The organism is Streptomyces sp. NPDC006450 (genome assembly GCF_040612195.1).
Lineage (GTDB): Bacteria > Actinomycetota > Actinomycetes > Streptomycetales > Streptomycetaceae > Streptomyces.
In genome coordinates this window covers 55,703-103,123 of sequence record NZ_JBEXPT010000010.1, presented here as the reverse complement: position 1 = coordinate 103,123, position 47,421 = coordinate 55,703, and the positions used below count along the sequence as shown (strand labels likewise).

Genomic DNA, 47,421 nt, shown 5'->3' with positions numbered 1-47,421 from the left:
TTGAGTTTTTTGTTGTGGCGGTTGTTGTTTTGGTGGGCTTTTTTGTATTTGGGTGGCCCTTTGGGGGGGGGGGGGGGGCCCCGGCGCCCGCGGGGCCCCGCTCCCGGTGCGCCCCGGCGGGCGGTGGGTGGGGTGAGAGCGGTGGGTGGGGCGGGAGGCGTCGCACCGGCCGGCCGGCCGCGAGGGGCCGTGGCGCACGGGCGGATCGGCCCGCGGCGGTGTACGGCGTGCTCGGTGCGGGGACCGCACGGCGTGCTCGGGCCGCGCGGCGGTCAGGAGGAGTGTTCAGCAGTGGCGCGGATGCGGGTGCGCGGGGCGTACGTCAGGCACGGTGCGCGGGACCTGCGTCAGGCACGGTGCGCGTACGGCGTGCTCCGTGCACGGCCCGCCGGTGGGGAGGGGGGTCAGCTCGCGACCGCGACGCGGTCGGACTCGACCTCGTGCAGCCAGGTGCCGGTGGCCTCGAAGTGGGCCGTGATGTCGGCGAGCCGGGCGTGCATGTAGAAGCCGGTGACGGGACGGCCGTCGGCGCGGGCGTAGTCGGGCAGCCGGCCGTATTCGCGGAAGCCCAGGCGCTGCCAGAGCACGGAGGGGCCGTCGTCGCGGACTTCGAGCGTGATGACGTCGCAGCCCATCTCGCCGACCTTGCGCAGGGCCTCGGCCCAGCCTTCGAGAAGGAACTGCCCGCGGTAGTCGGGGGCCACGACGCAACGGCGCATTTCGACGATGTGGCGCCGGGCGGGCAGCGGGGCCCGGGCGAGCGTCACCATGCCGACGATGCGGCCTTCGTCGTTGCGGACGTGGAGGAGGTCGACGGCGCCCTTGCGCAGATCGGCCTCGAAGGCCCGCATGAGGGGCAGGCCCTTCTCCAGGCCCACCGGTTCGTAGAAGCCGAGGGTCATCTCCTTGACCGCGACGGCGTCCATCAGTTCGATCATTTCGCGCATGTCCTGTTCGGACAGTTCGCGAGGCCATGAATAGTGCATCGTCTTCCTTGGTGAGTAGACGGGTGGAGCAGCCGGACCCCGGACATCGCGGCACTGCCCCCCGTGGGGGCCGTGCGGCACATCTGGAACGCAATGCCCGGGATCGCCGGACTGCGGGAATGCCGGCCCTTCGGCGCTTCGGCCTTCAGAGCGTCGCCGGCAGGTGGGGGCCGGTCGGTCAGACCGAAGCGGTGGCCTTCGTCTGCAGGTTGGTCTGTACGGCGGCGGCCGGTGCCGCCTGGGTCAGCAGCGAGGCGTCGGCGCCGGCGCCGAGCACGGTGGCCGCGTAGACCTCGACGAAGTAGGACACGAACAGCGAGTTGATCTTGATGAGGTGCTCGACGAAACGCTCTTCGTCGGCCTCGTCCTTGATGACGCGCATGATGAGGTTCCAGACCATGTCGACGTGGTCGTCGTCCTCGTCGAGGGCCAGGTGGGCACGGGCGCCCTTGGTGTTGGCGGCGCCGACGTGCTGCTCCATGATGTCCAGCCAGTCGGGCTGCGTCTTGCCCGCGATGTACTCCAGGTAGAAGCCGCTGATCATCGCGGCCAGCGGACCCTCGGTGGCCATCGTGTAGTAGAAGTAGCCGTTGAGCAGCTCGGTGGCGAAGGTCGGACGGATCGCGTAGATCTCCTCGTCCGTCATGCCGACCTTGTGCAGGTCGCCGGCGAACATGCGGTCGTGGCGGCCCTCCTCCGCGCCGTACAGGCCCCACTCCTTGCAGAGCTGCGGGTCCCTGGTGGCCCAGTAGTTGGCGATGAGCGGGTCGACGGCGCGCTTGAGGCCGATCCGGATCATCGTCTCGACGTTGTGGCGCTTGTACAGCTCGAGGTCGAACTTCTCCTTGTCGAGCATGCCGTCGGCGCCCGCGCTGCGCTCGTAGAAGTCCCGCTCGAACTTCAGCAGGAGCTCGTCGACGCGCTTGCGGAACTCAGGGCGTTGCAGGTTGGAGTACGTGTTGTACGACTTACTACGAGGCATCTCATCCCCAGCCGAGATCGTTGACTACCTGACCCGGACCAGTGGCGCCGGCGAGGTTCGCCACACCACCGGTCGACGGGGCAAGAAAGACGGTCACCGCGAAAGTTGCCGCAATGGCGATGAGGAAACTCGCTATACGTGGCATGCTTGCCTGCCCCTCGAGATGTCTTGCGGTCCGGATCAGCTTCGGCCTCATCCTGTCCGTTCCACGACATCCGGATCCATCCCTTTCTGGGATCATGTTGCCGCTGGCGAAAACATGACAGGGGGATGAATTGAACACAATCAGACAAGTCCACCCTTTTCCCGTGCCCCGGCTCACCCCTGCCGGAGACCGTCTCTACCGGTTCTGCGCACGGACACCGGGAACAACGTGCGACACGGCCGCCACAGCCCTCGGCATGACCACCGGGGAAGTGGAGGAGGCCGCGGCGTCACTGGACACCCTGGGGCTGCTCACCCAGTGCCCCGTGACCGGCATCTACACCCCGTACCCCGTGGACCACGCGCGCATCAAGGTCCTCAACCCGGCACAGCAGGACCTGAACGAGAACCAGACCTTCCTCGATCAACTACGCGGGGAACTGGATCAGTTGACCCTCGCGACGGCGCACCTGAAGGACAGTGCGGCACTGGAGTTGATCCCGGGCGTCGCGGAGGTCCGCAAACTCATCTCCGGCCTCGCGGTCGGCTGCCGCACCGAGGTGATGACCTCCCAGCCCGGCGGCGCCCGGGACACGGAGGTGCTCGAGGAGAGCCTGGAACGCACCGAACGGCTGCTGGAACGCGGCGTACGGATGCGGACCCTGTACCAGCACACGGCCCGGTTCAGCCCGGCCACCGCGTCCTTCGTCGGGCGGGTGGCGCCGCTCGGCGCGGAGGTCTGCACGCTCGCGCACGGGTTTCCGCGCTGCATCATCTTCGACAAGGAAGTGGCGATCCTGCCGCTCTCGGACGGATCCCACGGTGCGGCAGTATCGAAAAACAGCCACCTTGTCTCATTCCTTGTGGAGGCTTTCGAGCGGGCTTGGAGCGCGGCCGAGAAATTCACCTCGGATGACGACCGCCCGGCGCGCGCGGCCATTACCTCCGACATTCAGCAGACCATCGTCTCGCTCCTCATCCAGGGGGAATCGGACAATCGAATAGCGCACGTCGTCGGGATATCGTTGCGAAATTGCCAACGCCACATTGCGAGCATCATGAAGAGCATCGGAGCCCGCAACCGGCTGCACGCCGGATATCTGCTGGGCAAGGAGCCTTTCAACGGCGTCTGAGCCCGCGGTTCCCCGGTCGCGCGGGCGCGGCCGGGGAGCCGGAAGCCCTCCGCTAGCGAGCACCCGCGGCCGGAAGCGGAACCGGGTCGGGACCCGGCACGGGCACCTCCGCGGCCTGCGCGTCCACGGCCTGCTCCACGGCCTTCGCGTCCGCCTCCTGCGCCGCCACGTGCGCATCCGCCTGCGCCACCGCCGCGGCCCGGGGCTGCGCGGGGACCAGCGAGGTCACCGCCACGCCGCCGACCAGCAGCACGGCCGCCACCCAGCGCAGCCCGCTCACGCCCTCCCCCAGCACCAGCGCCGCAGAGCTCATCCCGAAGACGGGCACGAGCAGCGAGAAGGGGGCCACGGAGGAGGCGGGATAGGTGCGCAGCAGGAACCCCCACGCCCCGAAGCCGAACACCGTGGTGATCCAGGCGAGGTACAGGATGACGCCGACCCCGCTCCAGTCGAGCCCGCGCAGCGCCGCCAGGTCCCGCTCCGGCCCCTCCAGCAGGAGCGAGAGCCCCGCCAGCGGCAGCACCGGCACCACGCTCACCCACACCATGAAGTTCAGCGCGTCGGGTGGGGAGGCCTTGCGGGTCAGCACGTTGGACACGCCCCAGCACGCGGCGGCCGCGATCACCATCGTGAAGCCCAGCACCGGTCCGGAGGCGCCCTCGTCCACGGCGGCCACGGCGATCCCCGCGAAGGCGACGGCCATGCCCGCGATCCGCAGCCGGCCCGGGCGCTCCTTCAGCACGACGGCCGCGAACACCGCCGTGAACACCGCCTGCGCCTGGAGGACCAGCGAGGACAGCCCGGCCGGCATCCCGTTGTCCATCCCGGAGAACAGCAGCCCGAACTTGGCGATGCCGAGGACCACGCCGACCGCGATCACCCACTTCCACGCCACCTTGGGCCGCCCGACGAAGAACACCGCCGGCAGGGCCGCGGCCAGGAAGCGCAGGGCGGACAGCAGCAGCGGAGGAAACGATCCGAGCCCGAACTCGATGACGACGAAGTTGAAACCCCAGACCGCGGCTACGAGGACCGCGAGGGCGGTGTGCATGGGTCGCATGCTCCGAGCATCGGCTCAACAACCGTTTAGCACCAGCACAGATGTCTTCAGGGTCGGATGTAGCAGAGCTTCATCCAGCGATCCGCGTGCCGGACGACGCGGGCCCGGCCCGATCCGAACGGCACGCCCTAAGCTGACCGGCATGCTCGACCTCTCCCGGCTCCGCGCCCTGCACGCCGTCTCCGTCCACGGCTCGGTCGGCGCGGCCGCGGCCGCCCTCGGGTACACCCCCTCCGCCGTCTCCCAGCAGATCGCCAAGCTGGAACGGGAAACCCGCACGACCCTGCTCGAACGCCACGGCCGCGGGGTCGCCCTCACCGAGGAGGCCAAGCTGCTGGCCGAGACGGCCCAGCGGCTGATGGCCATCTCCGAGCAGGCCGAGACCGCGCTGGAGGAGTCCCGCGGCCAGCCCATCGGCCGGCTGCGGGTCGCCGCCTTCGCCTCGGCCGCCCGCGGCCTGCTCCCCGGGGTCCTCGCGGACCTGGCCCACCGCCACCCGGCCCTGGAGGTGAGGCTCACCGAGATCAACCCCCACCTCTCGATGGACCTGGTCTCGCGCGGGGTCACCGACCTGGCCGTCACCCACGACTGGGACATCGCCCCGCTGCCCGCCCCCGAGGGCGTGGAGCAGGCGGTGATCGGGGACGACCGCTGCGACCTCCTCGTGCCCGCCGGGCACCCCTTCACCTCCCGCGACGTCATCCACCGCTCGGACCTGGGCGGGCAGCGCTGGGTCTGCCAGCCGCCCGGCCGGGTCTGCCACGACTGGCTCGTACGGACCCTGCGCACGGCCGGGTTCGAGCCCGACATCACACACGTCGCCGAGGAGAACCACACCATCGTCTCGCTGGTCGCCGCCGGGCTCGGGGTGGCCGTCGTACCGCGGCTGGGGACCGGGACGCTGCCGCCCGGCGCGGTGGCCGTACCGCTGGAGCCGGGCCCCGTACGCCGGTTGTACGCCCTGTGGCGGACCGGGGCGGCCCGCCGGCCGGCGATCACCGAGGCCGTCCGGACCCTGCGCGAGCACTGGCCCCGCGTCGCCCCCCGTCCGGGGGACCCCGCGAGTGTCCGCCGCTCCGGGGACCCTGCCCCGCAGTAGGGTCCGGCGCGTGCCGAACCACGCCTCCCGCCGGACCCTGCTCACCGTGGCCGCCGTGGCCGCCGTCACCGCCGCGGGGGCCGCGTCGGCCGCGGTGGGCCCCGCCCGGAACCCCGGCGGCCCGGCCCCCGACGATCCCCGGCCGGGCGACCGCGCACCGCGGCGCAGTCCGGCGCCCCGGATCCGGCCGCGCGAGACGATGGCGCGCATGAGCCTGGCCGAACTGGTCGGGCAGCTCTTCGTGTCGCGGGCGTACGGGCATGCCGCGACCGGGCCCGATCCCGAGGACGCCGCGCTCAACCAGCAGAAGTTCGGGGTGCGCACCCCCGCCGAGCTGGTCGCCCGCTACCACCTCGGCGGGATCGTCTACTTCGGCTGGGCGCACAACACCCGCTCCCCGCGCCAGATCGCCGAGCTGTCGGCCGGGCTCCAGCGGGCTGCCGCGGACTCCGGCGCGGGCATCCCGCTGCTGCTCTCCGTCGACCAGGAGCACGGCGCCGTCGCCCGCGTGGGCAGCCCCGCGACCCTGCTCCCGGGAGCCATGGCGCTGGGGGCCCTGGCCCTGGGGACGGGCGGGTCCACCGCCGAGGCCCGCCGGGCGGCGCGCATCGCGGGCGCCGAGCTGGCGGCCATGGGCATCCGCCACAACTACGCCCCGGTGGCCGACGTGAACGTCGATCCCGCCAACCCGGTCATCGGCGTACGGTCCTTCGGCTCCGACCCGCACGCCGTGGCGGCCCTGGTCTCGGCCCAGATCCGCGGCTACCAGGGCGCCGGGGTGGCCGCCACGGCGAAGCACTTCCCGGGACACGGGGACACAGGGACCGACAGCCACGTCGGGCTGCCGCTGATGACCCACACGCGCGCGCAGTGGGAGGAGCTGGACGAGCCGCCGTTCCGGGCGGCCGTGGAGGCGGGCGTGGACGTGGTGATGACGGCGCACATCGTCTTCCCCGCACTCGACCCGTCGGGGGATCCGGCGACCCTCTCGCGGCCCATCGTCACCGGGATCCTGCGCGAACGCCTCGGCTTCCGCGGGGTGGTGGTGACCGACGCCCTCGACATGGCCGGCGTCCGCCAGAAGTACGGGGACGACCGGGTCCCGGTGCTGGCCCTGAAGGCGGGCTGCGACCAGCTGCTGAACCCGCCGGACCTGGGACTGGCCGTGCGCAGCGTGCTGGCGGCCGTGGAGTCGGGCGAGCTGACGCGGGCCCGGATCGAGGAGTCGGTGCTGCGGATCCTGGAACTGAAGGCCCGCCGCGGCGTGTTCGACGCGGCGGCACGGGACGGGGAGGCGTTCCGGGCGACGGACGCCGTGGACGCGGCGGTCGGCATCCCGGCTCACCTGGCGGCCGCCGGGGAGATCGCGGACCGTACGACGACCCTGCTGGCCAATCCGGTGAAGCTGCTGCCGCTGGATCCGGCGGACCGGCCGCTGCTCCTGGTCACCGGGACCGACCCGGTCTCCCCCACGGGTACGACGGGACCCCCTACCGCGGTACTGGCCCGGGAGCTGTCCGCGCTGGGCTGCCGGGCGACGGCCCTGCCGCCCGCCCGCGCCGTGGCGGCCGCTCCCGGCAACGCGGCCGTGCTCGTATGCACGTACAACGTCCCCGAGGGCGAGAGCCCGCAACGCGACCTGGTCACCGAACTGCTGGCCACCGGGGTACCGGTGGTCCTGGTGGCGATCCGCAACCCCTACGACCCCGCCAGGCTGCCGGCCTGTGCGGCCGAACTGGCCACCTACACCTGGACGGACGTGGAGCTGCGGGCGGCGGCCCGGGTGGTCACCGGGACCGTACGCCCCGCGGGGCGCCTGCCGGTCCCGGTGCCGGGCCGCTACCCGCTGGGCCACGGGCTGGCGTACGGGTGACCCCGTACCCCTCCCGCGGCCCCTCGGGTCCGCGCCTGTGGCGCTAGGGAGCTACGGAGCTACGGAGCTACGGAGCTACGGGCGCAGCATCGGCTCGCGCTCGATGTCGCGCTGGTCGAGCTGCGCGTCCGGCTTGGCCAGCGGCGCGGCCTTCGCGGCGCCGGTGGGCGTGGTCGCCGGGGCGACTCCGGCCCACGTGAGGATCTTCTCGGTGGCCAGCGCCTTCTCGGCCTCCATGAGCTTGGAGACGTTGGCCCCGTGGTTGGCGCCCGGAGCGGTCATCACGTAGCTGTCGCGGGCCCCGTAGCCGAGGTGGAACGGTTCGGCACCCCACGGGTCGTTCTGCCCGTAGACGAAGAGCATCTGGTTCGCGTTGTTCTTCACCCAGGTGTCCACGTCCCGCATCGCCGCAGGCTGGAAGGTCATCGGGATGTCGCGCGGCACGAAGTTGCGCGGCGGCTGGTAGCCGTAGCGGCTCAGGTCACCGAGGTGGGGCTGCTTGATGTCGGGGGAACCGAGCTGGGTGCCCGCCTGGTAGTAGTACGGGGTGTACGTCTCCAGGCCCTGGTCGGCGTAGGCCGAGAAGCCGGAGATCGCGTCGATCGTGTCCCAGATCTCCTGGTCGGTCGCGGTGGCGGCGGCCGGGATGGAGGCGCAGTCGGCGAGCAGGCTGTACTGCCAGAAGGCCCACACGTAGTCGAGCACGACGGCCTCGTAGGCCTTGTCGAGGTTGCCGACGGTGGTGAAGGTCCAGCCGTTCTCGGCGGCGGCGGCCGCGTACTTGGCCTCCAGCGGGACCCGGCGTACGAGCGCCTCGCGCTGCACGGCGTTCAGCTTGTCGCGGCACTCCTTGGTGCCGACCTTGGCGAAGAACCGGTCGTAGGCCGAGTCCTCCTTGTTGACCACGTCGTTGGGGGCGACGTACGCGACGACGCCGTCCATGTCGCGCGGGTAGAAGCGCTCGAAGTAGGTGGCCGTCATGCCGCCCTTGCTGCCGCCCGTGGCCAGCCAGTTCTTCTTGTAGACCTTCTTCAGGGCGGTGAAGACCCGGTGCTGGTCACTGGCGGCCTGCCAGATGTCGAGGTTCGCCCAGTTGGCCGGGTCGGGGCGGGACGGGGTGAAGAAACGGTACTCCAGCGACACCTGGTTGCCGTCGACTATGGTCGTCGGCTCGCTGCGGCGCGGGTTGGTGTTGACGTTGTAGCCGGAGGTGAAGAACACCGTGGGCCGCGTGACGTCCTTGTGCAGGAGGGTCAGCCGCTGCTTGAAGGTGCCCTTCCACGGCGCGCGGTGATCGACCGGCTGCTCGTAGTTCAGTACGAAGAAGCGGTAGCCGGGGTACGGCTTCTCCTCGATCAGGCTCATCCCCGGTATCGCGAGGATCCGGTCCTTGATGTCTTCCGTGGCGGCCTTGGCATCCGTGGCGGTGGCATCCGTGACGGCGGACGGTTCCGCGGCGGTGGCCGCTTGCGCCGTGGTGCCGGCTGCACCCGCGGTGCCGATCAGCACCGCGAGCGACAGCAGCCATCCGAGCTTCTTGCGCATTCACACTCCCCATGAGTTCACATCGGTCGCCGTGAACCTAGCCGGGGGAACATGCGGCTGAACAGACCTAGTTGGGACGCTCCATCAGCAAAGGATCCAGCCGGAATCGACGGATCCGCCCCCCACGCTCCCCTTTACGTACACGCAGCGGTTGATCGCGTGGACACTGACGGGTCCGGCATACCGGGTGAATTGCCCCGCGTCGCGCACCGGGTAGCCGCCGCGCGGCTGGATGCTCACCGACATGGACCGCCGCTGACCGGGCTGCCGGGCGACCGCCACCGCGCAGGCCCGGTCGCGGGTCTTGTACACGCGCACCTCGCCCGTGGAGAACGGCAGCGTCCGCACGAGGTTCCCCGCGCACCCGCCGGTCGCGGCGTACGCCGGCTGCGCCACCAGCAGTCCGGTCGCGCCCAGCCACAGCGTCGCCGTGACCACCGCCGCGCGGGCCGCCCATCGCCCGCGCCGGTTCCACGCCTTCAACACCTTGTCCCCCATCGGTCGTACGTACCAGGTGCGTACGTTCGTACGACGCCGAACCCCCTCGAAAGGTTGCGTGGAACAAAGAAACTCAGCCGCTGGAGCCCGCGGAGCCGGTCATGGGGTGAGGTCCGCTCCGCACGCCGTCCCGTGGTCGAAGACCGATTCCCGCGGCCGGACCAGGGTGGCGACGGCGATCGACTGGAGGTGGGTGGTGCGCACGGCGGGCAGGTTGGCCTCGCCGAAGATGCCGCCCGTCGCCCCCGTGCCGCCGTTGTACGGAATCCCCGGCAGGCAGCCGATGTGCGAGTCGTTGACCTTCAGCATGCCGCCGTTGACCACCTCTTCGCAGAACCGCTCGACGACCCGTTCGTCCTGGGTCCACAGGGAGTTGCGCAGTCCGTAGCGGTTGGCGTTGAGGAAGCCGATGGCCTCCTCCAGCCGGACCGGCGCCTCGGGGACGACCACGCACAGCAGCGGGAAGAAGGTCTCCTCGCGGAAGGCCCGCAGCCGGGCGGCCTCGGCCAGCCCGTCCACCCGGACCACCGCCGGGCGGATGAAGGGGCCCGCCGCCGAGGGCTCGTCGTCCACGTCCACGAACTCCCCGCCGCACAGCAGTTCCCCGCCGGCCGCCAGCACCTCGCCGAGGACCTCGGTGAACTCCGCCCGCTTGACCACCGGACTCAGTACCGTGCGCGGATCCTCCGGCGGACCGGGCCGGATCTCCCGGACCTGCTCCACCAGCTCCTTGAGCAGCCGGTCGGCCACCTCGGGGTGGACGATGGCGAACTTCGGGGTCATGCAGATCTGCCCGGAGCCGTAGTACCGCTCGCACAGGGCCCGCGCGGCGAGATCGGCCTCGGCGTCGTGCCACACCAGCACCCCGTCGTTGCCCGACAGTTCGAGTACGGGCTTCTTCCCGGCGGCCACGCACTCCCGCTCCAGCTTGAGGCCCTGCTCGGAGCCGCCGAAGAAGACCAGGTCGTCGCAGTCGGGGCTGTCCAGCCACTGGCGCACCACGGCGCGGGCGTGCGTGCAGAGGACGTTCAGGGTGCCGGGCGGGGCACCGAGCCCTTCCAGGAGCGGGGCCACGATCTCCCGGTAGACGAAGCCGACGCCCAGGGGGGCGGTGGGCGGCGCGTTGACGACCAGGCTGTTGCCCGCGGCGAGGGCCAGCACCCCGTAGAAGGAGTTGGAGGTCGGGGCGTTGCGCGGCGGGCTCAGGCACACCACCCCGTCCGGCTTGCGCACCATGCGGGTCCGGCGGCCGGCCGCGGTCCGCTCGGGCTCCCGCAGCCGCGCTGCGAAGTCGGCCACGGAGTCCGGGTGGAAAGAGGCGGCGACGGAGTCCAGCTCCCAGGCGGCCAGCCGTACGGGGTGGCCCTCGGCGACCAGGAGCCCGGCCAGCTCCTCGCGCCGCCCGACGACGGCCCGGTGGATGCCGTGCAGCAGCTCCAGCCGGTCGGCGAGCGGGATCCCCGCCCACCCCGGCTGGGCGGCGCGGGCGGCGGCCAGGGCGCGCCGCCCCTGCTCGGGGGTGGACATGGCGACGCGACCGGCCAGCAGCCGGTCGTCGTACGGCAGGTCCTCGCCGCGCTCCAGCCGGGCCTTGAGCCCGAGCACCTCGAACGGCTCGCGGAGGAGTTGACCCACCCGAGGCCAGTAGATCCACCGGGTGCCGGGCTCCTCGACGCCGTTGACCCATACCTCGTAAGAGTGCATCGACAACTTCCTAGCGGGATAACGGGAGTTCGTGATCACTCAGGAGATTACGCTAGGTGAACGCGGGACCCCGCACCGTAGCCGTGAAAGGCCACCGATATGACGAACGACCTGCTCGACCGCAAGCTGGACCGCGCCTTCGCCCACCTCGACGTCAACCAGGACCAGGTGATCGACGAGCACGACATCATCGGGCTCGGTTCCCGCCTGCTGTCGGCCCTCGGCGAGCCGGCGACCTCCCCCAAGGCGACCCAGGTGATGGGCGGGCTGGTCGACTTCTGGCAGGAGCTCTTCACCGAGCTGGACATCGACCGGGACGGCAAGGTCACGCCGGAGGAGTACAAGCAGGGCATGACCCGCCTCTTCCAGGACGACCGCGCGGCGTACGACAAGTCGTTCCGCCCGATGGCGCACGCGATGCTCCTGGTGGTCGACAAGGACGACGACGGCCGGATCAGCCCCGAGGAGTTCCAGAAGGCCCAGACGGCCTTCGACACGAAGCTGAGCCACGCGGACGCGGAAGCGCTCTTCGCCCGGATCGACGCGGACCACGACGGTTTCCTGTCCGTGGACGAACTCCTCGGCGCGGTACGGGAGTACTACACCGGGACCGAGGAGGACGCCCCCGGGAACCTGCTCTTCGGCGAGCTCTGAGCCCTGCGCCCGCCGTTCGACCCCGGCGGGCGGGGCCCGCGGACAAAGGCCGCTCTCCCGCGCTTCGGCCCGTGGCACGACGAAGCGCGGGAGAGCGGCCACCGCTTTTCCCGCACCGGGAAAGATCCGATTCTCATCCTATTGATGCATTCGAATGATGCTTGATCATCTTCGCCCTTTTCCCTGATTATGATTCCCGCTCTATGACGAAGACTCTGAATGGGCGGGCGGCGCGCGAGTCGGCCGACGTGGTCATCCTCGGAGCCGGGCCCGCCGGGCTGGTCCTGGGCAACCTTCTGCAGGCCACGGGGGTCGACTGCGTCGTCCTGGAGCGTTCCTCGCGCGCACGGGTCGAGAGCCGGGCCCGGGCCGGATTCCTCGCACCGAACACGGTGCGGATCCTCGAGCGGCACGGTCTCGCCGACCGCCTGCGCACCCATGGCCACTTACATGGATCCTGTGAATTCCGCACCGAGGACGTCCGGTTCCGGCTCGACTACGAGAACCTCGGAAAAGAAGAGCGGCACACCGTATATCCCCAGCAGAACCTGGTCGCCGATCTCATCGCGCACTATCTCCGCGCGGGGGGACGGATCCACTGGGAGACCGAAGCGCTCGCCGTCCTGGACGCGGAGCGTGAACGGCCGTACGTGACCGCACGGCAGGTGGACGGGCGGCCCGGCCGTTGGGACGGGCGCTTCATCGCGGGCTGCGACGGCCGGTGGGGCGCCGCCCGGCGCTCGCTCCCGGCGGGGGCCGTCCACCACCACCACGACCACGGCGTGAGCTGGCTCGGGCTGCTGGCCGAGGCTCCACCCAGCCTCGACGCCGTCGGGTACGCGCTCCACGGACGCGGCTTCGCCGGACACATGGCGCGTGGACCGCAGGTCACCCGGTACTACCTCCAGTGCCCGCGCGGCACCCACCCGGAAGCCTGGTCCGAGGAGCGGATCTGGGCGGAACTGGGGCTGCGGATGGGCGCGGAGCGGCACGGACCGCTGACCGAGGGCCCGATCCTGGAGCGCGGGGTCGTCGACCTCGAGTGCGACGTCGTCGAACCGCTGCGGCACGGCTCGCTGCTCCTCGCCGGCGACGCCGCGAGCCTGACCGCCCCGGCCGCCGCGAAGGGTGCGAACCTCGCGGTCCTCGAAGCGGAGCTCCTGGCCGGGGCCCTGACCGACGCCCTCACCCGCGGCGGCACCGGAGCGCTGGACAGCTACTCCGCCCGCTGCCTGGCGCACATCTGGCGCGCCCAGGAGTTCACGGCCTGGATGACCCGGCTGCTGCACGCGACACCCGACGGGCTGTTCCACGCCTCCCTGCGGCGCGCCCGCCTCGAGTCCCTGCGCACGTCCCGCGCCCACCAGGACTGGTTCGCCGAGAACTACGTCGGTGTGTGACCGCCCTTCCCCGGCTCCGCACCCACACGATCCCCCTCACCGGCCCCCTCACCGGCTCCCTCGCCATTCCCTCCGCCATCCCCTCCGCCATCCCCTCCGCCTCCCCGAGGACATTCCGCGATGACGACGCTCCCCGCTGAAACGATGCTTCCCGACGAAGCGCTGCTCCCGGCCGCAACGGTGCCTCCCGACGAAACGATGCTCCTCGACGACACGGCACGCCTGCGCGCGGCGGCCGCCTTCGTCAGGGAGCACGACAGCGCGAGCCTGCTGCCCCTCCTGCTGCCCGGCCTCCACGGCCCGGAACTGCGGGCGCTGGCCGCGCGCTGCCGGTTCGCCCACACCGGGCTGCTGCTCTTCCCCCCGGATCCCGTGAGCCTGCGGACCCGGTTCGGAGACTGCGGACTGGACGGGGACACCCCCTCCCACCCCAGCGTCGTCGTACGGGACCGCCTCGCCCGGCGGCACCGGCGCGACGCGGCCGAGCTCGACGTGAGGATCCTGCGCCCCCACGTCCCCGGTCCGGCGGGGGAACGCCGGGCCGTCGAGGTGTTCGCCCTGACCGTGCCGGCCGGGTCGGACCTGGAAGAGATCGCCGCGTACGAGCGCGCCCGCGGGCACGAAGCACACCTGGCCTTCGAGATCCTGCGACCGGACCCGCTGGTACTGCGCGGGCTGTGCGCGGTCCTCGCCCGGCACGGAGCCGCCCCCGACGGCGGCGGCTACAACCAGCACGAGGACGGCACCGTCTTCTACTTCACCGTTCCCGCGGACTCCCCGTGCGACTACCGGCGTCTGGAGCTCTACGCACCCGGCGACCACCGCGCGGTCCTCACCGAGCACCTCGGCCACCGCGTGGCGGCCCCGGAGGCCGAAAGGCTCCTGCACCTGCTCACCGGTGCGTGGACCACGCAGGCCCTCGCCGCGTTCGCCCGCCTGCGCCTGCCCGACGCCATGGACCGGGCCGCCGCGACCACCGCCGCCGAGCTCGCCGGGCGGACCGGAACCCATCCCCGCGGCCTGGCCACGCTCCTGCGGTACCTCGCGATGCTCGACGTCGTGGCCCAGGACCGGGACGGCTTCCGCCTGACCGCGCTCGGCCGCCTGCTGCGCGCCGACTCCCCGGACACGATGCGCCCGCTGGCCCTGATGTACGGGGGTCCCTTCTACGGGTCCTTCGCCGCGCTCGACCACACCGTGCGGACGGGACAGCCCGCCTTCGACCACCTCTTCGGCGAGAACCACTTCGACCACTTCGCCCGCGACCCGGAGCTCGCCGACCTCTTCGACCGCTCGATGGCCGCCGCCTCGCGCATGTTCGCGCCCCTGCCCGGTCACCCCGCCATCACGGCCGCGGCCGCGGCCCCCTCGCCCCGGACCGTCGTCGACATCGCCGGAGGGAACGGCGAACTCCTCGCCCGCATCCTCGCCGCGCACCCCACCCTGCGCGGCGTCCTCCTCGAACGCCCCCACGCCGTCGAAGCCGCCCGCCGCAGCCTCGACGCCGCGGGCTGCGGAAACCGCTGCGACTACCGGGCGGGCGATTTCGCGGACACGCCCCCCGGCGGCGACGTGTACGTCCTCTCCCGCATCCTGCACGACTGGGACGACGACCGCTGCCGCGAGATCCTGCGCCACTGCGCCCGCGCGATGTCCGAGGACGCCGACCTCCTGATCGTCGAGCGCCTCCTGCCCGCCGACGACTCCCCCTCGCTGGCCACGGCCTGGGACCTCCACATGGCGTGCAACGTGGGCGGCCGCGAACGGCACGCCTCCCACTACGCCGACCTCCTCGCCGACGCCGGCCTCCAGCTGCGGGACAGCAGCCCCCTCCCCCTCGAGGGCCACGTCCTGCACGCCCGCAAGGCCCCCGCCCGCTGATCCGGCCCGATCCGCGGGACACGCCCTACGCCGCGGCGGCCGGCTCGTCCTCGCCCGCGAAGGTGCGCCAGAGCTCGGCGTACCGGCCGCCGTGGGCCAGCAGTTCGGCGTGGGTGCCGTCCTCCGCGACCCGGCCGCGGTCCATCACCACGACCCGGTCGGCGCGCGCGGCGGTGGTCAGCCGGTGCGCCACGACCAAGGTGGTGCGCTTGCCCGCGAGCCGGTCGGTGGCCTGGTTGACCAGGGCCTCCGTGGCCAGGTCGAGGGCGGCGGTGGCCTCGTCGAGGAGCAGGACGTCGGGGTCGACGAGCTCGGCGCGGGCCAGCGCGATCAGCTGGCGCTGGCCCGCGGAGAGGTTGCGGCCGCGCTCGGTGACGGTGTGCAGGTAGCCGCCGTCCAGCGTGGCGATCATGGCGTGGGCGCCGACCGCGTGCGCGGCGGCCTCCACCTGGGCGTCGCTCGCGTCGGGACGCCCGTAGGCGATGGCGTCGCGGACCGTTCCCGGGAAGAGGTACGGCTCCTGGGGGACGACGCCGAGGCGGTGGCGGTAGGCCGTCAGGTCCAGCTCGCGCAGGTCCACCCCGTCGGCGGTGACCCGGCCGGAGGTCGGATCGTAGAACCGGGCCACCATCTTGACCAGCGTGGACTTGCCGGCTCCGGTCTCGCCGACGAAGGCGACGGTCTGCCCGGCGGGGATGCGCAGGCTGATGCCGGTGAGCGCCGGTTCCTTCTCCCCGCGCTCCTCTGCCGTGCCGTACGAGAAGTGGACCCCCTCGAAGGCGATCTCGCCGCGCAGCTCGGGGACCGGGCGGGGGTCGGCCGGGCGGGGGGTGCTGGTGGGTTCGCGCAGCAGGCCCTGGATCCGGCCGAGGGAGACGGTGGCCTGCTGGTAGCCGTCGAAGACCTGCGAGAGCTGCTGGACGGGGGCGAAGAACAGGTCGATGTAGAGCAGGTACGCGACCAGAGCGCCGGTGGTGAGCGTGCCGGCCTCCACCCGGCCCGCGCCGACGATCAGCACGGCGGCGGCCGCCCCGGAGGACAGCAGCTGGACGAAGGGGAAGTAGACGGAGATCAGCCACTGGCCGCGGACCCGGGCCTCGCGGTACGAGTCGCTGCGCTCGGCGAACCGGACGGCGCCGGCGCGCTGGCGGCGGAAGGCCTGGACGATGCGCAGGCCGGCCACGGACTCCTGGAGGTCGGCGTTGACCAGTCCGACCCGGTCGCGGGCGAGCTCGTAGGCGGCCACGGACTTCCGGCGGAAGAACACGGTGCCGATGATCAGCAGCGGCAGCGTGGCGAAGACGATCAGCGCCAGCTCCACGTCCAGGACGAGCAGGGCGACCAGGATGCCGAAGAAGGTGAGGACGGAGACGACGGCGGTGACGAGCCCGGTCTGCAGGAAGCTGGACAGGGCGTCCACGTCGGTGGTCATCCGGGTCATGATCTTGCCGGTCAGCTCGCGCTCGTAGTAGTCGAGGCCGAGGCGCTGGAGCTGGGCGAAGATCTTGACGCGCAGGGCGTAGAGCACGCGCTCGCCGGTGCGGCCGGTCATCCGGGTCTCGGCGAACTGCGCGGCCCACTGGGCCAGCACCACGCCGAGCGCGAGGAGGGACGCCGCCCAGACCGCGCCGAGGGCGGCCGCCTCGACGCCCTGGTCGATGCCGTGCCGGATCAGGATGGGCAGGAGCAGTCCGGAGCCGGCGTCGAGGGCGACGAGGCCGAGGGATATGGCGAGCGGGGCCCAGAAGCCGCGCAGCAGGCGGCCGAGGTTGTAGCTGTCCTCGGCGGACGCGGCGCGGGTCTCGTCGACGTCGGGGGTGTCGTCGGCGGGCGGCAGTGCGGCGACCTGCGCGAGCAGCTCGGGGGTGGCGGACATCCCCGCGGGGGCGGTGGTCTTCTCGTCCGCCTCCTCCTGGCGCTGCCAGAGCTCGGGGGTGATCCCGCCGGCCACGCGGCGCTTGGCGTTGACCGGCTCGGAGTCGATCTCGGCTTCGAGCTCGATGTCCCGCTCCACGTCCGTGCCGAAGGCTCGCTCGAACTCCTCCATCGGCGGCGCCTCGGGCGTCCGCGGGGAGCCCGCGCCCAGCGCGTCCGGGTCGGTGAGCAGCCGCCGGTACAGGGCGGAGCGGCGCTCCAGCTCCTCGTGCGTACCGACGTCGGAGAGCCGCCCGTGGTCCAGTACGGCGATCCGGTCGGCGAGCGCGAGCGTGGAGCGGCGGTGGGCGATGAGCAGGGTGGTGCGGCCGGCCATGACGGCGCGCAGGGCATCGTGGATCTCGTGCTCGACGCGGGCGTCGACGGCGGAGGTGGCGTCGTCGAGGAGCAGCAGGCGGGGGTCGGTGAGGATGGCGCGGGCGAGCGCGATGCGCTGGCGCTGGCCGCCGGAGAGGGTCAGGCCCTGCTCGCCGACCTTGGTGTCGTACCCGGCGGGGAGGGCCTCGATGAACCCTTCGGCCTGGGCGGCGCGGACGGCGGCACGGACCTGTTCGTCGGTGGCGCCGGGGTGTCCGTAGGCGACGTTGGCGCGGATGCTGTCGGAGAAGAGGAAGGAGTCCTCGGGCACCAGCCCGATGGCATCGCGCAGGGAGTCGTAGGTCAGCTCGCGCACGTCGTGGCCGCCGACGCGGACGGCGCCGCGGTCGGCGTCGTAGAAGCGCGGCAGCAGCAGCGAAACGGTGGACTTGCCACTGCCCGAGGAACCGACGAGGGCGACGGTCTCCCCCTCGGCGATCGAGAGGCTGAACCCGTCGAGCACGGGGCGCTCGGGGTCGTACCCGAACCGCACGTCGTCGAACTCGACGGTGGCGGGCGCGTCCGCGGGAAGCTCTTGCTTCCCTTCCTCGATCACCGGCTCGGTGTCGATGAGCTCGAAGACCCGCTCCACGCCGGCGCGGGCCTGCTGGCCGACGGTGAGCACCATGGCGAGCATGCGGACGGGGCCGACGAGCTGGGCGAGGTAGGTGGAGAAGGCGACGAAGGTGCCGAGGGTGACCTGCCCCTTGGTGGCCATCCAGCCGCCGAGGGCCAGCATGGCGACCTGGCCGAGGGCCGGTACGGCCTGCAGCGCCGGGGTGTAGCGGGAGTTCATCCGGATGCCGCGCATCCGCCCGGCGAACAGCCGGCGGCCGGCGTCGCGGAGCTTGCCGGTCTCCTGCTCCTCCTGGCCGAAGCCCTTGACGACGCGGACGCCGGTGACGGCCCCGTCGACGACGGTGGCGACGGCGGCGGCCTGGCTCTGGGCGTACCAGGTGGCGGGGAAGAGCTTCTTGCGGCTGCGCTTGGCGATGAACCAGAGGGCGGGGGCCATGAGCAGCGCGACGACGGTCAGCAGCGGCGAGAGCCACAGCATGATGCCGAGGGATATCCCGAAGAGCAGGAAGTTGCCGATGGTCATGGGCAGCATGAAGAGCAGCCCTTGGATCAGCTGGAGGTCGGTGGTCGCCCGTCCCACGACCTGACCGGTGGACAGCTCGTCCTGGCGGCGGCCGTCGAGCCGGGCGATGGTGTCGTACATGTCGGTGCGCAGGTCGTGCTGCACGTCGAGGGCGAGCCGGCCGCCGTAGTACCTGCGGATGTAGGTCATCACGTAGACGAGGACCGCGGCGCCTATGAGCATCAGGGCCCAGGGCCCCATGGGCTTGGTGTGGTCGCCGATGACATCGTCGAGGATCACCTTGGTGACGAGCGGCACGAGCGCCATGACGGCCATGCCGCCGAGCGAGGATCCGAGGGCCAGCAGCACATTGGCCTTGTACCGCCAGGTGTAGGCGGCGAGCCGCCTGCCCCACCCCTGTTTGCTTCCAGCCGCCGTTCCCGCCGTCGCCGTAGCCACGTACTGCCTCCCCGTTCGTCCTGCCCTACCGAAGCGCCAACGCCCCGACCGGCGGATTTCATCCCGCCGCAACAATTCGAACTGGGTTCCGCGGGTTCCGCGCGCGGTGCTGGTCCTACGGGGGGGCGGCAGGAGGGCTGTGAGGGCTACGGGTGGGGCCCGCCGCGGGTCGCCTGCTCCGCGCCCGGCCGGGCGACCCTCAGACGTGGGTGGGTTCGAACATCTTCAGCTCGGCCGCAAGGAGCAGGAGCGAAGGGCCCGGGGTCTTCAGGGACGCGGCCAGGTCCTCGCGGAGGGATTCCGGGGTGGTCGTGGTCGCCGGAACGCCGAAGGAGGCGGCCAGGGCCACGAAGTCGGGGCGGGTCAGGCTCGTTCCCGTCTCGCAGCCGTACTCGCGCAGGATGCCGTAGCCGCCGTCGTCGACGATCAGCCAGGTGACGTCCAGGTCGTGCTGGCGGGCGGTGGCCAGGTCGGCGATCGAGTACATCGCGCCGCCGTCGCCGGAGACCGCGAGGACCGGGGTGCCCGGCTCCGCGACGGCCGCGCCGAGGGCGGCCGGGAAGGCGTAGCCGAGGCCTCCCGCGCCCTGCGCCGAGTGCATGGTGTTGGGGTGCTTGGCGTCGAAGGCCGACCAGGCCCAGTAGGACAGGATCGTCATGTCCCAGAAGGACGGGGAGCGCGGGGGCAGGGCCTGCCGGATCGAGGTCAGGAGCTGCTGCTCCAGGGTCAGGTCCTGGGAGTCCAGACGGGCCGCGATGGCGGACAGGAGCAGGGCGACGCGCTCCGGGGCCTGCGGGTCGGGGCGTTCGGCGACGGTTTCGAGGAGTGCCTGCAGGGCGAGGCGGGCGTCCGCGTGGATGCCGAGGCCCGCGTGGTTGGACTCCAGCTTGCCGAGGTCCGCCTCGATCTGGACGACCCGGCCCTCCGGGAAGAACGTGTGGTAGTTCGAGGACAGTTCGCCCAGGCCCGAGCCGACCACCAGCAGGACGTCGGCGTCCTCCAGGAAGTCGGTCATGTGGCGGTCCTCCAGCCAGGACTGGAGGGAGAGCGGGTGGGTCCAGGGGAAGGCGCCCTTGCCGCCGAAGGTGGTGACGACGGGGGCGTTCAGGCGTTCCGCGAGCTGCTTCAGCTTGCCCGCCGCGTCCGAGCGGATCACCCCGCCACCCGCGATGATCACCGGGCGCTCGGCGTTCTCCAGCCAGTGCGCCGCCAGGGCGGTGAGCTCCGGGCGCGGGGCCAGTTCGTGCGGGGTCGCGTCCATGCCCGTGACCTGCGGGATGACGGATTCCGCGCGCAGCACGTCCTCCGGGATCTCCACCCAGACCGGGCCGTGCGGCGCCGTCAGCGCCGACTCCCAGGCCTCCGCGATCACGGACGGGATCTGGGAGGGGGTCCGGGCGGTGTGCACGGACTTGACCACGTCCCGGAACGAGGCCGACTGGTCGCGCAGCTCGTGCAGGTGACCGCGTCGCCCACCGCCCAGCCCCGGGGTCGGGACCTGCGAGGAGATCGCCAGCACGGGCGCGGACGCCGCCGCCGCCTCGGCCAGGGCGGGGAGCGCCATGAGCGCGCCCGGGCCCGTGGACAGGAGGAGCGGTGCCGCCTCGCCGGTCATCCGGCCGTACGCGTCGGCGGCGAACCCGGCGTTGTTCTCCGTACGCAGGCCCACGAGGCGCAGGTCCGAGCGGCCGACCGCGTCGAAGAGCCCGAGCGCGTGCTGGCCGGGCAGCCCGAAGACGGTGGTCGCGCCGAGCGAGCGCAGCGTTTCCACGACCAGGTCCCCGCCCGTGCGCCCCGGCGGGGGCGCGAGCGCCGCCGCCTTCTGGGCTTCGGTGGGACGGAGTACCAGGTCGTGGTCGTGCGTCACGCTCTTAGTTGCCCTTCGCCTTCGCCGCATTGATCTGGCGGCTCATGATCGTGGTCAGCTCGTACGCGGTGTGCGAGGCCGCGACCGAGGTGATCTCCGCGTGATCGTACGCCGGGGCGACCTCGACGACGTCCGCCGAGACCAGGTTGCAGGAGGAGAGCCCGCGGATGATCTCCAGCAGCTCGCGGGAGGTCATGCCGCCCGCCTCCGGGGTGCCCGTACCCGGGGCGTGCGCCGGGTCCAGCACGTCGATGTCGATGGAGATGTACAGCGGGCGGTCGCCAATGCGCTGGCGGAGCTGGTCGGCGACCTCGTCGGCGCCGCGGCGGTAGACGTCGGCCGAGGTGACGATGCCGAAGCCCATCTTGGCGTCGTCGTCCAGGTCCTGCTTGCCGTACAGCGGGCCGCGCGTGCCGACGTGCGACAGGGCCTCGGTGTCGAGGATGCCCTCCTCGACGGCGCGGCGGAACGGGGTGCCGTGCGTGTACTCGGCGCCGAAGTACGTGTCCCAGGTGTCCAGGTGGGCGTCGAAGTGGAGCAGCGCGACCGGGCCGTGCTTCTTCGCCACCGAGCGGAGCAGGGGCAGGGCGATGGTGTGGTCGCCGCCGAGGGTCATCAGGCGGGAGCCGTTGCCGATCAGCTCGTCGGCGGCGGCCTCGATCGTGTCGACGGCCTCGTTGATGTTGAAGGGGTTCGCCGCGATGTCGCCGGCGTCGGCGACCTGCGCGAGCGCGAACGGGGAGGCGTCCTGCGCCGGGTTGTACGGGCGCAGGAGGCGGGAGGCCTCGCGGATGGCGTTGCCGCCGAAGCGGGCGCCGGGGCGGTACGAGACTCCGGAGTCGAACGGCACGCCGACGACGGCCACGTCGGCCTTGCCGCCGACCTCGTCCAGGCGGGGCAGCCGGGCGAAGGTCGCGGGGCCCGCGTAGCGCGGGATGCGGGAGGAGTCGACGGGGCCGCGCGGCTGCGTGCTCATGAGGGGGTGCCCTTCCGGAGGTCCTGCTGGGGTGTGCTGGTGCGGTCCTTCGAGCGTAGACGGACACCTCGGGGTGCCGAAGTGTACGTTTCATCCATCAGGCTCCCTCGATATGTACGGAGTATCCACTCATGGAGGCCCCTCCCTCCCCGCCGGTCGCGCTCGGCCGGCTGCTCGCCGACCACGAACTGGGGCTGCGCCACCTGGCCGGGCCCGCCGAGGCCGAACTGCACGGGGTGCACGCCTCCGAGATGGCGGACCCGTCCCCGTACCTGCTGGGCGGCGAGCTCCTGCTGACGGCGGGCGCGGGCCTCGCGGGCGCGGGCCCCGCGGGGGCGGAGGCCGGGCAGGCAGCGGACACCGGCGCCGACGCCGACCCCGACGCCGGGCCCTACGTCGCCGGGCTGGTCCGGGCCGGGATCGGGGCCGTCGGCTTCGGGGTGACCCCGGTGTACACGACCGTGCCGCGGTCCCTCGTCGAGGCCTGCGACCGGTACGGGCTGCCCCTGGTCGAGGTGCCGCCCGGGACCCCGTTCACGGCGGTCGGCCGGAGCGTCTGGCGCCTGATGGCACGGGCCCGGACCGCCGAGCTCCGCCGGGTGACCGAGGCCCAGCAGTCCCTGGCGGCGGCCGCCGCCCGCCCGGACCCGGTCCCGGCGGTCCTGCGCCGACTGGCGGCGACCCTGGGCGGCTGGGCCGGGCTCCTCCCCACCGACCCGCCGGAGGCACCCGCGCCGCCCGGTCCGCCCGGCGGCCCCGGCGACGGGGCCGGGCCCGTGCCGGACGCCGGTGTGCTGGACGCGCTCCGGGCGCTGGCGCGCCGGGTCGGGGACGGAGCCGCGGTCACCGCCACGGGGGCGTACGGGGAGTTCCACCTCGGCGTGCACTCCCTCGGCGGCGGCCGGGTCCTGGCCCTGGCCACCCCCTCGCGGGCGCCCGGGGACCACACCGTCGCCTCGGTGGCGGCCGTCCTGCTGACCCTGCTCACCGCGCACCGCCCGGCCGGGGCGGAGGCCGCCCTGACCCGGCTGCTGCTCGGCGGGGACCCGGCCGCGGCACTGGGCCCCGGGCCCTGGTACGCCGTCCACGCCCGCGGCGCCGGGGACCCGCGGGCCCTGGCGGCCGCGCTGGGCACCGTACTGCTGGACCCGCGCGAGGACGCCGCACGCGCCGACCCCACGCAGGCGGAGCCCACGCAGGCGGACTCCGCGCGCGCAGGCTCCGTACGCCTGCTCACCGACCGCGAGCCCGCGCCGCAGCCCGGCTGGCGGCTCGGGGTGAGCGCCGCGGCCCCGCCCGGGGGCCTGCCCGGCGCCGACGCACAGGCGGGGCGGGCCCTGGAGCGCGCCGAGGCGACCCGGACCCCGCTGGCCCGGCACACGGACCCCGGGTTCGCGGGCCTGGTCGGCGCGGCCGAGGCCCGGGCCCACGCCGAGGCCCTGCTCGCCCCCCTCTCCCCCGCACTCCAGGAGACCCTGCGCGCCTGGCTGTCCCACCACGGCAGCTGGGACCGCAGCGCGGCCGCCCTCGGCATCCACCGCAACACCGTCCGCCAGCGCATCGCCCGGGCGGCCGCGCTCCTCGGGCTCGACCTGGACGACACGGACGTCCGCATGGAGCTGTGGTTCGCGCTCCGCCAGGACCGACGGGTGTGAGCAACGGACGGGTGTGAGCAGCCGGACGCGGACACGCCGACGGTCACCCGTACCGTCACGATCCCTACGCCGGACACCCCAAGCCGTGCATGGACCCTGCGCCGCCGTGACAGTACTGAGTCGCCGACGCGGTCGAAAGGCCCGTCGCGCACCGCCTCACTGTCCATCGAAACGGAGACATCATGCGACGCGTCCTTGCGACCGCGCTCCTCACGCTCATCGCCAGTGCCGCGGGCACCGTGACGGCGACCGCCCAAGGCGAACACTTCATCGGAGCGGTCACCTGCACGAAGTCCCTCACCTCGGGACTCACGTGCAGCGGCAAGGCTGCCGGCCTGGGCAACAGTGCCACCGCCGCCTTCCTCTCGGCGGACTCCGTCGAGGCGGAGTACATCTGTGTGAACCGGGGTGGCAACACCGCTCCCGGCCAGGGCACCGAGTTCAACCGCGTCGACGGTCCGACGAGGAATTTCAACCCGCGCAACGGCCAGATCACCTTCACCAACGTGAACCTCCCCATCCCGACCGCGCCCTCGTCCCGGGACGCGTGCCCCAACGGGAACTGGAACCTCAGGCTGACCCGCATCGCCTATGACAACGTCGTCCTGCACATCCAGCAGAACGGCACCGACATCCTGACCAAGAACATCGGCGACGTCGTGATCCCGCCCGAGGGCACCGTGGTGTTCTGACCACCCTCGCGCGCCCGCTCGGGCCCGCGTCCCCTCGGGGGCGCGGGCCCGAGCGCGTTCGGTCACGAACCGAAATGTGGTTCGCGCTACGTTCTCTGGACAGCAAGGGCAACCCGCCGGTAACTTAATCTGAGCAAGCGCTTAGGCATAAGCGGCGGACCGCCGCGACCGAAGGGAGCCGGCCGTGCGCCGTACCGTTTTCACCGAGGACCACGAGGCGTTCCGCGAGACCATCCGCGCCTTCATCGAGGCCGAGGTCGTCCCGGTCTACGACGAGTGGTTCGCGGCCGGCCAGGCTCCGCGCGAGTTCTATTACAAGCTCGGTGAGCTGGGCATCTTCGGGATCAACGTCCCCGAGGAGTTCGGCGGCGCCGGCCTGGACACCCACAAGTTCGAGGCCGTCCTCTACGAAGAGACCTCCCGCGCGGGCGTCAACTTCGGCGGCTCCGGCGTGCACGTGCTGCTCGCCCTCCCTTACATCAAGATGCTGGCCGACGTCGAGCAGAAGAAGCGCTTCCTGCCGAAGTTCGTCTCCGGCGAGGAGATGTGGGCCCTGGCGATGACCGAGCCGGGCACCGGCTCCGACGTCGCGGGCATGAAGACCACCGCCAAGCTCTCCGAGGACGGCACGCACTACGTCCTCAACGGCTCCAAGACCTTCATCACGGGCGGCGTGCACGCCGACCGCGTGATCGTCTGCGCCCGCACCTCCGCCCCCAGCGAGGACGACCGCCGCTTCGGCATCTCCCTCTTCGCCGTGGACACCAAGTCCGAGGGCTACTCCATCGGCCGCAAGCTCGACAAGCTCGGCCTGCGCACCTCCGACACCGCCGAGCTGGCGTTCGTCGACGTGAAGGTCCCCGTCGAGGACCTGCTCGGCGAGGAGAACAAGGGCTTCTACTACCTCGGCGCCAACCTGCCGTCCGAGCGCTGGGGCATCGCCTTCGGCGCGTACGCGCAGTCCAAGGCCGCCGTCCGGTTCGCCCAGCAGTACGTGACCGACCGCACCGTCTTCGGCAAGCCGGTCGCGCACTTCCAGAACACCAAGTTCGAACTGGCCGCCTGCCAGGCCGAGGTGGACGCCGCCGAGGCCGTCGCCGACCGCGCCCTGGAGGCCCTGGACGCCGGCGAGCTCACCGCCGCCGAGGCCGCGTCCGCGAAGCTGTTCTGCACCGAGGTCGCGCACCGCGTCATCGACAAGTGCCTCCAGCTGCACGGCGGTTACGGCTACATGAACGAGTACCCGATCGCCCGCCTGTACGCCGACAACCGCGTGAACCGCATCTACGGCGGCACCAGCGAGGTCATGAAGTCCATCATCGCCAAGTCGATGGGTCTGTAAGGGTCCTACCCTTCCCCCATGAACGAGGCACTGACGACGCTCCTCGACCTGCTCGACCTGGAGCAGATCGAGGAGAACATCTTCCGCGGTACCAGCCGTTCGGCGCTGGTACCGCGGGTCTTCGGCGGTCAGGTCGCAGCCCAGGCCCTCGTCGCGGCCGGCCGTACCGTGCCCGAGGACCGCACCGCGCACTCGCTGCACTCGTACTTCCTGCGCGCCGGTGACCCGGGCGCACCCATCGTGTACTCGGTCGACCGGATCCGCGACGGGCGCTCCTTCACCACGCGCCGCGTCGTCGCCGTCCAGCACGGCCAGCCGATCTTCCACCTCTCCGCGTCCTTCCAGACGTACGAGGAAGGCCTCGACCACCAGGCCGCGATGCCCGTCGCCCCCGATCCGGAGACCCTCCCGACGGCCGCCGAATCGCTCCCGCACTACCGGGAGATCTTCCGCGACCCGGGCACGGTGGAACGGCTCATAGAGGCGCGCGGCGCGGTCGACCTGCGGTACGCGACGGTCCCGCCCTGGGGCAGCGTCGGCGAACCGGTCGAACCGCGCACGCAGGTGTGGTTCCGTACCGCCGGCAAGCTGGAGAGCGACGACGCGCTCCTGCACACCTGCCTGGCCACCTACGTGTCCGACATGACCCTGCTCGACTCGGTGCTCCTCGCGCACGGGAAGGGCGGATGGGCGGTCGGCGACGTGGTCGGCGCCTCACTGGACCACGCGATGTGGTTCCACCGGCCGTTCCGCGCCGACGAATGGCTGCTGTACGACCAGGAGTCGCCCTCGGCAGCCGGTGGCCGGGGCCTGGGCCAGGCCCGGATCTGGACCCAGGACGGCAGGCTCGCGGTGACCGTCATCCAGGAGGGCGTGGTGCGCGTCCCGCGCGCGTAGTACGGCCGTCCGACGTAACGTCACACCATGTCCAGCAGCGATGCGATGGTGAACGAAAGCGGAACCGGGGGACGGGGCGAGGGCGAGAGCGTCGGCACGGTCGTCGTCGCCGTCGTCACGAACCTCGGCATCGCCGCCGCCAAGGCGGTGGGCGGGATCATCAGCGGATCGAGCGCGATGCTCTCCGAGGCGGCACACTCGGTGGCCGACACCGTGACCGAGGTGATGCTCCTCGCCTCGCTGAAGCGGAGCGCGAAGCCGGCGGACGAGGCGCACCCCCTGGGATACGGGCCGGAGCGCTACATCTGGGCGCTGCTGGCATCGATCGCCACCTTCGCCGGCGGCGCGGTGTTCGCCGTCTACGACGGCATCCACACGCTGGTCCACGGAGAGGACCCCGGCAACCCGACGGTGTCCTACGTCATCCTGGCCGTCGCCGCCCTCCTGGAGGGCTACTCCCTCCTGGTCGCCTGGCGGCAGGTCAAGGGCGAGGCGGCGCGGATGCGGGCACCGCTGGGGCTGTACGTGAAACACACCCCGGACACGGCCGTGAAGGCCGTCCTCCTGGAGAACGTGGCCGCACTGATCGGGCTGGCACTGGCGGCGGGCGGCCTGCTCGGCGCACAGCTCACGGGATCGGGCGCGTACGACGGGGTGGCCTCGCTGCTGATCGGGCTGCTGCTGGTGTGGGTGGCCTGGGAGCTGGGGCGCTCCAACGCGCAGTACCTGATCGGGCGGCCGCTGCCGGAGGCGATGCGGGCGGAGGTCCGGGAGGAGCTGCTGTCCGTGCTGCACATCGAGGGCGTGCTGGAGCTGACCACGATCGTGCAGGGGCCGTCGGAGGTGCTGATCGCCGCGAAGGTCGACTTCCACGATCTCGCTTCGGCGCGGCAGGTGGAGGAGGCGTGCGAGGTCGCGGAGGCGCAGCTCCGGGACCGCTTCCCGGCGATCCGCCGCGTGTACTTGGACCCGACCCCTTCCTGAGACACCGCTCGGGCGGGCCCTGCGGGGCGGAGTTCCCCTAACCGCCCTTCCCCCGTTCCCCGGGCTCCGCCCGGACCCGGTCCTCAGACGCCGGCGGGGCTGGAAGGGTCCCGCCCCCGGCCCACCCGCAGCCACACCGACGCACCCGGCAGGGTTACAGCAGGCCCGCCCCCGCGAGGAGGTACGCGACCATCGGGTCGTAGAAGCGGGGGTCGCGGACGTGGTCGTCCAGGGGAACCGCCACCTGGAGGGTGCCTTCGGCCTCGGCCAGGAAGAGCGCGGGGTCGTTGCAGTCGGCGTAGCCCACCGCGTCCAGCCCGCGCTGCGCCGCGCAGCCCGCCCAGCCGTGGTCGGCGACGACCAGGTCGGGCTGGGGGCGGCCCTGGGCGGCGAGTGCGTCGAGGATCGCCGCCATCGGCTGCGGGGAGTGGGTGTGCCAGAGCGTCGCACCGCGTTCCAGGACGGCCACGTCCGCGAACTGCCACACCGAGCCCTCGTCGGCGACCAGCCCCTGCGGGACCACCACGATCTCGCAGCCCGCCGCCCGCAGCGCGTCGGCCGTCGCACGGTGCACGTCCAGCAGCCCGCCCGGGTGCCCGGTGGCCAGCAGCACGCTCTGCCGGTCCAGCGCGGCCTTGCGCAGTCGCGCGGCCATCCGGTCCAGGGCGGCCACGGTCAGTTCGGGGTCGATCGTGTCCTGGCCGAACCGGTGGGTCGCGTCGTCCACGACGCCGCAGCGCTCCGCCATCACCGCGAGCACGTCCTGCTCGTCCGTCCAGCGGTCGCCCAGCTCCAGGCCGAGCCAGTAGTGCCGGTCACCGTTGGCGAGCTTGCGGTAGTGGGAGAGGTTGTTGTCGCGCGGGGTGGCCACGTCCCCCGCGATCCGCGTGCGGACCAGGTGGTCGAGGAGTTCGGCTCGGCTGGGGACAGGCGTCTCTATCGGCTTCGGCATGCGGCCCATTCTGCCGCCGCGTGCCCGGAGCCGTCCCTTCCATCCCGACCCGCGGACGCGCCGTGTCACCCCGACAGCGCCCCGAAGGCTCCGTTCGCGAGCCGTCGCAGCAGCGACTCCGTCGCGTCCCGGCCGACGACGGCCAGGTGCGGGGTGGAGTTCAGCAGGCCGAAGACCGCGTGCACGGAGACGCGTACCTCCGCCTCGCCCACCTCGGGGTGCAGCTCCCGTACGACGTCGACCCACAGCTCGACGTACTTGCGCTGGAGCTGCCGCACGAGCTTGCGGTCGGCTTCGCGCAGCCGGTCCAGCTCGCGGTCGTGGAGGGTGATCAGCGCCCGGTCGTCGAGCGCGAAGTCGATGTGGCCGTCGATGAGGGAGGCCAGTACGCCGGACGGGTCGCCGGCGGCCTCCTCCACCCGGCGGCGGCCGCCCGTGAGCAGCCGTTCGCTGATGCCGACGAGCAGCTCGGCGAGCATCGCGTCCTTGCCCGCGAAGTGCCGGTACAGGCCGGGGCCGCTGATGCCCACCGCGGCCCCTATCTCGTCCACGCCCACGCCGTGGAAACCGCGCTCGGCGAAGAGGCGCGCAGCCTCGCCGAGGATCTGCTCGCGCCGGGTCGGGGCGGCTGCTCTGGTGCTCATGGGAATCCATTCTAGACAGGGCCGTTAGCGGTCGTTAACCTAAGTCCCACATGCGTTAACGCTCATTAACAAGAGCGCACCGAGCAAGGGAGCTCGACCGATGCAGCAGGCACCAGTGCTGACGAGCGCCGCCGACCCGGCGTCCGATGCCTGGCGGGCCAACGAGGCCGCCCACCGTGAGCTCTCCGACGGCCTGCGGGCCCGGCTGGAGGCTGCCCGGCTCGGCGGCGGCGAGAAGGCCCGCGCCCGCCACACCGCCCGCGGGAAGCTGCTGCCGCGCGACCGCGTGGACGCCCTCCTGGACCCCGGGTCCCCCTTCCTGGAGCTGGCCCCGCTGGCCGCCGAGGGCATGTACGGGGGCGCGGCCCCGGCCGCCGGGGTGATCGCCGGCATCGGCCGGGTCAGCGGCCGCGAGTGCGTCGTCGTCGCGAACGACGCCACCGTCAAGGGCGGCACGTACTACCCGATGACCGTCAAGAAGCACCTGCGCGCCCAGGAGGTGGCACTGGAGAATCGTCTCCCCTGCCTCTACCTGGTCGACTCGGGCGGCGCCTTCCTCCCCATGCAGGACGAGGTCTTCCCCGACCGGGACCACTTCGGCCGCATCTTCTACAACCAGGCCCGCATGTCGGGGGCCGGCATCCCGCAGATCGCCGCCGTCCTCGGCTCCTGCACGGCGGGCGGCGCGTACGTACCGGCCATGAGCGACGAGGCCGTCATCGTCCGAGGCCAGGGCACGATCTTCCTCGGCGGCCCGCCGCTGGTGAAGGCCGCCACCGGCGAGGTGGTCACGGCCGAGGAGCTGGGCGGCGGCGAGGTCCATTCCCGGACCTCGGGGGTCACCGACCACCTCGCGGAGGACGACGCCCACGCGCTGCGGATCGTACGGAACATCGTGGCGACCCTGCCCGAGCGCCAGGCCCTGCCCTGGTCGGTCGAGGCCCCCGAGGAGCCCAAGGTGGACCCGTACGGGCTGTACGGCGCGGTGCCGGTCGACTCCCGCACCCCGTACGACGCCCGCGAGATCATCGCCCGGATCGTGGACGGCTCCCGCTTCCAGGAGTTCAAGGCGGAGTTCGGGCAGACCCTGGTCACCGGCTTCGCCCGGATCCACGGCCACCCGGTCGGGATCGTCGCCAACAACGGCATCCTGTTCTCCGAATCGGCCCAGAAGGGCGCGCACTTCATCGAGCTGTGCGACCAGCGCGGCATCCCGCTGCTCTTCCTCCAGAACATCTCCGGCTTCATGGTCGGCCGGGACTACGAGGCGGGCGGCATCGCCAAGCACGGCGCCAAGATGGTCACGGCCGTGGCCTGCACCCGGGTCCCGAAGCTCACGGTGGTGGTCGGCGGCTCGTACGGCGCGGGCAACTACTCGATGTGCGGGCGGGCGTACTCGCCGCGGTTCCTGTGGATGTGGCCCAACGCCAAGATCTCCGTGATGGGCGGCGAGCAGGCGGCCTCCGTCCTGGCGACGGTCAAGCGCGACCAGATCGAGGGCGCGGGCCAGGAGTGGCCGGCCGAGGACGAGGAGGCCTTCAAGGCCCCGGTCCGGGCCCAGTACGAGGAACAGGGCAACGCCTACTACGCCACGGCGCGGCTGTGGGACGACGGGGTCATCGACCCGATGGAGACCCGGCAGGTGCTGGGACTGGCCCTGACCGCGTGCGCGAACGCCCCGCTGGGCGACTCGGGCTTCGGCATCTTCCGTATGTGACGTGAGGACCTCACTGATGTTCAGCACTGTTCTGGTCGCCAACCGGGGCGAGATCGCGGTCCGCGTCATCCGCACCCTGCGGGAGCTCGGCATCCGTTCCGTGGCCGTCTTCAGCGACGCCGACGCGGACGCCCGGCACGTACGGGAGGCCGACACGGCCGTCCGCATCGGCCCGGCGGCGGCCGCCGAGAGCTACCTGTCGGTGGAGCGGCTGCTCGACGCGGCGCGCCGCACGGGCGCCGAGGCCGTCCATCCCGGCTACGGCTTCCTCGCGGAGAACGCCGCGTTCGCGGCCGCCTGCGCGGACGCGGGCCTGGCGTTCATCGGGCCGCCGGCCTCGGCCATCTCCCTGATGGGCGACAAGATCCGCGCCAAGGAGACCGTCAAGGCCGCGGGCGTGCCCGTGGTCCCCGGCTCCTCCGGCAGCGGGCTGTCCGACGCCGAACTGGTCGCCGCCGCCGAGCAGATCGGCATGCCGGTCCTGTTGAAGCCCTCGGCGGGCGGAGGCGGCAAGGGCATGCGGCTCGTACGGGACTCGGCGCTGCTGGGCGAGGAGATCGCGGCGGCCCGCCGCGAGGCGCGGTCCTCCTTCGGCGACGACACGCTTCTGGTGGAGCGCTGGGTGGACCGGCCCCGGCACATCGAGATCCAGGTGCTGGCGGACGCGCACGGGAACGTGGTCCACCTCGGGGAGCGCGAGTGCTCGCTCCAGCGCCGCCACCAGAAGGTGATCGAGGAGGCGCCGTCGGTCCTGCTGACGCCGGAGCTGCGGGCCTCGATGGGAGCCGCGGCGGTGGAGGCGGCGCGGTCCTGCGGATACGTCGGCGCGGGGACGGTGGAGTTCATCGTCCCGGGCCACGACCCCGCCTCGTACTACTTCATGGAGATGAACACCCGGCTCCAGGTGGAGCACCCGGTGACCGAGCTCATCACCGGACTGGACCTGGTGGAGCAGCAGCTCCGGGTCGCGGCGGGCGCGGAGCTGGGCTTCGCCCAGTCGGAGGTCCGCCTGACCGGGCACGCCATCGAGGCCCGCGTCTGCGCCGAGGATCCGGCGCGGGGGTTCCTGCCCTCCGGCGGCATGGTGCTGGCACTGTCGGAGCCGGACGGCGGCTCCGTCCGTACGGACTCCGGGCTGGTCGCGGGCGTCGACACGGGGTCCACCTACGACCCGATGCTGTCGAAGGTCATCGCCTACGGGCCCGACCGGGCCGCGGCCCTGCGGGTGCTGCGGGGCGCGCTCGCCGACACCGTGATCCTGGGCGTGCAGACCAACACGGGCTTCCTGCGGAGGCTGCTCGCGCACCCGGACGTGGTGTCGGGCGACCTGGACACGGGGCTGGTGGAGCGGGACCTGGGCGAACTCCTCCCCGAGGGGGTGCCTGCGGAGGTGTACGCGGCTGCGGCCCTGCTCTCCGCCCCCCACCCCACCCCTTCCCGAAAGCCTGCCGGGGGCTGGGTCGACCCGTTCGACTCCGCCAGCGGCTGGCGCCTGGGCGGCACCCCCGCCTGGACGGTCCACCACTTCCGCCTTCCGGGCCAGGACCCGGTGACGGTCCGCACCCGGCCCGCCGGAACGGGCCCGGACACGGAGCTCCTGCTGGACGGGGACGGCTCCGTGGCGCAGCCGAATCCCGCACGCGACGGCCGCGGTCAGGAAAATCCGGCCACGCCGGCGTTCGGGGCGCGGGGTCTGGGGAGCCCCAGCACCCCGGCCCGGGGCCGGATCGTGTCCCGCACCCCCGACCACCTCACGGTCGAACTCGACGGCGTCACGCACCGCTTCGCCCACGCCGCCTCCCCCGAAGGGACCTGGCTCGGCCGCGACGGCGACTCCTGGCACGTGCAGGCGCACGACCCGGTCGAGGCGAACCTCCGCGGCGCGGGACGCAGCGGAGCCGACACCCTCGCGGCCCCGATGCCCGGGACCGTCACCGTCGTCAAGGTCGCCGTCGGCGACAAGGTGGCCGCCGGGCAGAGCCTGCTCGTCGTCGAGGCCATGAAGATGGAGCACGTCATCTCCGCCCCGCACGCCGGCACCGTCAGCGAACTCGATGTCACCCCCGGTACCACGGTCGCCATGGACCAGGTCCTGGCCGTGGTCACCCCGGACGAGGAGGACGAGGGCCGATGAACGGACTCCCGATGAGCTTCGCGGACGAGGGCCTCCCGGCCCGGGTCCGGATCCACGAGGTGGGCGCCCGGGACGGGCTGCAGAACGAGAAGACGACCGTCCCCACCCACGTCAAGGCCGAGTTCGTGCACCGGCTGGCGGCCGCCGGGCTCACCACCATCGAGGCCACCAGCTTCGTGCACCCCCGGTGGATCCCCCAGCTGGCCGACGCCGACGAGTTGTTCCCCCTCCTCGCCGACGTACAGGCCGCGCTGCCGGTCCTCGTCCCCAACGAGCGCGGCCTCGACCGCGCGCTCGCGCTCGGTGCCACCCGGATCGCCGTGATCGGTTCGGCCACCGAGACCTTCGCCTCCCGCAACCTCAACCGCACCGTCGCCGAGTCCCTCGCGATGTTCGAGCCCGTCGTGGCCCGCGCCAAGGAGCACGAGGTGCACGTCCGCGGCTACCTCTCGATGTGCTTCGGCGACCCCTGGGAGGGGCCGGTCCCCGTCCACCAGGTGGTCGGCGTCGCCAAGGCCCTCCTGGACCTCGGCTGTGACGAGCTGAGCCTCGGCGACACCATCGGCGTCGCCACGCCGGGGCACGTGCGGACCCTCCTCTCCGCGCTCGACGCGCAGGGCGTGGGCACCGACCGGATCGGCGTGCACTTCCACGACACCTACGGCCAGGCGCTGTCCAACACCCTGGCCGCGCTCCAGCACGGCGTGACCACCGTCGACGCCTCCGCGGGCGGCCTCGGCGGATGCCCGTACGCCAAGAGCGCCACCGGCAATCTCGCGACCGAGGACCTCGTCTGGATGCTCGACGGCCTCGGCATCGAGACCGGGGTCGATCTTGCCGCCCTCACCGCCACGAGCGTGTGGATGGCCGAACAGCTGGGGCGTCCCAGCCCCTCCCGTACCGTCCGCGCCCTCTCCCACAAGGAGTAACGAAGACCATGGCCCTCGACCACCGGCTCACCCCCGAGCACGAGGAACTCCGCCGCACCGTAGAGGCGTTCGCGCACGATGTGGTGGCGCCCAAGATCGGCGATCTGTACGAGCGGCACGAGTTCCCGTACGAGATCGTCCGCGAGATGGGCCGCATGGGCCTGTTCGGCCTGCCCTTCCCGGAGGAGTACGGCGGCATGGGCGGCGACTACCTCGCCCTCGGCATCGCCCTGGAGGAGCTGGCCCGCGTCGACTCCTCGGTCGCCATCACCCTGGAGGCCGGCGTCTCGCTCGGCGCGATGCCGCTCTACCTCTTCGGGACCGAGGAGCAGAAGCAGCAGTGGCTGCCGAGGATGTGCTCCGGCGAGATCCTCGGCGCCTTCGGCCTGACCGAGCCCGGCGCGGGCAGCGACGCGGGCGGCACCCGTACGACCGCCGTCCGGGACGGCGGCGAGTGGGTGATCAACGGCTCCAAGTGCTTCATCACCAACTCCGGTACGGACATCACCGGTCTGGTCACCGTCACGGCCGTGACGGGCCGCAAGGCGGACGGCCGCCCCGAGATCTCCTCGATCATCGTCCCGTCCGGCACCCCGGGCTTCACGGTGGCCGCCCCCTACTCCAAGGTCGGCTGGAACGCCTCGGACACCCGCGAGCTGTCCTTCGACGGCGTACGGGTCCCCCTCGCCAACCTGGTCGGCGAAGAGGGCCGCGGCTACGCCCAGTTCCTGCGGATCCTCGACGAGGGCCGCGTGGCCATCTCGGCACTCGCGACGGGCCTGGCGCAGGGCTGCGTGGACGAGTCGGTGAAGTACGCCAAGGAGCGGCACGCCTTCGGCAAGGCGATCGGCGACAACCAGGCCATCCAGTTCAAGCTGGCGGACATGGAGATGCGCGCCCACATGGCCCGGATCGGCTGGCGCGACGCGGCCTCCCGGCTGGTGGCCGGGGAGCCGTTCAAGAAGGAGGCGGCCATCGCGAAGCTGTACTCCTCCACGGTGGCCGTCGACAACGCCCGCGACGCCACGCAGATCCACGGCGGCTACGGGTTCATGAACGAGTACCCGGTGGCCCGTATGTGGCGCGACTCGAAGATCCTGGAGATCGGCGAGGGCACGAGCGAGGTGCAGCGCATGCTGATCGCCCGTGAGCTGGGGCTTTCCGCCTAGCGGCAGTCGGTGGTGCGGTGCGGGGCCCTTCGCGAGGAGGGCCCCTTGCCGTTTTCAGCCAAGGTTAGGCTAACCTTCCCATCGAACGTCCGAGCCACGCAGTACGCACGAAAGTGGACATCGCCATGCCCAAGTCCCGCTCCTCCCTCCTCACCCGCCGCGGTCTCATCGCGGCAGGCGGCGCCCTCGGCCTCGTGGCCGCGCTCACCGCCTGCGGTGGCAGCGACTCCGCGAAGGACGGGTCGGGCGACAAGGGCACGGGCGCCGCGGCCTCGGGGCCCTGGAGCTTCAAGGACGACATGGGCAAGGACGTCACCGCCAAGTCCACGCCGAAGAACATCGTCGCCTTCACCGGCACCGCGGCCGCGCTCCACGACTACGGGGTCGACGTCAAGGGCGTGTTCGGCCCCACGAAGACCGCCGACGGCAAGGCCGACGTGCAGGCCGGCTCGATGGACATCTCCAAGGTCGAGATCATCGGCAACGTCTACGACGAGTTCAACGTCGAGAAGTACGCGGCCCTGCAGCCCGACCTCCTGGTGACCAACACCTGGGAGAAGGACAGCTACTGGTACGTGCCCGAGGCCTCCAAGGACAAGATCCTCAAGCTGGCCCCGGCCGCCGCGATCGGCGTGGGCGGCGACGTCAGCATGGACAAGGCCCTGGCCCGCACCGCGGATCTCGCGAAGTCCCTGGGCGCCGACCTGAACGACAAGAAGGCCGTCGACGCCAAGGCCCGCTTCGAGGCCGCCTCCGCGAAGCTCCGCGAGGCCACGAAGGCGAACCCGGGCATCAAGGTGCTCGTCGGTTCCGGCGCCGCCGACCTGTTCTACGTCTCCACCCCGGCCACCTCCGCCGACCTGAAGTACTTCCAGTCCCTCGGCGTCGAGTTCGTCGTCCCGGACAAGGTCGAGGGCGGCTTCTTCGAGAGCCTCAGCTGGGAGAACGCAGGCAAGTACAAGGCCGACGTGGTCCTCCTCGACAACCGCACCGGCACGCTCCAGCCGGCGGACCTGAAGGCCAAGCCGACCTGGGCCGAGATGCCCGCCGTCAAGGCCGGCCAGATCACCCCCCGCGTGACCGAGCCGATCTACTCCTACGAGAAGTGCGCGCAGATCGTCGAAGAGCTCACCAAGGCCATCCAGAACGCCAAGAAGGTCAGCTGACCCCATGCCGTCCGGCCCCGGCGCCTCACCCAGGCGCCGGGGCCTTCTGCTTCGCCCGTCATCGCACCCATCCCAGGGGGGACCCTCCGCATGACCGCCCACGCCGGCACCGGCACCGCCTCCGCAACCGCTGACGCCACCGCCACCGCCACCGCCACCGCGCCCGATGAAGCGATCCCGCACTTCCGGTTCTTCGAGCTCGAAGTGCTCCGCACGCGCCGCCTCGGCCACTCCTTCCTGCGGATCACCTTCGGCGGCGCATCCCTGGCGGACTTCCGCTCGGGCGGCTACGACCAGAGCCTCTCCCTCTTCCTGCCGCCCGTCGGCCGGGAGCACACGGTGATGCCGTCCACGGGCGAGGACACCTGGTTCGCGGACTGGCGCGCGATGCCGGAGGAGGAGCGCCCGGTGATGCGCTCGTACACGGTCCGCGAGCAGCGCCGGACCCCCGCCGGCGTGGACGAGGTGGACATCGACTTCGTCCTGCACGGCACCACGTCCCCCGCCTCCGCCTGGGCGGGCCGCGCGGTGACCGGCCGCCGGATCATGGCCATCGGCCCGGCCGTCGCGGAGAACAAGTCCGTACGATTCCAGCCTCCGGCCGCCACCGACGCGATCTTGATGTACGCCGACGAGACCGCCCTGCCCGCGGCCGCCGCCATCCTGGACCGGCTCCCCGAGGGGACCCCGGTCAGGGCCTGGTTCGAGGTCCCGCACGAGGACGACCGGCTCTACCTGCCGACGTCCGCCGGCGCGGACATCACCTGGGTCGTACGGGAGCCGGGCGCCGGGCGGGAACGCACCGACCGGGTGCTGGAGGCGCTCCGGGCGGCCGAACGGCCCGCCGCCGGAGCCACGTACGCCTGGCTCGCCGGCGAGTCCGCGACGATCCGGGCGGTCCGCAGGCACATCGTCCAGGACTGCGGCGTCGACCGCCGCGCGGTCCGCTTCACCGGCTACTGGCGCCTCGGCGCGAGCGAGGAGCAGCTCCTCGCGGAGGCCTACGCCGGCCAGGCCCCCGACGAGGAGCCGACGGCCGCGCTCTAGCGGCCGCGGCGGGCCCCGCCGAGCTGGAGACGGCCCTAGCGCCAGGGCACGTCCGGCGCCCGGTGGTAGGCGACGTCCTGGGCGGCCAGGCGCGGGCCCTGGGCGGCCAGGCGGAGCCGGTAGGAGGTCCAGTCGCGCGCGGCGGCCGGGGACCAGCCCAGTTCCGCGAGGCCCAGGACCCTCGGGAAGGCCATGTACTCGAGGTCGGGGCGGGTCGCGATCGTCTCCGTCCACAGCGGGGCCTCCACCCCGAGGACCGCGGACTCCGGGAGACCCGTCATATAGGTCCCCGGGTCCCAGTCGTAGGACCGGCGCACCGGTACGTACCCGGCCCAGGCCAGCCCCGGCTTGGTCTCCTTGTCGTACTTCATGTCCAGGTAGAGCCGGTCCGCCGGGGACAGGATCACCGGGTTGCCCGCCTTGGCCGCCGCGATCACTCCCGCCTTCTCGGAGGCCGCCGTGCGGTCGTGGCCCCAGTACTGGAGCACCGCCCCCGGCGCCGGCCGGGCCGCCGCGAGCTGGTGCCAGGCCACCACGGTCTTGCCGTGCTTGGCCACCACCGCCTGCGCCCGGTCCATGAAGGCCGCGTAGTCCGCCGCGGGCGTGGAGTGGGCCTCGTCGCCACCGATGTGCAGGTATGTGCCCGGGGTCAGCTCCGCGAGCTCCCCCAGCACCTGGTCGATGAACTCGTAGGTGCGCTCCTTGCCCACGCACAGCGAGCTGAAGCCGACCTTGGTCCCGGTGTAGTGCTCGCGCGCCTTGCCGTCGCAGTTCAGCTCCGCGTAGGCGGCCTGCGCGGCGTTCACGTGGCCGGGCATGTCGATCTCCGGGACCACGTCCACGTACCGCTGCGAGGCGTACGCCACCAGGTCCCGGTACTCGTCCTTCGTCCAGTGCCCGCCGGGTCCGCCGCCGACCTCGCTCGCGCCCCCGTACTCCGCCAGCCTCGGCCAGGAGTCGATCGCGAGGCGCCAGCCCTGGTCGTCGGTCAGGTGCAGGTGCAGGGTGTTGACCTTGTACTGGGCGAGCTGGTCGACGTACCTCTTGACCTGCTCCACCGTGAAGAAGTGGCGGGCCACGTCCACCATCGCCCCCCGGTACGCGAAGCGCGGCGCGTCGGTGACCGTGCCGCCCGGCACCGTCCCCGGACCGGACACCGGCAGGAGCTGGCGCAGCGTCTGGCCGGCGTGGAAGAGGCCCGCGGGCGTGCGGGCGGTGAGGGTGACCCCGCCGGGCCCGGACTCCAGCCGGTAGCCCTCCTGCCCCGCACCCTCGGCCTCCTCGTCGATGCGCAGCCGGATCCCGTCGCCCTCGACGCCGTCGACCACGGGCAGCGGCAACCCGCTGGGGCCGCGCAACTGCTCGGCGAGGAGTTCGCCGACCTTGCGGACCTCCTCGCCGTCGGCCCGGCCGGTACGGATGACCGTGCCCGGGCCGAAGGCGTACCCCGGGCCTTCGGCCCGTGCGGAGACGGGCTCCGGCAGGAGCCGTTCGTAGGGCGCGAGCGCCGCGGGCGGCTCGTCAGCTACTCGACGGGGTCGGGCGTCGTCCCCCCTCGCGGCGCTGCTGCAGGACGCGGCCGCGGGGACGGCGGCGAGGACGAGGAGGGCGGCGAGCATGCGTCGCGGGACTCTCATGAGCATAGGTATAGGCCAACCGGGCCTCTGGGGCCGATGCGAGAATCCAAGGATGGCGGAAATCATCCAGAAGGACGGTACATGGACCTTCGACGGGGACGCGGTGCGCATCGTGCCGGGCCGCGACAAGGGGGTGGGCCTGCTGCGCCAGACGCTGGGCGAGGTGCTCGTCCCGCTGCGCGCGCTGGCCGGTGTCTCCTACGAACCGGGGCGCAAGGCGGGCCGGCTGCGCCTGCGGCTGCGTGACGGCGCGGACCCGCTGCTCCAGGTGACGGGCGGGCGGCTGCCGGAGGCCTCGGACCCGTACCGGCTGACGGTCGAACCCGACCGCGGCGGGGTGGCGGAGTACTTCGTGGACGAGGTCCGCAACGCCCTGCTGCTGGACCAGGTGGATGCCGGGCCCGCCGACTCCTATCTCCTGCCGGGTCCCGCCGTGCCGATCACGGTCGGCGCCGGCGACGGGACGGTGGCCTTCGACGGGGACCGGGTGACTCTGGACTGGAACTGGACGACGGAGGAGGCGAAACGGTCTGGCGGGGCCCGGGAGTTCAGGGTCGCGGACCTGCGGTCGGTGGAGTGGGCCCCGTCCCGGGGACTGGAGAACGGGTGGATCCGCTTCGCCCTGGCCGGCGCCGGCCAGAGCTCGGCGCCGAAGTACGACCCGCACACCGTGGAGCTGTTCGGATTCAAGAAGGACCCCCTGATGGCGCTGGTCGCGGCGGCCGTAGCGGTCCGGATGCCGCATCCGGCGGCGCCCGCGTCCTCGCCCCCTCCCCCGGCCGAGCTCGCGTCCGGGGTCTCGGCTGAGCCGGAACGCGGGCCGGAGCCCGGCCCGGCCCCCGCCCCGGCCCCCGTCCCGGCCGACGACCACGACGCCCTGCTGCGCCGGCTGCGCGAGCTGGGAGAGCTGCACCAGGCGGGGATCCTCACGGCCGAGGAGTTCGCGACGGCGAAAGCGGCGATTTTGGGTCGTTTCTAACCGCCAAAGACCGGAAGTAACCCTTCCTCTGGTCCAGACCAGCGCGATCCTGCCCGATTTCGGGCAGGATTTTTGCGTTCTTCGGCTCGTACCGCCAATATCAACGGATGCCCGACCGCCGCCCGTCGCACGACGACCTCGTCGACCACTTGGTGCGCAGCACCTCGCTCCAGCGGGGCGAAGCCGCCCGAGTGGTGCTCGACGTGCTCGCGTACTTCGACGAGAGCACCGAGGAGTTCGTCCGTCGGCGCCACCGTGAGCTCCAGTCCGGGGGCGCGGTCAACGCGGACATCTTCGAGCGGATCGCGGCCGAACTGCCGCACCGCGCCGTGGCGCCGCCGGAGCTCTCGCTCCGGCAACTGCGCCGCATCGTCTACGGCTGAGTCCCGGCCGAGCCCCACCCCCGCCAACGCGCGGGGACGGGGCAGGGGCAGCGGCAAGAGCAACCGAACTTCAGGAGGGGAAAGACCTTATGTGCGGAATCGTGGGTTACATCGGCAAGCGTGACGTGGCACCGCTGCTGCTGGAGGGCCTGCAGCGACTGGAGTACCGCGGCTACGACTCCGCGGGCATCGTCGTCAACAGCCCGAAGGCCGCGGCCCTGAAGGTCGTCAAGGCCAAGGGCCGCGTACGGGAGCTGGAGTCCCGGGTACCCAAGCGCTTCGCCGGCACCACCGGCATCGCCCACACCCGCTGGGCCACCCACGGCGCCCCGAGCGACCTCAACTCCCACCCGCACCTGGACGCCGACAACAAGGTCGCCGTCGTCCACAACGGCATCGTCGACAACGCCTCCGAGCTGCGCGCCAAGCTGGAGGCCGACGGAGTCGTCTTCCTCTCGGAGACCGACACCGAGGTGCTCGTCCACCTCATCGCCGGCGCCCAGGCCGACACCCTGGAGGAGAAGGTCCGCGAGGCGCTCAAGGTCGTCGAGGGCACCTACGGCATCGCCGTCATGCACGCCGACTTCCCCGACCGCATCGTCGTGGCCCGCAACGGCTCCCCGGTCGTCCTCGGCATCGGCGAGAAGGAGATGTTCGTCGCCTCGGACATCGCCGCGCTCGTCGCCCACACCCGCCAGATCGTCACCCTCGACGACGGCGAGATGGCGACCCTGAAGGCCGACGACTTCCGGACCTACACCACCTCCGGTACGACGACCACCGCCACGCCCGAGACCGTGGAGTGGGAGGCCGCCTCCTACGACATGGGCGGCCACGACACGTACATGCACAAGGAGATCTCCGAGCAGGCCGACGCGGTCGACCGCGTCCTGCGCGGCCGGATCGACGACCGCTTCAACACCGTCCACCTGGGCGGCCTGAACCTGGACCCGCGCGAGGCGCGCGGCATCCGCCGGGTCAAGATCCTGGGCTGCGGCACCTCGTACCACGCCGGTCTGATCGGTGCGGGCCTCATCGAGAGCCTGGCCCGCATCCCCGCCGACGCCGAGCCGGCCTCGGAGTTCCGCTACCGCAACCCGGTCGTGGACCCCGACACCCTCTACATCGCGGTCTCCCAGTCCGGTGAGACGTACGACGTGCTCGCGGCCGTGCAGGAGCTCAAGCGCAAGGGCGCCCGCGTCCTCGGCGTGGTCAACGTGGTCGGCTCCGCGATCGCCCGCGCCGCCGACGGCGGCGTGTACGTGCACGCCGGCCCCGAGGTCTGCGTCGTCTCCACCAAGTGCTTCACCAACACGGTCGTGGCCTTCGCGCTGCTCGCCGTGCACCTGGGCCGCATCCGCGACCTGTCCGTCACCGACGGCAAGCGGATCATCGACGGCCTGCGCAAGCTGCCCGCGCAGATCCAGGAGATCCTGGACGGCGAGGAGGACATCAAGAAGCTGGCCGCGGAGTACGCCGAGGCCAAGTCGATGATGTTCATCGGCCGCGTCCGGGGCTACCCGGTGGCCCTGGAGGCCTCCCTGAAGCTCAAGGAGATCTCCTACATCCACGCCGAGGCGTACCCGGCCTCCGAGCTCAAGCACGGTCCGCTCGCCCTCATCGAGCCGTCGCTGCCGACCGTCGCGATCGTCCCGGACGACGACCTGCTGGAGAAGAACCGCGCGGCGCTGGAAGAGATCAAGGCCCGCAGCGGCCGGATCCTGGCGGTCGCCCACACCAAGCAGGAGAAGGCCGACCACACGATCCTCGTGCCCAAGAACGAGGACGAGCTGGACCCGATCCTGATGGGAATCCCGCTGCAGCTGCTGGCGTACCACACGGCCCTGGCCATGGGCCGCGACATCGACAAGCCGCGTAACCTGGCGAAGTCCGTCACGGTCGAGTAGGTCGCACGGATCGCACACGCGAGGAAGGCCCCCGGGGATCCCCCGGGGGCCTTCTCGTGTGATGCGCGGTGCGTGGTGCCGCGGTGTGCGCGTGGTGCGCGGTCCGTCAGGTCGCGGCGACCGCGCCGCGCGAACGCTTCCCGAGGGACATCGGCCAGCTCGCCAGCGCCGCGGTGGCCCCGTACCAGGCCAGCAGTCCGCAGAGCGCCGCCACCCAGCCGGCCGCCTTGGCCAGCCCGTCGCTCTCGGCGAAGGTGCCTATCGCCAGGAGCAGCAGGGAGAGGGTGAACAGGCCGTACACGCCCTGACCGAACAGCCCGCCCGAGGCCGCGGCGGTGAGGGTCAGTGCCAGCATGGCGAACAGCACGAGGAACATTCCGGCCGCGTCCGCCGAAACCTTTGCGTCGGCGCCGTTGGCCCAGATGAACCAGAAGGTGCCGATGCCCGCGAAGGCCGTGCCGTTGAAGCCGTTGCCGCCGCGGTACTCGAGGACTCCGAGGACGAACAGGGCGAGTCCGCCGAGGTACATCGCCAGCGCCACGGAGTTGGCCGCGGTCACACCGTCGATGATGCCGGTGTTGCCGATACCGAACGCGAGAAGGGTGAGGCCCAGGGCGATGTGCCCGAGGGCCGAAGTCGAGGCCGTGCTTCCCGCAGAGACACCATTGTCCACGGCGGGCTCCCTTCGATCTGCAGTTGTTTGCTGCGTCCCAGCAGCCTTTATCTACCCCTTACATGGGGGTGTACAACCGCACAATCGACATACAGTCGGTTACGGGATGACAACAACCGGTCGCTGCGCCCGCTTCGCCAGCCGGCCCGCCACGGACCCGAAGATCCGGCCGACGATGCCGTGCGTGGATCCGACCACGATGGCGTCCGCCGAGTACTCCCGGCCGACCTCCTCCAACTCGTGGCAGATGTCCCCGCCCCGCTCGACGAGGATCCAGGGAACCTCGGACAGGTAGTCCGCGCAGGCCAGCTCGAGCCCCAGCACCTCGGTGCGGTGGTCCGGCACGTCCACGAAGACCGGCGGCTCGCAGCCCGCCCACACGGTGGTGGGAAGCCGGTTCGCGACGTGGACGATGATCAGACCGGATCCTGAGCGACGGGCCATGCCGATCGCGTACGCGAGAGCGCGCTCACTGGACGTGGATCCGTCGAAGCCCACCACGACCCCGTGCCGGAAGGCCGGGTCGCAGGGATGACGTGGTTGTTCCACCGCGCGCAGGTCGGCCGATTCTGGGTCGGCGAGGCGTTTGCGCTTGCGGTCCGCGGGTTCGGAGAATTCGTGACCGGCCATGGATGTCTCGGCGAAGAGGTCCTCAGGGGAAGGGACAAGGGGACGGGGCGCCAATAGGCGGAAGCGACGATTCAAGCGGGACGATTCCAGAAAACGACAACTCAGTGTGACCGAGCTATGTCCGGGAAGCATCTTCCCAAGCCCATACCCACCAGGGTACGGCGACACTCCTGTGCTGCACAGGTCATGCCGCCCTTGGAGAGCGTCCCAGGGAGCATGCCGCAGCCACGCCTCCTTGGCAATGTCCGCTGCTCCCTACAGCCAGTGACGAGGAGCCCCCATCGGGTGTGCGCCACCCGTGCGCGCAGTGACCGAGCCGCGCCGCACGCCGTTGGACACGAGTCCGACCGTCCAGGAAGAGCCCGCAGGGAGCACGCCGTGCCCGGTCATCCGGTTCACCCCGTCCAGCCCGCTCAGTCGCCCGCTCAGCCGACGCAGTCCGTCCACATGCCACCCCCTCCCCTTCACTCGTCCGTGCAGGCCGCTCGACGGCACCACGAGGACCCCGCGGGTGACGTGGTGCGCTGGGCGGCCTTCAGCTGCCTGCTCGTCCCCGTGGTCCTCGTCGTCTACGGGACCTCCTTCGGCGGGGCCGCCGTCGCCACCCTGGGCCTCGCGGCCGTCACGGCGGCCTGCCGGGTGCTGTTGCGCCACTCCGAGCGGACGGAGCGGAATGCCGCCCGGGTCCACGCCGAGGACCGATTGACGCCTGCGCATCGGGGCCGGCACTCGCGCGCCGGGGCCGGAAGCCCTCGCGGATGTCAGGTTTCCTCTGGGATGTCCCCTCAAGACTGACTTATTCGCACATCCACACCCGCATGTTTTCAGCCAACTTCCCGGCAGGTCACCCCCCTTGCCGGAATGTCCCCCCACCCCCCTCACCATCAGCGACTACGGCGCCACAGGGGGTCCTTGACCCTACGAGTACTGGCCATGGCCGGACAGTGTGCTTCCCACCCGGGTAGCGGAGTGGAACGCTTCCTGATCGAATGCTTTTCGCCAAGTTGCCAAGTCGACATAGCGCTGCGTGCTGAACTTGTCACGCCGACACCACGGGACGCAGTAGATTCGATCATGTATTTACGGCGGGGGAGCCACGTGCAAGGCCGAGGGGATACGTGCAGGTGCGACCAGACCAAGGAGTCGCGACACCCAAGGGGGGCTTAGCGCCATGAGCCAGGATTCCACCGCCGTCGTCGTTGACGGCAGGAAGCTCGCGGGGCGTCGCCGCAGGGAGATCGTCGCGGTGCTGCTCTTCAGCGGCGGACCGATCTTCGAGAGCTCCATTCCACTTTCCGTGTTCGGCATTGACCGGCAGGACGCGGGAGTTCCACGCTACCGATTGCTCGTGTGTGCCGGTGAGGACGGTCCACTGCGGACCACCGGCGGACTCGAGCTGACCGCGCCATACGGGCTGGAGGCGATCGCCCGGGCAGGCACGGTCGTCGTTCCCGCGTGGCGTTCCATCACCTCACCGCCGCCGCCGGAGGCGCTCGACGCGCTGCGTCTGGCGCACGAGGAGGGGGCCCGGATCGTCGGACTGTGCACGGGGGCATTCGTGCTCGCCGCCGCCGGTCTGCTGGACGGCCGGCCCGCGACGACGCACTGGATGTACGCGCCGACGCTGGCCAAGCGCTACCCGTCCGTCCACGTCGATCCGCGCGAGCTGTTCGTCGACGACGGCGACGTGCTGACGTCCGCGGGCACCGCGGCCGGAATCGACCTGTGCCTGCACATCGTGCGCACGGACCACGGCAGCGAGGCGGCGGGAGCACTGGCCCGCAGGCTCGTCGTCCCGCCGCGCCGCACGGGTGGCCAGGAACGCTACCTCGACCGGTCGCTGCCGGAGGAGATCGGCGCCGACCCGCTGGCCGAGGTCGTCGCCTGGGCACTGGAGCACCTCCACGAGCAGTTCGACGTGGAGACGCTGGCTGCGCGCGCCTACATGAGCAGGCGCACCTTCGACCGGCGGTTCCGCTCGCTCACCGGCAGTGCGCCGCTGCAGTGGCTGATCACCCAGCGGGTGCTTCAGGCGCAGCGGCTGCTGGAGACCTCCGACTACTCGGTCGACGAGGTCGCCGGACGCTGCGGGTTCCGCTCGCCGGTCGCGCTGCGCGGGCACTTCCGCCGCCAGCTGGGGTCCTCCCCGGCCGCCTACCGCTCCGCCTACCGGGCCCGGCGCCCGCAGGCCGACGTGGTCCAGGTGGCTCAGCTGTCGGATTCGCCGGTCCCGCACCAGCGCACTCCGCAGCCGCAGCGGGCTGCCGCGGCACTGGCCGCGTCCGGTCCCACGGTGACGGAGCTCTACGCCCCGGGCCGGGTGCTGCGCGAGCACGCGTAGCAAGGTCCTGTGAAGGTCCCCCGCACCAGTGGTCACCTCTGTGGTCACCGATGCGGGGGACCTTCCGCATAAGGTGGGACGCATGAACGATCGCATGGTGTGGATCGACTGCGAGATGACCGGGCTCTCGTTGACGGACGACGCACTTATCGAGGTGGCCGCACTGGTCACCGACTCGGAGCTCAACGTGCTCGGCGAAGGCGTGGACATCGTGATCCGCCCGCCGGACGCCGCCCTGGAAACCATGCCCGACGTCGTGCGCGAGATGCACACGTCGTCCGGCCTGCTCGACGAGCTGGCCGGCGGGACCACCCTCGCGGATGCGGAGGCACAGGTCCTGGCCTACGTACGGGAACACGTGAAGGAACCCCGCAAGGCCCCGCTCTGCGGAAACACGGTCGGCACCGACCGCGGCTTCCTGCTGCGCGACATGGCCGCGCTGGAGGGCTACCTGCACTACCGGATCGTGGACGTGTCCTCGATCAAGGAGCTGGCACGCCGCTGGTACCCGCGCGCCTACTTCAACAGCCCGCCGAAGAACGGCAACCACCGGGCGCTCGCGGACATCAAGGAGTCCATCGCCGAGCTGCGCTACTACCGGGAGGCCGTCTTCGTACCGCAGCCCGGGCCGGACTCGGACACGGCGCGCACCATCGCCGCCAAGCACGTCGTCCCCGACGCCTAGCACCCACCGGAGAGGGGTGCGGGAAAAGGAGGGAGCGAGCACCCTCCCGGACCCTGTACCCTTTTCTTCGGCCGGTCGGTTTTCCGACCGGACATGGTGGGTGTAGCTCAGTTGGTAGAGCACCTGGTTGTGGTCCAGGTGGCCGCGGGTTCAAGTCCCGTCACTCACCCTGTGGGAAGGCCCCGATCCGCGAGAGCGGATCGGGGCCTTCCGCGTTCTCAGAACAGCAGGTTGTACTCGGCGAAGCCGGTACCGAGGACACCGACCTTCACCCGCGAGCCGAACGGCTGCGCCGCGATTCCCGTGCCCCGGTAGTCCCACAGCTTGCCCTCGGCGTCCCGCCCCACGAGCCGGAAACGCTGGGTCACCGGGATCGTGCTGCCGACCATGAAGTCGGATGCCTTCTGCGGGTTGCCCGTGCCCCACTCGTAGACCTCGTAGGTCGCGGTGCTCCGGAGCTTCCATGCCGGCGCAGCGGCCTCGGCCGCCAGTTCGTAGGTGATCGTGTAGTCGCCCGGCGCCGAGATCTCGCACCTCACGTCCTGACCGTAACCGAGCCCGCCGCGTCCGACCTGCGGGAACTGATGGGTTTCGACCCCGCGGTCTGCGCCTCCTTGATGCCCGCGCCGATGCTCGCGCCGCGCGGCACGTAGACGAGGCCGTAGCCCGGCATCAGAGCCACATCTCTGACCGGGTCGAAGGAGAACGTCGGGTCCCCGGTCGCCATGGCCGTTCCCGCGCCCGCGACACCACCGGTGACGAGCAGCGCAACCGCGACACCAGCACCCAAAAGCCTTCGCATGTTCCCCCCTTGCAAATCGATCAATCGGCGGACGCCAGCACGCACCATCGCCGACGGACACGGTCGGGGGCCACCCTGGATCGCCTACACCCGGAAGGCGTCCGCATGGTCCGCCGACCAAGTCTCGAAGGTGCGCGGCGCGTGCCCGGTGAGCCGCTCGAGGTCGCCGGTGAGGTCGACCGGGAGGCCGTCCGAGGCGGACCAGAAGTCGAGCAGGGCCTCCGCGTACGGGCCCGGTATGTAGCCGTCGACCTCAGACTTCCACTGCTCCCGGGAGACGGCCTCGAAGGGTACGGGCTGGCCGAGCGTGGCGCCCAGTATGGCCAGTTGGGCGGCGAAGGTCAGCGTCCGCGGGCCGGTCAGGGTGTACGCGCGACCGGCGAGCGAGGTGTCGGTGAGGACCGCGAAGGCGGCTTCGGCGA

The 47,421-nt window shown here is 71.8% G+C and carries 40 protein-coding genes and 1 tRNA gene (1 of these 41 running past the window's edge); 24 read left to right on the top strand and 17 right to left on the bottom strand.

Annotation, left to right across the window (positions count from 1 at the left end; all coding sequences use genetic code 11):
• Positions 1–404: 404 nt before the first annotated feature.
• Both ABZY57_RS06735 and ABZY57_RS06730 read right to left on the bottom strand, forming a co-directional pair.
• Positions 405–947, bottom strand: coding sequence for a GNAT family N-acetyltransferase (locus ABZY57_RS06735; protein WP_356508836.1), 543 nt, complete (start codon positions 945–947; stop codon positions 405–407).
• Positions 948–1,164: 217 nt separating this feature from the next.
• Entirely contained in the window at positions 1,165–1,968 is an 804-nt protein-coding gene (locus ABZY57_RS06730; protein ID WP_356508834.1) for a hypothetical protein, read from the bottom strand.
• Between the two features lie 401 nt (positions 1,969–2,369).
• Here ABZY57_RS06730 and ABZY57_RS06725 point away from each other — a divergent pair, with 401 nt between their 5' ends.
• Positions 2,370–3,245 carry a LuxR C-terminal-related transcriptional regulator gene (locus ABZY57_RS06725; RefSeq protein WP_356508832.1) on the top strand — a complete coding sequence of 292 codons (876 nt, stop codon included), beginning with the start codon at positions 2,370–2,372 and terminating at the stop codon, positions 3,243–3,245.
• Positions 3,246–3,297: 52 nt separating this feature from the next.
• On the opposite strand, the gene ABZY57_RS06720 is transcribed toward ABZY57_RS06725, so the two are convergent.
• Positions 3,298–4,305, bottom strand: coding sequence for an EamA family transporter (locus ABZY57_RS06720; protein ID WP_356508830.1), 1,008 nt, complete (start codon positions 4,303–4,305; stop codon positions 3,298–3,300).
• A 142-nt stretch (positions 4,306–4,447) separates the two neighbouring features.
• Here ABZY57_RS06720 and ABZY57_RS06715 point away from each other — a divergent pair, with 142 nt between their 5' ends.
• Both ABZY57_RS06715 and ABZY57_RS06710 read left to right on the top strand, forming a co-directional pair.
• Positions 4,448–5,404, top strand: coding sequence for a LysR family transcriptional regulator (locus tag ABZY57_RS06715; RefSeq protein ID WP_356508828.1), 957 nt, complete (start codon positions 4,448–4,450; stop codon positions 5,402–5,404).
• 10 nt (positions 5,405–5,414) lie between these two features.
• Complete coding sequence (locus ABZY57_RS06710; RefSeq protein WP_356508826.1) at positions 5,415–7,277, top strand: glycoside hydrolase family 3 N-terminal domain-containing protein; 1,863 nt, start codon at positions 5,415–5,417, stop codon at positions 7,275–7,277.
• A gap of 75 nt (positions 7,278–7,352) precedes the next feature.
• On the opposite strand, the gene ABZY57_RS06705 is transcribed toward ABZY57_RS06710, so the two are convergent.
• The 3 genes from ABZY57_RS06705 to ABZY57_RS06695 all read right to left on the bottom strand — a co-directional run bounded on the left by ABZY57_RS06705 (position 7,353) and on the right by ABZY57_RS06695 (position 11,024).
• Positions 7,353–8,822 carry a S28 family serine protease gene (locus ABZY57_RS06705; RefSeq protein WP_356508824.1) on the bottom strand — a complete coding sequence of 490 codons (1,470 nt, stop codon included), beginning with the start codon at positions 8,820–8,822 and terminating at the stop codon, positions 7,353–7,355.
• Between the two features lie 84 nt (positions 8,823–8,906).
• Positions 8,907–9,320 carry a hypothetical protein gene (locus ABZY57_RS06700; RefSeq protein ID WP_356508822.1) on the bottom strand — a complete coding sequence of 138 codons (414 nt, stop codon included), beginning with the start codon at positions 9,318–9,320 and terminating at the stop codon, positions 8,907–8,909.
• Between the two features lie 99 nt (positions 9,321–9,419).
• Positions 9,420–11,024 (bottom strand): aldehyde dehydrogenase family protein, encoded by a 1,605-nt coding sequence (locus ABZY57_RS06695; RefSeq protein ID WP_356508820.1) that lies wholly within the window; start codon positions 11,022–11,024, stop codon positions 9,420–9,422.
• 99 nt (positions 11,025–11,123) lie between these two features.
• Here ABZY57_RS06695 and ABZY57_RS06690 point away from each other — a divergent pair, with 99 nt between their 5' ends.
• The 3 genes from ABZY57_RS06690 to ABZY57_RS06680 all read left to right on the top strand — a co-directional run bounded on the left by ABZY57_RS06690 (position 11,124) and on the right by ABZY57_RS06680 (position 14,959).
• Positions 11,124–11,678: an EF-hand domain-containing protein gene (locus tag ABZY57_RS06690; protein ID WP_356508818.1), complete on the top strand. Its 555-nt coding sequence runs from the start codon at positions 11,124–11,126 to the stop codon at positions 11,676–11,678.
• Positions 11,679–11,881: 203 nt separating this feature from the next.
• On the top strand, positions 11,882–13,078 hold the full coding sequence (locus ABZY57_RS06685) for a 4-hydroxybenzoate 3-monooxygenase (protein ID WP_356508816.1): 1,197 nt from the start codon (positions 11,882–11,884) through the stop codon (positions 13,076–13,078).
• Positions 13,079–13,198: 120 nt separating this feature from the next.
• Positions 13,199–14,959: a methyltransferase gene (locus tag ABZY57_RS06680; protein WP_356508814.1), complete on the top strand. Its 1,761-nt coding sequence runs from the start codon at positions 13,199–13,201 to the stop codon at positions 14,957–14,959.
• 25 nt (positions 14,960–14,984) lie between these two features.
• On the opposite strand, the gene ABZY57_RS06675 is transcribed toward ABZY57_RS06680, so the two are convergent.
• The 3 genes from ABZY57_RS06675 to speB all read right to left on the bottom strand — a co-directional run bounded on the left by ABZY57_RS06675 (position 14,985) and on the right by speB (position 21,634).
• Positions 14,985–18,791, bottom strand: a complete 3,807-nt coding sequence (locus ABZY57_RS06675) for an ABC transporter ATP-binding protein (protein ID WP_356508812.1) — start codon at positions 18,789–18,791, stop codon at positions 14,985–14,987.
• Between the two features lie 199 nt (positions 18,792–18,990).
• Positions 18,991–20,658 (bottom strand): thiamine pyrophosphate-binding protein, encoded by a 1,668-nt coding sequence (locus tag ABZY57_RS06670; protein ID WP_356508810.1) that lies wholly within the window; start codon positions 20,656–20,658, stop codon positions 18,991–18,993.
• Positions 20,659–20,662: 4 nt separating this feature from the next.
• Positions 20,663–21,634 (bottom strand): agmatinase, encoded by a 972-nt coding sequence (gene speB, locus ABZY57_RS06665; RefSeq protein WP_356508808.1) that lies wholly within the window; start codon positions 21,632–21,634, stop codon positions 20,663–20,665.
• A gap of 131 nt (positions 21,635–21,765) precedes the next feature.
• Between speB and ABZY57_RS06660 the strand changes: the two genes are divergently transcribed.
• The 5 genes from ABZY57_RS06660 (at position 21,766) to ABZY57_RS06640 (ending at position 27,204) form a co-directional block, all read left to right on the top strand.
• Complete coding sequence (locus tag ABZY57_RS06660) at positions 21,766–23,289, top strand: helix-turn-helix domain-containing protein (RefSeq protein WP_356508806.1); 1,524 nt, start codon at positions 21,766–21,768, stop codon at positions 23,287–23,289.
• Positions 23,290–23,471: 182 nt separating this feature from the next.
• Positions 23,472–23,981 (top strand): hypothetical protein, encoded by a 510-nt coding sequence (locus ABZY57_RS06655; RefSeq protein WP_356508804.1) that lies wholly within the window; start codon positions 23,472–23,474, stop codon positions 23,979–23,981.
• A 184-nt stretch (positions 23,982–24,165) separates the two neighbouring features.
• On the top strand, positions 24,166–25,323 hold the full coding sequence (locus ABZY57_RS06650; RefSeq protein WP_356508803.1) for an acyl-CoA dehydrogenase family protein: 1,158 nt from the start codon (positions 24,166–24,168) through the stop codon (positions 25,321–25,323).
• 18 nt (positions 25,324–25,341) lie between these two features.
• Positions 25,342–26,220, top strand: coding sequence for an acyl-CoA thioesterase II (gene tesB, locus ABZY57_RS06645; protein ID WP_356508801.1), 879 nt, complete (start codon positions 25,342–25,344; stop codon positions 26,218–26,220).
• 27 nt (positions 26,221–26,247) lie between these two features.
• Positions 26,248–27,204 carry a cation diffusion facilitator family transporter gene (locus ABZY57_RS06640; protein ID WP_356508799.1) on the top strand — a complete coding sequence of 319 codons (957 nt, stop codon included), beginning with the start codon at positions 26,248–26,250 and terminating at the stop codon, positions 27,202–27,204.
• A gap of 154 nt (positions 27,205–27,358) precedes the next feature.
• Here the strand turns inward: ABZY57_RS06640 and ABZY57_RS06635 are convergent, their stop codons facing one another.
• The gene (locus ABZY57_RS06635; protein ID WP_356508797.1) at positions 27,359–28,165 is read right to left on the bottom strand and encodes a phosphatase; all 807 of its coding nucleotides are present in this window, start codon (positions 28,163–28,165) and stop codon (positions 27,359–27,361) included.
• A gap of 56 nt (positions 28,166–28,221) precedes the next feature.
• On the bottom strand, positions 28,222–28,800 hold the full coding sequence (locus ABZY57_RS06630; RefSeq protein ID WP_356508795.1) for a TetR/AcrR family transcriptional regulator: 579 nt from the start codon (positions 28,798–28,800) through the stop codon (positions 28,222–28,224).
• 100 nt (positions 28,801–28,900) lie between these two features.
• Here ABZY57_RS06630 and ABZY57_RS06625 point away from each other — a divergent pair, with 100 nt between their 5' ends.
• The 6 genes from ABZY57_RS06625 (at position 28,901) to ABZY57_RS06600 (ending at position 36,962) form a co-directional block, all read left to right on the top strand.
• Positions 28,901–30,517, top strand: coding sequence for a carboxyl transferase domain-containing protein (locus tag ABZY57_RS06625; protein ID WP_356508793.1), 1,617 nt, complete (start codon positions 28,901–28,903; stop codon positions 30,515–30,517).
• Between the two features lie 16 nt (positions 30,518–30,533).
• Positions 30,534–32,651, top strand: coding sequence for a biotin carboxylase N-terminal domain-containing protein (locus ABZY57_RS06620; protein WP_356508791.1), 2,118 nt, complete (start codon positions 30,534–30,536; stop codon positions 32,649–32,651).
• Positions 32,648–33,580, top strand: coding sequence for a hydroxymethylglutaryl-CoA lyase (locus ABZY57_RS06615; RefSeq protein WP_356508789.1), 933 nt, complete (start codon positions 32,648–32,650; stop codon positions 33,578–33,580). Before ABZY57_RS06620 ends, ABZY57_RS06615 begins: the two co-directional genes overlap by 4 nt.
• An 8-nt stretch (positions 33,581–33,588) precedes the next feature.
• Entirely contained in the window at positions 33,589–34,749 is a 1,161-nt protein-coding gene (locus ABZY57_RS06610) for an acyl-CoA dehydrogenase family protein (protein WP_356508787.1), read from the top strand.
• Between the two features lie 125 nt (positions 34,750–34,874).
• Positions 34,875–35,915, top strand: a complete 1,041-nt coding sequence (locus ABZY57_RS06605) for an ABC transporter substrate-binding protein (RefSeq protein ID WP_356508785.1) — start codon at positions 34,875–34,877, stop codon at positions 35,913–35,915.
• A gap of 90 nt (positions 35,916–36,005) precedes the next feature.
• Positions 36,006–36,962 (top strand): siderophore-interacting protein, encoded by a 957-nt coding sequence (locus ABZY57_RS06600; protein WP_356508783.1) that lies wholly within the window; start codon positions 36,006–36,008, stop codon positions 36,960–36,962.
• A 35-nt stretch (positions 36,963–36,997) separates the two neighbouring features.
• On the opposite strand, the gene ABZY57_RS06595 is transcribed toward ABZY57_RS06600, so the two are convergent.
• On the bottom strand, positions 36,998–38,599 hold the full coding sequence (locus ABZY57_RS06595; RefSeq protein WP_356508781.1) for a beta-N-acetylhexosaminidase: 1,602 nt from the start codon (positions 38,597–38,599) through the stop codon (positions 36,998–37,000).
• A 52-nt stretch (positions 38,600–38,651) separates the two neighbouring features.
• Between ABZY57_RS06595 and ABZY57_RS06590 the strand changes: the two genes are divergently transcribed.
• The 3 genes from ABZY57_RS06590 to glmS all read left to right on the top strand — a co-directional run bounded on the left by ABZY57_RS06590 (position 38,652) and on the right by glmS (position 41,868).
• On the top strand, positions 38,652–39,578 hold the full coding sequence (locus ABZY57_RS06590) for a DUF4429 domain-containing protein (protein ID WP_356508779.1): 927 nt from the start codon (positions 38,652–38,654) through the stop codon (positions 39,576–39,578).
• 107 nt (positions 39,579–39,685) lie between these two features.
• Positions 39,686–39,961, top strand: a complete 276-nt coding sequence (locus tag ABZY57_RS06585; RefSeq protein WP_214951593.1) for a hypothetical protein — start codon at positions 39,686–39,688, stop codon at positions 39,959–39,961.
• Positions 39,962–40,050: 89 nt separating this feature from the next.
• A complete protein-coding gene (glmS, locus tag ABZY57_RS06580) occupies positions 40,051–41,868 on the top strand; it encodes a glutamine--fructose-6-phosphate transaminase (isomerizing) (RefSeq protein ID WP_356508777.1) in 1,818 nt (605 codons plus the stop codon).
• Between the two features lie 106 nt (positions 41,869–41,974).
• Here the strand turns inward: glmS and ABZY57_RS06575 are convergent, their stop codons facing one another.
• Both ABZY57_RS06575 and ABZY57_RS06570 read right to left on the bottom strand, forming a co-directional pair.
• The gene (locus ABZY57_RS06575; protein ID WP_356508775.1) at positions 41,975–42,541 is read right to left on the bottom strand and encodes an acetate uptake transporter; all 567 of its coding nucleotides are present in this window, start codon (positions 42,539–42,541) and stop codon (positions 41,975–41,977) included.
• Between the two features lie 99 nt (positions 42,542–42,640).
• Complete coding sequence (locus ABZY57_RS06570) at positions 42,641–43,171, bottom strand: universal stress protein (protein ID WP_214951587.1); 531 nt, start codon at positions 43,169–43,171, stop codon at positions 42,641–42,643.
• A 447-nt stretch (positions 43,172–43,618) separates the two neighbouring features.
• Between ABZY57_RS06570 and ABZY57_RS06565 the strand changes: the two genes are divergently transcribed.
• From ABZY57_RS06565 to ABZY57_RS06550, 4 genes are all read left to right on the top strand, one after another.
• Positions 43,619–43,966 carry a hypothetical protein gene (locus tag ABZY57_RS06565; RefSeq protein ID WP_356508773.1) on the top strand — a complete coding sequence of 116 codons (348 nt, stop codon included), beginning with the start codon at positions 43,619–43,621 and terminating at the stop codon, positions 43,964–43,966.
• A gap of 376 nt (positions 43,967–44,342) precedes the next feature.
• Complete coding sequence (locus ABZY57_RS06560) at positions 44,343–45,512, top strand: helix-turn-helix domain-containing protein (protein WP_243337100.1); 1,170 nt, start codon at positions 44,343–44,345, stop codon at positions 45,510–45,512.
• Between the two features lie 82 nt (positions 45,513–45,594).
• The gene (orn, locus tag ABZY57_RS06555; protein WP_356508771.1) at positions 45,595–46,197 is read left to right on the top strand and encodes an oligoribonuclease; all 603 of its coding nucleotides are present in this window, start codon (positions 45,595–45,597) and stop codon (positions 46,195–46,197) included.
• 96 nt (positions 46,198–46,293) lie between these two features.
• Positions 46,294–46,366, top strand: a tRNA-His gene (locus ABZY57_RS06550).
• Positions 46,367–46,415: 49 nt separating this feature from the next.
• On the opposite strand, the gene ABZY57_RS06545 is transcribed toward ABZY57_RS06550, so the two are convergent.
• The 3 genes from ABZY57_RS06545 to ABZY57_RS06535 all read right to left on the bottom strand — a co-directional run.
• Positions 46,416–46,736: a hypothetical protein gene (locus ABZY57_RS06545; protein WP_356508769.1), complete on the bottom strand. Its 321-nt coding sequence runs from the start codon at positions 46,734–46,736 to the stop codon at positions 46,416–46,418.
• Positions 46,733–46,999, bottom strand: coding sequence for a hypothetical protein (locus ABZY57_RS06540; protein ID WP_356508767.1), 267 nt, complete (start codon positions 46,997–46,999; stop codon positions 46,733–46,735). The genes ABZY57_RS06545 and ABZY57_RS06540 overlap by 4 nt, the downstream gene beginning before the upstream one ends.
• 84 nt (positions 47,000–47,083) lie before the next feature.
• On the bottom strand, positions 47,084–47,421 hold the 3' end of the coding sequence (locus ABZY57_RS06535) for an NAD(P)H-binding protein (RefSeq protein WP_356508765.1). 532 nt of this gene lie beyond the right edge of the window; only the last 338 of its 870 coding nucleotides appear in the window; its start codon lies beyond the right edge, outside the window — the gene reads right to left on this strand; it ends in the stop codon at positions 47,084–47,086.

What these genes read in the sequence shown, in the direction of transcription:
- ABZY57_RS06630 (WP_356508795.1), bottom strand. Translation starts at nt 28,800, where the DNA reads ATGAGCACCAGAGCAGCCGCCCCGACCCGGCGCGAGCAGATCCTCGGC.
- ABZY57_RS06660 (WP_356508806.1), top strand. Translation starts at nt 21,766, where the DNA reads ATGGAGGCCCCTCCCTCCCCGCCGGTCGCGCTCGGCCGGCTGCTCGCC.
- orn (WP_356508771.1), top strand. Translation starts at nt 45,595, where the DNA reads ATGAACGATCGCATGGTGTGGATCGACTGCGAGATGACCGGGCTCTCG.
- ABZY57_RS06615 (WP_356508789.1), top strand. Translation starts at nt 32,648, where the DNA reads ATGAACGGACTCCCGATGAGCTTCGCGGACGAGGGCCTCCCGGCCCGG.
- speB (WP_356508808.1), bottom strand. Translation starts at nt 21,634, where the DNA reads ATGAGCACGCAGCCGCGCGGCCCCGTCGACTCCTCCCGCATCCCGCGC.
- ABZY57_RS06655 (WP_356508804.1), top strand. Translation starts at nt 23,472, where the DNA reads ATGCGACGCGTCCTTGCGACCGCGCTCCTCACGCTCATCGCCAGTGCC.
- ABZY57_RS06565 (WP_356508773.1), top strand. Translation starts at nt 43,619, where the DNA reads ATGCCACCCCCTCCCCTTCACTCGTCCGTGCAGGCCGCTCGACGGCAC.
- ABZY57_RS06620 (WP_356508791.1), top strand. Translation starts at nt 30,534, where the DNA reads ATGTTCAGCACTGTTCTGGTCGCCAACCGGGGCGAGATCGCGGTCCGC.
- ABZY57_RS06690 (WP_356508818.1), top strand. Translation starts at nt 11,124, where the DNA reads ATGACGAACGACCTGCTCGACCGCAAGCTGGACCGCGCCTTCGCCCAC.
- ABZY57_RS06720 (WP_356508830.1), bottom strand. Translation starts at nt 4,305, where the DNA reads ATGCGACCCATGCACACCGCCCTCGCGGTCCTCGTAGCCGCGGTCTGG.
- ABZY57_RS06570 (WP_214951587.1), bottom strand. Translation starts at nt 43,171, where the DNA reads ATGGCCGGTCACGAATTCTCCGAACCCGCGGACCGCAAGCGCAAACGC.
- ABZY57_RS06640 (WP_356508799.1), top strand. Translation starts at nt 26,248, where the DNA reads ATGTCCAGCAGCGATGCGATGGTGAACGAAAGCGGAACCGGGGGACGG.
- ABZY57_RS06560 (WP_243337100.1), top strand. Translation starts at nt 44,343, where the DNA reads ATGAGCCAGGATTCCACCGCCGTCGTCGTTGACGGCAGGAAGCTCGCG.
- ABZY57_RS06705 (WP_356508824.1), bottom strand. Translation starts at nt 8,822, where the DNA reads ATGCGCAAGAAGCTCGGATGGCTGCTGTCGCTCGCGGTGCTGATCGGC.
- ABZY57_RS06625 (WP_356508793.1), top strand. Translation starts at nt 28,901, where the DNA reads ATGCAGCAGGCACCAGTGCTGACGAGCGCCGCCGACCCGGCGTCCGAT.
- ABZY57_RS06695 (WP_356508820.1), bottom strand. Translation starts at nt 11,024, where the DNA reads ATGCACTCTTACGAGGTATGGGTCAACGGCGTCGAGGAGCCCGGCACC.
- ABZY57_RS06680 (WP_356508814.1), top strand. Translation starts at nt 13,199, where the DNA reads ATGACGACGCTCCCCGCTGAAACGATGCTTCCCGACGAAGCGCTGCTC.
- ABZY57_RS06610 (WP_356508787.1), top strand. Translation starts at nt 33,589, where the DNA reads ATGGCCCTCGACCACCGGCTCACCCCCGAGCACGAGGAACTCCGCCGC.
- ABZY57_RS06595 (WP_356508781.1), bottom strand. Translation starts at nt 38,599, where the DNA reads ATGAGAGTCCCGCGACGCATGCTCGCCGCCCTCCTCGTCCTCGCCGCC.
- ABZY57_RS06605 (WP_356508785.1), top strand. Translation starts at nt 34,875, where the DNA reads ATGCCCAAGTCCCGCTCCTCCCTCCTCACCCGCCGCGGTCTCATCGCG.
- tesB (WP_356508801.1), top strand. Translation starts at nt 25,342, where the DNA reads ATGAACGAGGCACTGACGACGCTCCTCGACCTGCTCGACCTGGAGCAG.
- ABZY57_RS06735 (WP_356508836.1), bottom strand. Translation starts at nt 947, where the DNA reads ATGCGCGAAATGATCGAACTGATGGACGCCGTCGCGGTCAAGGAGATG.
- ABZY57_RS06590 (WP_356508779.1), top strand. Translation starts at nt 38,652, where the DNA reads ATGGCGGAAATCATCCAGAAGGACGGTACATGGACCTTCGACGGGGAC.
- glmS (WP_356508777.1), top strand. Translation starts at nt 40,051, where the DNA reads ATGTGCGGAATCGTGGGTTACATCGGCAAGCGTGACGTGGCACCGCTG.
- ABZY57_RS06585 (WP_214951593.1), top strand. Translation starts at nt 39,686, where the DNA reads ATGCCCGACCGCCGCCCGTCGCACGACGACCTCGTCGACCACTTGGTG.
- ABZY57_RS06715 (WP_356508828.1), top strand. Translation starts at nt 4,448, where the DNA reads ATGCTCGACCTCTCCCGGCTCCGCGCCCTGCACGCCGTCTCCGTCCAC.
- ABZY57_RS06730 (WP_356508834.1), bottom strand. Translation starts at nt 1,968, where the DNA reads ATGCCTCGTAGTAAGTCGTACAACACGTACTCCAACCTGCAACGCCCT.
- ABZY57_RS06700 (WP_356508822.1), bottom strand. Translation starts at nt 9,320, where the DNA reads ATGGGGGACAAGGTGTTGAAGGCGTGGAACCGGCGCGGGCGATGGGCG.
- ABZY57_RS06635 (WP_356508797.1), bottom strand. Translation starts at nt 28,165, where the DNA reads ATGGGCCGCATGCCGAAGCCGATAGAGACGCCTGTCCCCAGCCGAGCC.
- ABZY57_RS06540 (WP_356508767.1), bottom strand. Translation starts at nt 46,999, where the DNA reads ATGCGAAGGCTTTTGGGTGCTGGTGTCGCGGTTGCGCTGCTCGTCACC.
- ABZY57_RS06725 (WP_356508832.1), top strand. Translation starts at nt 2,370, where the DNA reads ATGACCACCGGGGAAGTGGAGGAGGCCGCGGCGTCACTGGACACCCTG.
- ABZY57_RS06600 (WP_356508783.1), top strand. Translation starts at nt 36,006, where the DNA reads ATGACCGCCCACGCCGGCACCGGCACCGCCTCCGCAACCGCTGACGCC.
- ABZY57_RS06685 (WP_356508816.1), top strand. Translation starts at nt 11,882, where the DNA reads ATGACGAAGACTCTGAATGGGCGGGCGGCGCGCGAGTCGGCCGACGTG.